General features: G+C 72.4%; 42 protein-coding genes (1 of these 42 running past the window's edge). 16 read left to right on the top strand and 26 right to left on the bottom strand.

The genetic code is table 11. The annotated features are described in order from the left end of the window. Window positions 1–1189, bottom strand: the 5' portion of a protein-coding gene (locus U8525_RS26405; protein ID WP_374269235.1) for an MdtA/MuxA family multidrug efflux RND transporter periplasmic adaptor subunit. It extends 131 nt beyond the left edge of the window; only the first 1189 of its 1320 coding nucleotides appear in the window; the start codon lies at window positions 1187–1189; the stop codon falls past the left edge of the window. A gap of 1345 nt (window positions 1190–2534) precedes the next feature. Between U8525_RS26405 and U8525_RS26400 the strand changes: the two genes are divergently transcribed. The 3 genes from U8525_RS26400 to U8525_RS26390 are packed head-to-tail and all read left to right on the top strand — an operon-like array spanning window position 2535 to window position 4671. Further along, a complete protein-coding gene (locus tag U8525_RS26400) occupies window positions 2535–2834 on the top strand; it encodes a hypothetical protein (protein ID WP_374269233.1) in 300 nt (99 codons plus the stop codon). Further along, window positions 2831–3118, top strand: coding sequence for a hypothetical protein (locus U8525_RS26395; RefSeq protein ID WP_374269231.1), 288 nt, complete (start codon window positions 2831–2833; stop codon window positions 3116–3118). The genes U8525_RS26400 and U8525_RS26395 overlap by 4 nt, the downstream gene beginning before the upstream one ends. Beyond that, a complete protein-coding gene (locus U8525_RS26390) occupies window positions 3115–4671 on the top strand; it encodes a PepSY-associated TM helix domain-containing protein (RefSeq protein WP_374269229.1) in 1557 nt (518 codons plus the stop codon). Before U8525_RS26395 ends, U8525_RS26390 begins: the two co-directional genes overlap by 4 nt. A 692-nt stretch (window positions 4672–5363) precedes the next feature. Here the strand turns inward: U8525_RS26390 and U8525_RS26385 are convergent. From U8525_RS26385 to U8525_RS26365, 5 genes are all read right to left on the bottom strand, one after another. Then, window positions 5364–7595, bottom strand: coding sequence for a TonB-dependent siderophore receptor (locus U8525_RS26385; RefSeq protein ID WP_374269227.1), 2232 nt, complete (start codon window positions 7593–7595; stop codon window positions 5364–5366). A gap of 199 nt (window positions 7596–7794) precedes the next feature. Continuing rightward, a complete protein-coding gene (gene ileS / locus U8525_RS26380) occupies window positions 7795–11538 on the bottom strand; it encodes an isoleucine--tRNA ligase (RefSeq protein ID WP_374269225.1) in 3744 nt (1247 codons plus the stop codon). Window positions 11539–11709: 171 nt separating this feature from the next. Further along, window positions 11710–13296, bottom strand: a complete 1587-nt coding sequence (locus U8525_RS26375; protein ID WP_374269224.1) for an SDR family NAD(P)-dependent oxidoreductase — start codon at window positions 13294–13296, stop codon at window positions 11710–11712. Window positions 13297–13373: 77 nt separating this feature from the next. Further along, complete coding sequence (locus U8525_RS26370; RefSeq protein ID WP_374269222.1) at window positions 13374–14540, bottom strand: hypothetical protein; 1167 nt, start codon at window positions 14538–14540, stop codon at window positions 13374–13376. Window positions 14541–14601: 61 nt separating this feature from the next. Further along, entirely contained in the window at window positions 14602–15360 is a 759-nt protein-coding gene (locus U8525_RS26365) for an SDR family oxidoreductase (RefSeq protein WP_374269220.1), read from the bottom strand. A gap of 99 nt (window positions 15361–15459) precedes the next feature. On the opposite strand from U8525_RS26365, the gene U8525_RS26360 reads away from it, so the two are divergent. Continuing rightward, complete coding sequence (locus U8525_RS26360) at window positions 15460–16494, top strand: AraC family transcriptional regulator (protein ID WP_374269219.1); 1035 nt, start codon at window positions 15460–15462, stop codon at window positions 16492–16494. Beyond that, window positions 16487–17074 (top strand): regulatory protein RecX, encoded by a 588-nt coding sequence (locus U8525_RS26355; protein WP_374269217.1) that lies wholly within the window; start codon window positions 16487–16489, stop codon window positions 17072–17074. The genes U8525_RS26360 and U8525_RS26355 overlap by 8 nt, the downstream gene beginning before the upstream one ends. Window positions 17075–17086: 12 nt before the next feature. On the opposite strand, the gene U8525_RS26350 is transcribed toward U8525_RS26355, so the two are convergent. Beyond that, window positions 17087–17833: a hypothetical protein gene (locus U8525_RS26350; protein WP_374269215.1), complete on the bottom strand. Its 747-nt coding sequence runs from the start codon at window positions 17831–17833 to the stop codon at window positions 17087–17089. Between the two features lie 279 nt (window positions 17834–18112). On the opposite strand from U8525_RS26350, the gene U8525_RS26345 reads away from it, so the two are divergent. Next, window positions 18113–18649 (top strand): YceI family protein, encoded by a 537-nt coding sequence (locus tag U8525_RS26345; RefSeq protein ID WP_374269213.1) that lies wholly within the window; start codon window positions 18113–18115, stop codon window positions 18647–18649. Between the two features lie 85 nt (window positions 18650–18734). On the opposite strand, the gene U8525_RS26340 is transcribed toward U8525_RS26345, so the two are convergent. Beyond that, window positions 18735–21185, bottom strand: coding sequence for an acylase (locus U8525_RS26340; RefSeq protein ID WP_374269211.1), 2451 nt, complete (start codon window positions 21183–21185; stop codon window positions 18735–18737). 277 nt (window positions 21186–21462) lie between these two features. On the opposite strand from U8525_RS26340, the gene U8525_RS26335 reads away from it, so the two are divergent. Next, complete coding sequence (locus U8525_RS26335) at window positions 21463–22434, top strand: DUF4440 domain-containing protein (protein WP_374269209.1); 972 nt, start codon at window positions 21463–21465, stop codon at window positions 22432–22434. Between the two features lie 155 nt (window positions 22435–22589). After that, entirely contained in the window at window positions 22590–24047 is a 1458-nt protein-coding gene (locus tag U8525_RS26330) for a glycoside hydrolase family 6 protein (protein WP_374269207.1), read from the top strand. Window positions 24048–24199: 152 nt separating this feature from the next. Here the strand turns inward: U8525_RS26330 and U8525_RS26325 are convergent, their stop codons facing one another. After that, the gene (locus tag U8525_RS26325) at window positions 24200–25192 is read right to left on the bottom strand and encodes a hypothetical protein (protein WP_374269205.1); all 993 of its coding nucleotides are present in this window, start codon (window positions 25190–25192) and stop codon (window positions 24200–24202) included. Window positions 25193–25364: 172 nt separating this feature from the next. Between U8525_RS26325 and U8525_RS26320 the strand changes: the two genes are divergently transcribed. Continuing rightward, window positions 25365–28181, top strand: a complete 2817-nt coding sequence (locus U8525_RS26320; RefSeq protein ID WP_374269203.1) for a tetratricopeptide repeat protein — start codon at window positions 25365–25367, stop codon at window positions 28179–28181. Between the two features lie 87 nt (window positions 28182–28268). Here the strand turns inward: U8525_RS26320 and U8525_RS26315 are convergent, their stop codons facing one another. The 6 genes from U8525_RS26315 to U8525_RS26290 form a co-directional block, all read right to left on the bottom strand. After that, window positions 28269–29681, bottom strand: coding sequence for an L-serine ammonia-lyase (locus U8525_RS26315; RefSeq protein WP_374269202.1), 1413 nt, complete (start codon window positions 29679–29681; stop codon window positions 28269–28271). 168 nt (window positions 29682–29849) lie between these two features. After that, a complete protein-coding gene (locus U8525_RS26310) occupies window positions 29850–32456 on the bottom strand; it encodes a heavy metal translocating P-type ATPase (protein WP_374269201.1) in 2607 nt (868 codons plus the stop codon). Between the two features lie 20 nt (window positions 32457–32476). Next, complete coding sequence (locus U8525_RS26305; RefSeq protein ID WP_374269200.1) at window positions 32477–33451, bottom strand: VWA domain-containing protein; 975 nt, start codon at window positions 33449–33451, stop codon at window positions 32477–32479. Further along, a complete protein-coding gene (locus U8525_RS26300) occupies window positions 33451–34383 on the bottom strand; it encodes a vWA domain-containing protein (protein ID WP_374269198.1) in 933 nt (310 codons plus the stop codon). Before U8525_RS26300 ends, U8525_RS26305 begins: the two co-directional genes overlap by 1 nt. Window positions 34384–34446: 63 nt before the next feature. Continuing rightward, window positions 34447–35760, bottom strand: a complete 1314-nt coding sequence (locus U8525_RS26295) for a hypothetical protein (RefSeq protein ID WP_374269196.1) — start codon at window positions 35758–35760, stop codon at window positions 34447–34449. Between the two features lie 120 nt (window positions 35761–35880). Further along, window positions 35881–36252, bottom strand: a complete 372-nt coding sequence (locus U8525_RS26290; protein ID WP_374269195.1) for a VOC family protein — start codon at window positions 36250–36252, stop codon at window positions 35881–35883. Window positions 36253–36510: 258 nt separating this feature from the next. On the opposite strand from U8525_RS26290, the gene U8525_RS26285 reads away from it, so the two are divergent. Together U8525_RS26285 and rpiA are read left to right on the top strand one after the other, a co-directional pair. Beyond that, the gene (locus U8525_RS26285) at window positions 36511–37695 is read left to right on the top strand and encodes an AI-2E family transporter (RefSeq protein ID WP_374269193.1); all 1185 of its coding nucleotides are present in this window, start codon (window positions 36511–36513) and stop codon (window positions 37693–37695) included. 25 nt (window positions 37696–37720) lie between these two features. Beyond that, complete coding sequence (gene rpiA / locus U8525_RS26280; protein ID WP_374269192.1) at window positions 37721–38428, top strand: ribose-5-phosphate isomerase RpiA; 708 nt, start codon at window positions 37721–37723, stop codon at window positions 38426–38428. Here the strand turns inward: rpiA and U8525_RS26275 are convergent. Together U8525_RS26275 and U8525_RS26270 are read right to left on the bottom strand one after the other, a co-directional pair. Next, entirely contained in the window at window positions 38403–38990 is a 588-nt protein-coding gene (locus U8525_RS26275) for an NTP transferase domain-containing protein (protein ID WP_374269190.1), read from the bottom strand. The two genes, rpiA and U8525_RS26275, sit on opposite strands and share 26 nt — an antisense overlap. A gap of 235 nt (window positions 38991–39225) precedes the next feature. Further along, window positions 39226–40338: an XdhC family protein gene (locus tag U8525_RS26270; protein WP_374269188.1), complete on the bottom strand. Its 1113-nt coding sequence runs from the start codon at window positions 40336–40338 to the stop codon at window positions 39226–39228. Between the two features lie 289 nt (window positions 40339–40627). Between U8525_RS26270 and U8525_RS26265 the strand changes: the two genes are divergently transcribed. Next, a complete protein-coding gene (locus tag U8525_RS26265; RefSeq protein ID WP_374269186.1) occupies window positions 40628–41899 on the top strand; it encodes an endonuclease/exonuclease/phosphatase family protein in 1272 nt (423 codons plus the stop codon). A 13-nt stretch (window positions 41900–41912) separates the two neighbouring features. On the opposite strand, the gene U8525_RS26260 is transcribed toward U8525_RS26265, so the two are convergent. Continuing rightward, entirely contained in the window at window positions 41913–44921 is a 3009-nt protein-coding gene (locus U8525_RS26260; protein WP_374269184.1) for an amino acid adenylation domain-containing protein, read from the bottom strand. A gap of 390 nt (window positions 44922–45311) precedes the next feature. Between U8525_RS26260 and U8525_RS26255 the strand changes: the two genes are divergently transcribed. Continuing rightward, the gene (locus U8525_RS26255; RefSeq protein ID WP_374269183.1) at window positions 45312–45725 is read left to right on the top strand and encodes a hypothetical protein; all 414 of its coding nucleotides are present in this window, start codon (window positions 45312–45314) and stop codon (window positions 45723–45725) included. Window positions 45726–45738: 13 nt separating this feature from the next. Here U8525_RS26255 and U8525_RS26250 read toward each other — a convergent pair whose 3' ends face one another. After that, on the bottom strand, window positions 45739–46713 hold the full coding sequence (locus U8525_RS26250) for an NADPH:quinone oxidoreductase family protein (RefSeq protein WP_374269181.1): 975 nt from the start codon (window positions 46711–46713) through the stop codon (window positions 45739–45741). 362 nt (window positions 46714–47075) lie between these two features. On the opposite strand from U8525_RS26250, the gene U8525_RS26245 reads away from it, so the two are divergent. Further along, a complete protein-coding gene (locus U8525_RS26245) occupies window positions 47076–49334 on the top strand; it encodes a M4 family metallopeptidase (protein ID WP_374269179.1) in 2259 nt (752 codons plus the stop codon). A 106-nt stretch (window positions 49335–49440) separates the two neighbouring features. Here the strand turns inward: U8525_RS26245 and U8525_RS26240 are convergent, their stop codons facing one another. From U8525_RS26240 to U8525_RS26230, 3 genes are all read right to left on the bottom strand, one after another. Next, window positions 49441–50739, bottom strand: coding sequence for a DUF418 domain-containing protein (locus U8525_RS26240; RefSeq protein ID WP_374269177.1), 1299 nt, complete (start codon window positions 50737–50739; stop codon window positions 49441–49443). A gap of 76 nt (window positions 50740–50815) precedes the next feature. Then, window positions 50816–51667, bottom strand: coding sequence for a metallophosphoesterase (locus U8525_RS26235; RefSeq protein WP_374269176.1), 852 nt, complete (start codon window positions 51665–51667; stop codon window positions 50816–50818). Window positions 51668–51732: 65 nt separating this feature from the next. After that, a complete protein-coding gene (locus U8525_RS26230) occupies window positions 51733–52095 on the bottom strand; it encodes a response regulator (RefSeq protein ID WP_374269175.1) in 363 nt (120 codons plus the stop codon). A 129-nt stretch (window positions 52096–52224) separates the two neighbouring features. Here U8525_RS26230 and U8525_RS26225 point away from each other — a divergent pair, with 129 nt between their 5' ends. Beyond that, entirely contained in the window at window positions 52225–52590 is a 366-nt protein-coding gene (locus U8525_RS26225) for a helix-turn-helix transcriptional regulator (RefSeq protein WP_374269173.1), read from the top strand. Window positions 52591–52604: 14 nt separating this feature from the next. On the opposite strand, the gene U8525_RS26220 is transcribed toward U8525_RS26225, so the two are convergent. Together U8525_RS26220 and U8525_RS26215 are read right to left on the bottom strand one after the other, a co-directional pair. After that, entirely contained in the window at window positions 52605–53810 is a 1206-nt protein-coding gene (locus tag U8525_RS26220; protein WP_374269171.1) for a DUF790 family protein, read from the bottom strand. Then, window positions 53804–55162 (bottom strand): DEAD/DEAH box helicase family protein, encoded by a 1359-nt coding sequence (locus tag U8525_RS26215; RefSeq protein ID WP_374269169.1) that lies wholly within the window; start codon window positions 55160–55162, stop codon window positions 53804–53806. Before U8525_RS26215 ends, U8525_RS26220 begins: the two co-directional genes overlap by 7 nt. A 340-nt stretch (window positions 55163–55502) precedes the next feature. Here U8525_RS26215 and U8525_RS26210 point away from each other — a divergent pair, with 340 nt between their 5' ends. Beyond that, window positions 55503–55913 (top strand): response regulator, encoded by a 411-nt coding sequence (locus U8525_RS26210; protein ID WP_374269286.1) that lies wholly within the window; start codon window positions 55503–55505, stop codon window positions 55911–55913. A 13-nt stretch (window positions 55914–55926) separates the two neighbouring features. Here U8525_RS26210 and U8525_RS26205 read toward each other — a convergent pair whose 3' ends face one another. Further along, on the bottom strand, window positions 55927–56532 hold the full coding sequence (locus U8525_RS26205) for an outer membrane beta-barrel protein (protein WP_374269168.1): 606 nt from the start codon (window positions 56530–56532) through the stop codon (window positions 55927–55929). Beyond that, window positions 56529–57434, bottom strand: a complete 906-nt coding sequence (locus U8525_RS26200; RefSeq protein WP_374269166.1) for a hypothetical protein — start codon at window positions 57432–57434, stop codon at window positions 56529–56531. Before U8525_RS26200 ends, U8525_RS26205 begins: the two co-directional genes overlap by 4 nt. Between the last annotated feature and the right edge of the window lie 237 nt (window positions 57435–57671).

Genomic DNA, 57671 nt, shown 5'->3' with positions numbered 1-57671 from the left:
CGCCGGGGCGCAGGCCCCGGGTGATGACGGTGTCGTCGCCGTCCGCGGGGCCGGTCGTCACGGCGCGCACGTCGACGGTGTCGTTCTCCTGGACGACGTAGACGAACGTGCCCTGGACGCCGTGCTGGAGCGCGGCGGTGGGCACGACGGTGGCGCCGCGCAGGGTGTCCAGCCGCAGGCGCGCGTTGACGAACTGCTGGGGGAACAGCCGCGACTGGCGGTTGGGGAAGAGGGCCTTGAGGCGGATGGTGCCGGTGTTGGGGTCCACCTGGTTGTCCGTCGTGGACAGCGTGCCGGTGTCCAGCAGCCGCTGCCGGGTGCGGTCGAACGCCTGGACCTCCAGGCGCTGGCCGGCGGCCAGCTTCTCCAGGACCTCCGGCAGGTGGTCCTCTGGCACGGAGAAGGTGACGTCGATGGGTTGCAGGGTGTTGATGACGACGAGCCCGGACGCGTCCGCGGCGTGGATGATGTTGCCGGCGTCCACGAGCCGCAGGCCGGCGCGGCCGGCCACGGGCGACGTGATGCGCGTATAGGTCAGGTTGAGCTCGGCGGCGGCGACCGCGCCCCTGTCCGCCTTCACGATGCCCTGGTACTGGCGCACCAGGGCCCGCTGGGTGTCCAGCGTCTGCCGGGCGACGGAGTCCTGCTCCAGCAGCGCGGTGTAGCGGCGCAGGTCCACGCGAGCGTTCTCCAGCACGGCCTCGTCGCGCGCGAGCTGGCCCCGGGCCTGCTCCAGCTGACTGAGGAAGGGGCGCGGATCGAGCTCCGCCAGCAGGTCGCCCGCGTCGACCTGCTGGCCCTCCTGGAAGGCCACGCGCATCAGCTGCCCGTCCACCCGGGAGTGCACGGCGACCGAGGCGGTGGGCGTCACCGCGCCCAGTCCGTTGAGGAACACGGGGACATCGCGAGCGCTCGCCGGGGCCGTGACCACGGATTGGGGCCCCCGCGCGCCGCGGCCTTGAGCGCCCGCGCCGCCGCCAGCGGCCATGTGGCCGGAGCCCCGGGGATGCTGGAGCCGCCGCGCGACGACGATGGACAGCGCGACGAGCCCCGCGAGCAGCAGCAGCCATCCCCAGCGCGGGCTCCGGCGACGGGGCGGTGCCCGCCCCGCTGGCGCGGCCTCGCCCGCGTCGGGCCGCGACGGCGCCTCGGGAGAGGAGTCCGTGTCGGGAGGAGAGCGCGTGGGCATGCGAAGAGCCACCAGGGGACCCACCGTGGAGGAACCGGTGGTTCGGGGGCTCCCAACGTGCGTCCGGCCGCGCGGGCCCTCAAGGCTCCCGAAGGGAGGGGCGCTGCCCTCCAGCGGACATCCCCGCGTGGGGAAGGGGGCGCACGCGCGAAGGGGGCGTCAAACCTGGAAAGGCAATGGGCCCGGAGGGTGACGAGGCGAAGGCCGGGCCGTTGCTTCCGGCCCGGGCTGGAGGAGGTCGCCTGGCTTGATGCGGTTGAATCAAGCCAGGGGGGCGCCGTCCCCGGCGCCGGCAACGCTCACGCGTTGAATGGCCCTGGGCAATCAACGGCGATGAGGGGGCTGGACGGCGATGCCGACGCGCGTGGGGCGTTCGTCAGGAAGTCCAGGCCGCCGCGCCGTTGTGGATCGAGGGCGGTCACCGTGAGGATTCGCTCAACGCAGCGACTGCCCACGGGGCCTCAATGCACGCACTTGCCGCTCTTGCACATCCCCTTGTCGCCAAACTTGTTGTGCTCGAAGCACAGACACTCTGATTGGTTCGCGATGTTCTCGAAAGAGATGTTTCCTTTCGTGTCCACGCATTTGGCAGCGCTCTCAAGGTGTTCTCGCGATCCTGCTGGGCCAACGCGGGTGGACGGTCCCATGGGTGGAGTCCCGTCCAGGGGCCAGGGATGTCCCCCTTCGCGTCCGCACGGCAGCAATCGGGATGCCAACTCGATTCCAGGGAGGGCGCTCGAGGGACGCTCCCCGGTTGCAGGTGGCGCGGTGTGGGGTGCCATGCTGCTTGACGCGTCAAGGCGTCAGGTTGACACGTTGTCGGCGCGTTTGTGTCACTGGAGCCTGTTCCGGCGGGGAAGACGTCAGCCCGGCTGTTGCGTCCCCCCTGTTTCTGGAGCTTCCCGAGACACCTCCCTGGGGACGGCTTCCCCACGTGAGGTGGACGTGACGAAGCCGCGGGGGCAGGACAGAACCGCGGAGCACCGTCGGTGCCTGTCGGAGATCGTCACGCGCGCAGGGGACCCGCTGAGGTCGCCGCGTGAACGCAGGCCCAGGACCTGCCGCGGCTGGCGCAGAACGCGCGGTTGCAGCGGGTGACTCCCTGGGCGGCGCGGCCAGCTCGAACCGCGTCGCGCCGTGGTGGCAGCGTCCTCTCAAGGCCCCGGCTTCGCTCGTCCCTCCGTTCTCCGGAGCGCCGTGTTTCCCGGAGCCGCGGTGAGTGCACGGTGTTCGTGCGCCAGCGCTCGCACCGTGAGCGCGGGTGCCCTCCGCCTGCCTTGACAGCCCTGGGGGGAATCATGAGGATGCAAATCATTATCAACTTGAGACCAAGAGACGGGGTCGCGTGGTGGACGCGATGTTGAGCCTCGCCGCGCTGTGCTTCTGCGTGTCGGCGGTGGCGTGGATGGGGGTGGGTGGTCGTGCGCGGTGGCTCGCGGCGGCGCCGGGGCTCGCGTCGCTGGGGTGCTGCGTGGGCGGCTTCGGGTGGGTGGCGGGGCTGCTGGTGCTGCTGGTGCTGGCGATGACGGCGGCCTCGGTGCTGGTGCTGGTGCTCTCGCCCCGGCCCTCGCGTGCGCGCGCGTTCGCGTGGGTGAGTGGCGTGGTGGGTCTGGTGCCGGTGGCGCTGATGGGCCTGGGGCGATGAGCGCGGGGCGCGGTGACAAGGCGGCGAACCACTCCGTCGCGCGGACGCTGGCGGCCGTGCTGGGGGCTCCGCTCGCGGCGTTCGCGGTGGGCGCGGCGGTGATGGCGTTCCTTCCTGTGTCCGGGACGTGGGCCTTCGCGCTGGGCTTCCACGTGGTGCTGCCCGTGTGGGTGGGGCTCGCGTGCGCGCTGCCGCTGGCACGGAATGGCCGGGTGGCGTGGGGCGTGTGCCTGGCGGTGGCGGTGGCGGTGGCCGTCGCGCTGGTCGTGCGAGGGCCGCGATGAAGCTGTCGCCCCGGACGTTCCGCATCCAGTTCGACCTGCACGCGTGGGCGGGTGTTGTCGCCAGCCTCTTCCTGTTCGTCATCTTCTTCTGCGGCGTCTTCGCCATGTTCCGCGAGGAGCTGGAGGTGTGGCAGGAGCCCGCGCTCCACGTCGCGCCGCCCTCGGAGTCACCGCCGTCGTTCGACATGATGCTGGAGCGGGTGCGGGAGCAGGGGCCGCTGCCGCGAGGCGCTCATGTGGGCCTGCTCACGCACGAGGAGACGCGGTTCATCACCGCGTACCTCTTCGAGCCCACGGGGATGCGCGTGCTGTGGCTGGACCCGCTCACTGGCGCCGCGCTGCCGGAGCGCAGCCGGCTGGCGAGCGAGCTGTACTGGATGCACTTCTTCTACCGGGTGCCCTGGGGCATGGAGCTGACGGGCCTGGTGGCGGTGGCGCTCCTGGTGGCGCTGGTCAGCGGCCTGTGGATCCACCTGAAAGACCTCCGCGCGCAGTGGTGGCGCTTCCGCCCCACCGCCAGGCTGCGCTTCTCCGCGTCGGATGCGCACAAGGTGCTGGGCGTCTTCGGGCTGCCGTTCACCGCGATGATGGCGTGGACGGGGGCGGTGCTGTGCCTGGCGGGGCTCGCGGCGCAGGGCTTCGGGAGCACGGTGTACCGGGGACAGGCGGACCGGGTGACGCAGCTGCGAGGCTACAGCACGCCCGTGCGCGAAGCGGCGAAGCAGGACGCGCGCATGCTGTCGCTGGACACGGTGGTGGACCGCGCGCGCGCGTCGGTGCCCGGCGCGGAGGGCACGCCTCGCTACGTGGAGCTTCACGAGTACGGCGACGCGAAAGCCTGGGCGGGCGTGTACTTCCAGCTGTCCCCGCTGGGGCCGGACCACTTCGCGCATGTGGATACGGTGACGGGGGAGACGTTCGGATCGAGCGTGGAGTCGCGCACGCCGGACTTCACGGTGGAGCGGGTGCTCTTCGACCTGCACGCGGGCCGGTTCGCGGAGGAGCTGATGAAGCCTCTCTACGCGCTGCTGGCGCTGGCGATGTGCACGGTGCTCATCACCGGAAACCTCATCTGGCTGGAGCGTCGTGACCCCCAGCGCACGCGCTGGGGCAACCGTTTGCTGGAGCGGCTGACGGTGGGCGTCCCCGCCGGGCTCGCGTTCGGCACCGCGGTGTACTGCGCCGTGAACCGAGTCCTGCCGTGGGCGTTGGCACGCCGGGGGGATTGGGAGTTCGGCCTCTTCCTGGGCGCGTGGGCGCTCGGGGTCGTCATCGCGCTCGTGCCGCGCGGATCATCGCGCAGGGTGGGTAGCATGCTGAGCGCCGCGGCCGCGGTGCTGTATGGCGCGGTGGTGGTGGGGGACGTCCTGACGCAGGACGTGAACCTGTTCACGGCGCTGTCGCGCGGCCTGCCCCCGGTGTTCGTGGCGGAGGCATTCCTCGTCTCCATGGCACTGGGCTGCGGTGGCCTTGCATGGGGCCTGCGCAGGCGGAAGACGGCGGAGCCCGTCTCCGGTGGCGCCGCACCCGAAGGGCCGCTCGTCAAGGCGTGAGGCCCGAGAGGCCGCGAAGCACGGCGGTGCGCCAGAGGGACTTCCCATCAGCGCGCGGCCGTGATGCTCGAAATGCACGACGCGCGCCAGGTCCCCAGAGGCCCATGGGGGCCACCTCGCATCCAAGGCGGCCCCCCGGGCGCGGTCTCCCAAAACCTGTCCGACAGTCGGACAGGTTCGTTCTGTCCGGATGAGACGGCAGCCCCACGCCGGCGGCCCCCAAGCCTGTCCGGTGGTCGGGCCGCTTCCCGTTGCCCGGTCGGGGCTACGTGCCCGCACCACGGACTTCCAAGACCTGTCCGACAGTCGGACAGGTTCCGGCGGCTCGGGTGGACCGGCGGCCCTTCTTGGCACGGACTCCCAAGACCTGTCGGACAGTCGGACAGGTTTGGACGGACCGGTGGGCCTCCTGGGCACGGGCTCCCAAGGCCTGTCGGACAGTCGGACGGGTTTTGGCGGCCCGCCGCCGCCGGGGCATCCCGGCGGAGTTCTCACCTCCTCACCCAGAGGGCGGCCTTCGTGTCCGCGGGCCTGGTGCTCGGTGAGGAGTCCCGTCCATGCGTGACCGTGGTGCTTCCAGCATCTGGGGGCACGGCATCCGGGAACGACATGAGGCCCTCGCTGGCGGAGACGTGCCAGACGAGGGCCCCATGGATACCTCGGTGTGCGCTGACTTCAGACCCGCGCGATGCCTACCAGGTGTAGCCGACCGTGGCGGACGCGCGGCGGCGCTCGCCGTAGAAGCAGGCCGTCGCGGAGCTGCACGAGGACACGTAGGTCTTGTCCCCCAGGTTGGAGGCGTTGATGGCCGCGCGCCAGGGGCCGCGCTCGTAGTGCACGCTCGCGTCCACCAGCGTGAAGCCCGGCACGTCCAGCGTGTTGTCGCGGTCCGCGTAGGAGCTGCCCACGCCGCGCACGCCCGCCGCCACGCCGAAGCCTCGCAGCGCGCCGTTCTGGAAGGTGTAGTCCAGCCACAGCGACGCCATCACCTCCGGCACGCCCACCGGACGCTTGCCCAGCTCGAAGTCCGCGCCCTCGGTGATCTCCAACGAGTACACCGACGCGGAGCCAATCAGGCTCAGCCCGTGGAGCAGCGTGGCGTTGGCCTCCACCTCGAAGCCGCGCGAGCGGACCTCGCCAATCTGCAGCTGGTTGAAGGCGCCGTCCGTGGTCACGAAGTTCTCGCGCTTCAGCTCGAACACCGACAGGCCCACCAGCACCGGGAACGCATCCGGCTGGTACTTCACGCCCGCTTCAAGCTGCTGGCCCTTCTCCGGCTCGAACAGCGAGCCGTCCGCCTTCGTCCCGGCCACCGGGTTGAACGACTTCGAGTAGCTGACATACGGCGCGAGGCCGAAGTCGAAGCGGTAGAGCAGGCCCGCGCGGCCGCTGAAGGCGCTCTCGCTGCCGTCGTAGCTGGCCGTGGGCGCCAGCTTGTTGTCCACGTCCATGCCCACCCAGTCATGGCGCCCGCTCAGCACCAGGCTCAGCCGGTCGTCGAAGCGCAGCTGGTCCTGGAGGTAGACGCCCAGCTGGTCCTGCGTGGAGCGGTTCAGCGTGTAGCGCGTCTCCGTGGGCGCGTAGTCGCCGCGCACGGGGTGGAGCAGGTCCAGCGGCGCGCCCGCCTCGTAGCCCTGCTCGTCGTCCAGGCGGTAGTTCTTGAAGTCCACGCCCGCCAGCACCAGGTGGCGCACGGGGCCGGTGGAGAAGCGCGCCTCGCCCTGCGTGTCCACCGTGAAGAGGTTCGCGCGCGGCCGGGTGACGAAGTTGCCGCGCGCCAGCTGCGCCTCCGCCGGCTCACCCTGGTAGCCCACGCCGTAGAGCGTCTGGAAGTCCAGGTCCAGGTGCGCGAAGCGCAGGTTCTGCCGCAGCGTGAAGGTGTCGTTGAAGCGGTGGGAGAACTCGTAGCCCGCCCAGGACTGGTTGCGCTGGAAGTGGTCCAGGCTCTTGTCGCTGGTGAAGAGGTCGGTGGGGATGCGGCCATAGGGCGCGTCCACCACGGTGCCCTCGTAGGGCAGGAAGTTCTGCCCCTGCGTGCGGTCCGCCAGGAAGCTGCCGTGCAGCGTCAGCGAGGTGCGCTCCGACGGCGCCCAGGTGAGGGCCGGCGCGATGAAGAGCCGGTTGTTGTCCGTCTCCTCCACCTGCGTGCCGCCGCCGCGCGCCAGCGCCGCCACCCGGTAGCGCCAGTGGTTGCCCGAGTCGATGGCGCCGCCGAAGTCCACGGCCGCGTAGCCGTTGCCGAACTCGTTGGCGCCCACCTCCACGTGCCGCACGGGGGCCTCCACCGGCGGACGCTTGCCCGTCATGTTCAGCAGGCCGCCCGGAGACGTGCCGCCGTACAGCACGGAGGCCGGGCCGCGCACGGCCTCCACGCGCTCCAGGCCGAAGGGCTCGATGCGCCAGGTGGCGAAGCTGCTGGAGTACAGCTGGAGCCCGTCCAGGAAGTAGCCGGCCTCCTGCGACGTGAAGCCGCGGATGAGGAACCAGTCGTTGCGCGGGTCCGCGCCGAACGTGTCCGAGCGCACGCCCGGCGTGTAGCGCGTGGCCTCCGTCACGCTCTGCGCCTGCTGCGCGTCCATCTGCGCCCGGCCCACCACCGACACCGACTGCGGCGTGTCGATGAGCGCCGCGTCCGTCTTCGTCCCACTGGCGCTGCGGCGCGCGGTGTAGCCCTGCACCGGGCCCCCGGCGCGCTCGCTGTCCACCGTCACCGTGGGCAGGACGTAGAGCTCGTCGTCCTTCGCGTCTTGCGCGGGCGCGGGGGACGGCTCGGGCGCGGGGGACGGCTCGGGCGCGGGAGACGGAGGCGGCTGGGGCTCAACGGGCTCCTGCGCCAGGGCAGGGGAGGCGAGGACGGAGAGGGAGGCGCCAAGCAGCGCCCCAGGGACGAGGCGGCGCGAACGGCCGCGGAACAGAGTGGGCATATTGAGAATGATTTGCGAAATCAGGGGGGACCCCTTTCGCGTAACACGCGCCCCCTGACGCGGCAAGCCGGGAGTCGCTCGGGAGGCGCCCACGCCCTCCCGGTCCTCGCGCCGACACACCGGATGTCTGCCTTCAGCGCCCCGGGTGTGTGATCACCCGGAGCTGACTTTTTCCGTGTTCTCCCGGAGGTCCGGGGATTCAGGCGCGCTCGACGCGAAGCTTCGCGGGGAGGCCGTTGAGGCTGGCCTCCTCCTCCGTTCCGGTGAGGCCCTGGGGGCCCACGTGGATTTCAGCGGCCAGCGTCTCGCGGGCGAGCTCGTCGCGGGCGGCGTCGACGACGCGCTTCACGCGGTCATCGCCGTCCACCCACAGGCGGATGCGGTCGGTGTAGCCCAGGTCCAGGTCCTTGCGGGCCCCCTGCACGCGCGCCAGCAGCTCGCGCACCAGGCCTTCGTCCACCAGGGCCTCGGTGAGCTGCGTGTGCAGCACCACCACGCCCACGCCCGCGCCCGCGGCGGCGTAGCCGGGCTGCGCCTCCACCAGCGTCTCCAGCTCCTCGGCGGGGAAGACCATGTCCTCGCCGCCCACGTTCAGGGCCACCTTGCCCGTGGTGAGCAGCTCGTGGTGCAGCGCGCGGCCGTCGCCCGCGTCGAACGCCTTGCGCACCGGCGCGAGCTTGGGACCCAGGCGGCTGCCCATGGCGCGCAGGTTGGGGCGCACGCGGTAGCGCACCACATCCGCCTCCGGGCTGCCCGGCTCCACCAGCTTCACGGTGTGGACGTTGAGCTCGTCGGAGATGAGCGCCTGGTACACCGCCACGCGCTCCGTCAGCTCGCGGCGCGACAGGATGACGTCCGCCTGGGACAGCGGCTGGCGCACCTTGAGCCGGTTGTCCGTGCGGACCTTGAGGCCCAGCGACACCAGCTCGCGCACCGCGCCCATCTCCGCGGCCAGGCCCTCGTCGATGAGGCTCGTGTCCACGTCCGGGAAGCGCGCCAGGTGCACGCTCTCCGGCTGCGCCGCGCCCCACGGCCTGCCCACCAGGTTGCCCCACATCTCGTCCGCGAAGAACGGGATGAAGGGCGCGGACAGCGCGGTGAGGGTCGTCAGCGCTTCGTAGAGCGTGAAGTACGCGTCCTGCTTGTCCTGCTCGAAGCCCGGCGCCCAGAAGCGCTCGCGGCTGCGGCGCAGGTACCAGTTGGACAGCGCGTCCACCAGCGCCACCATCCGCTGGGCCGCGTCGTACACCTGATACGTGTCCAGCGCCTTCGCCACGTCGCGCAGGGTGAGCTGCACCTCGGAGAGGATCCACCGGTCCAGCACCGGCCGGGCCTTCACCTCGCGCCAGCCCTGGCTCTTGCGGATGGCCAGCCACGGGGCCTCCGTGCTGCCCGCGTTGCCCTTCGCCGGGTTGAAGCCGTCGATGTTCGCGTAGATGGTGAAGAACGAGTAGACGTTGCGCAGCTTGACCTGGAAGTCCTTCTGCAACAGCCGCACGTTCGCCAGCGAGTGGCGCGTGTTGGACCAGGTGGGGCTGGCCGCGTAGAAGAACCACCGGAACGCGTCCGCGCCCGGCGCCTTGGTGGCGGGGTCCTTGAGCACCACGCGCTCGGTGGGCGCCAGCCGGGGCACCTCCACCGGCATCACGTCCACGCCGCGCGCGGAGGGCTTCACGTCCAGCTGCTGGAGCTCCTGCGGGGCCAGCAGCACCACGCGGCGCTTGAGCTTCTTGTGCACCTTCAGCGTCACCGTGACGGGCGCATCCGGCCGGTCCGGGCGGAAGAGCTGCACCTTCGCGCCCTCCTGCGTGTCCAGGCCCTCCAGGTCCTCGCGCGCGATGAGCGCCACGCCGGGCTCCGCGGGGACGCCGGCCTCCGTGGCGGTGAGCACCGCGAAGTCCATGCGCACCTCGTCCAGGATGATCTCCGGCGGGGTGTAGTTGCCCTTGGACTTGGACTCCTTCTTGCCCTCCTTGTCGGAGACGTGGCCCAGCACGATGCAGCTCTTGTACGGCATGGGCCACCCGCGCTTCGGCGTCAGGCCCATGCGCCGCTGCGTCTCCTCGTCGAAGAGGAGCGTGCTGACCATCAGGAGCGAGTAGAACCAGCCGCGCGTCTGGTCGATGGCCTCCGAGATGAAGTCCGCGGGGAAGGCGCGGTTGAAGACCTCGCGGCTGCCCTCCGCGTGCGGGAAGCCCCACTGCGCGAAGGGCATGCAGCCGGAGTCGAACCACACGTCCACCACCTCGGGGACGCGCTGGAACCTCCCGCCGGTGCCGGGCTTCTCATACGTCACCTTGTCGATCCACGGCTTGTGGACCAGCAGGTGCTCCGCGTTGGACTCGTGCGGCTTGCCGGCGAGGAACGCCTTCAGCTCCGCCTCCACGGCGGCCACGTTGTTGCCCGGCTTCTGGCGCAGCTCCGCGATGGAGGCCACGGCCTCCGTCTCCCCCGTCTCCGAGTGGATCCACAGGGGCAGCGGCGTGCCCCAGTAGCGCTCGCGCGACAGGGCCCAGTCCACGTTGTTGGCCAGGAAGTCGCCGAAGCGGCCGTCCTTGATGTTCTCCGGGATCCAGTTGACCTGCTGGTTGTTCGCCTGGGCCTGCTCGATGACGGAGGTGGTGCGGATGTACCAGGCGGGGCGGGCGTACTGGATGAGCGGGTCCTCGTCCGCGCGCCAGCAGAAGGGGTACTCGTGGCGGTACTGCTCCGTGTGGATGAGCAGCCCGCGCTCCTTCAGGTTGCGCTGCAGGTCCTTGTCCGCGTCCTTCACGAAGCGGCCGGCGACGAGCGGCACCTCGTCGGAGAAGGTGCCGTCCGGCTTCACCGCGCAGCGCAGGCCCAGCGCGTCCGGGTCCTGGAAGCGCGCGGCGTCCTTGCGGTAGGCCTTGTAGTCGTCCTCGCCGAAGGCGGGCGCCGTGTGGACGATGCCCGTGCCGCTGTCCAGCGTGACGAAGTCCGCCGGAATCACGCGCCAGCCCACCGTGTCCGAGCCGCCGTCCTTCAGGGGCAGCGCGGCGTCCGCGTCCTTCGCGAAGTACGTGTCGAAGGGCGGCGTGTAGCGCCGGCCCACGAGGTCGCTGCCCTTCTGCGTGGCCAGCACGGGCAGGTCCTTCTTCAGCTTCCTGGCCAGCTCCTCGCGCAGCGCGGCGGCGAGGATGAGCTTGCGGTCCCCCGCGTCCACGGTGACGTAGTCCACGGACGGGTTGACGGCCGCGTACATGTTGGACGGCAGCGTCCAGGGCGTCGTCGTCCAGATGAGCAGCGCCGTGTCCGGCGCGTCGCGCAGCGGGAAGGCCACGTAGACGCTGGGGTCGTCCACCGTCTTGTAGCCCAGGCCCACCTCGGCCGCGGACAGCGCGGTGCCGCCGCGCGGCCACCACCACACGACCTTGTGGCCCTGGTACAGCAGGCCCTTCTTGTAGAGCTCGGAGAGCGCCCACCACACGCTCTGCACGAAGCCGCGGTGGTAGGTGACGTAGGCCTCGTTGAGGTCCACCCAGAAGCCGATGCGCTGGGTCAGCCGCTCCCACTCGGACGTGTAGCGGAACACGGACTCGATGCAGCGCTCCGTGAAGGGCTCCACGCCGTACTTCTCGATCTCCGCCTTGCCGTGGATGCGGAGCTCCTTCTCCACCTCCACCTCCACCGGCAGGCCGTGCGTGTCCCAGCCCGCCTTGCGCGGCACGGAGCGGCCTCGCATGGTCTGGTAGCGGGGGAACAGGTCCTTGATGACGCGCGTGAGGACGTGGCCGTTGTGGGGCAGGCCGTTGGCCGTGGGCGGGCCCTCGTAGAAGACGAAGGGGGGCTTGCCTTCGTTCGCCTGGAGCGACTTTTCGAAGATGCGGCGCTCCTTCCAGAAGGCCAGGATGCGGCGCTCCTCGGCCGGGAAGTCCATCTCCACGGGGACCGCGTTGAACAGGGGCGAAGGCGTTTCAGGCATGGTGGCGTGCTTGATACCACCGGCCCGGCGCTTTGGCAGTGAATCCAGGCCCTTGCGCACCCGCCCGCGCGCCGGTGGACAGATTCGCCCAGTCTGTAATCCGAGCAATCCGTCCCGGCTGGAGGGCCTCCGGGCCGCTCTCCGGGCCGCCGCTGGAGGCCGCCGCCCGGGTCACCAGTCCGTGGGGCGGTAGTCCTTGAAGAAGTTGCCCCAGACGCACTCGCCGGTGTTCACGGCGGTCATGACGGGGTCCACGACGCGCGCGGCCCCGTCCACGATGTCCAGCGGGGGCTGGAAGTCCAGCTCCTGCGTCTTGCGCTCGGCGAGGCGGGCGGGGTCTTCATCCGTCACCCAGCCGGTGTCCACCGCGTTCATGAAGATGCGGTCCTTCGCGTAGTCCGGCGCGGAGGTGAGCGTCATCATGTTCAGCGCGGCCTTGGCCATGTTGGTGTGCGGGTGCCGGTCCGTCTTCGTCCACCGGGAGAAGCTGCCCTCCATGGCGGACACGTTGACGATGTGGCCCGGCCGCGAGCGGTCCCTCAGCATCAGCGGCTTCAGCTTCCCGCACAGGATGAAGGGCGCCACCGCGTTCACCAGGTGCACCTCCAGCATCTCCGCGGTGCGCACCTCCGACAGCTTGAGGCGCCACGAGTTCGTGGCCCGCAGGTCCACCTGCTGGAGGTCCGCGTCCAGCCGGCCCTCCGGGAAGAGGGCGCGCGTGTCGCCCTCCTGCTCCATGGCGTAGGGCAGCAGCGACAGCGCCGCGGAGGAGTGGATGCCCAGCGCCGGGTCGCTGCTGCGCCAGGTCGCGACGGGCAGCGGGGCGTGGCCCGGGTCGCCCGGGCCCAGCGCGGGGCGGAGCGCGGCGACGCAGGCCTCGTGGCCCGCGAGCAGCGGGCGCAGGTGGGGGGGCAGGGTGCCCACGTCGCGCAGCTCTCCCTCCAGCAGGTGCTGGTAGAAGCCCGGCGGCCGGCGCACGGTCTGCGCGGCGTTGTTGATGAGGATGTCCAGCCGCTCGTGGGTCTGTTCGAGGTGGCGCGCGAACAGCTCCACGCTGGGGGCGTGCCGCAGGTCCAGGCCGTGCACCCGGAGCCGGTGGGCCCAGTCCGCGAAGTCCGGCTCGCGCGCGTAGCGGTGCGCCGCGTCCTGGGGGAAGCGCGTGGTGGCGATGACCGTCGCGCCCGAGCGCAGGAGCATCAGCGACGCCTGGAAGCCGATCTTCACCCGCGCGCCGGTGATGAGCGCCACCTGGCCGGTGAGGTCCGCGCGCTGCGTGCGCCGGGCGTAGTTCAGGTCCCCGCACGGGATGCACAGGGCGTCGTAGAAGAAGTGGACCTTGCGGAACTCCTCCTTGCACACGTAGCACTTGCGCGGCACCTCCAGCAGGCGCTCGGGGGCGGCCTCCGGCGGCGGCGGGGGCAGCGCGGGCAGGGTGAGCACCGGCGCCTTGCGCAGCACGCGGATCTCCGTGCGGGAGCGCACGGCGCGGTCGTTGGCGCGCAGGGCGTCCTTCTTCTCCTTGCGGAGCGCGTTCACCATCCGCGACCGGGTGGCCTTGTCGGGGTGGATGAGCCGGCCCGCGGCGGCCATCAGCGCGTGGTGGTCCTCCTGGGGGAGGTGGTGCAGGAGCACGCGGTGCTCGGCGAGCGTGCCCAGGAGCGCCGTGGCGCGGCGCACGTCCTCCACGGAGACGTCGGCCGGCGGAGCCGGGTCGGTGTCGGAGGGGGGCGGGAGGTTCTCGGCGGCCGGGGTCTTCACGCCCTGGTGCTTATCCTCCCGGGCGGCCCGGGAAAAGGCGCGGCTCACGCGGGCCTGGTGGGCGGGCGGGGAGGCGCTCAGCCCAGGCCCAGGCGGGGGAGCGTCACCTCGCGCACCTTGGGGATGCGGAAGCGGTAGAGGAACGCGTCCGCGAAGTAGTGCGCCAGCACCACCCCGTTGATGGCGATGACGCCGAGCGACCACAGCGGCTGCTGCCCCAGGAGGAAGGCCGTGGCCGCGCCGCGCGTCACGCCGTCCACCAGCGTGATGAAGGGGCTGTTGGCCACGCCCACCACGATGATGGGCGCCATGAGGGCCACCATCGCCGCCCACACGCGCGGGCCCCGCAGGCGGGCCGCGGGCTCCGAGGGCGTGGGCTGGAGCATCCGGCCGGTGAGGAAGAAGTACTCCAGGCCGTGGATGCCCGCGCTCAGGACCGCGCCCCACATGGGCCACACCAAGTACACCGCCACCACCGCCACGTGCGACAGGACGTACACGCACCGGGGCCCGCTCTGCCCCGGAGGCCCGCGCAGCGCGAGCGCCAGCCTGATGGCGAAGACGCCCCAGGCGGCGAGCAGCACCCAGGTGAGGCCGTGCGGCAGGGCGCCGGCCTCCGCCTGGCCGATGTTGACCATGGGCCGCGAGCCCAGGGCGCTGGTGACGGGCACGGCCAGCGAGCGGAGCATCATCAGCGTCAGCGCGACGGGGACGAACTGGCGCTGGAGCGCGCGCTCGGCCTCGGACAGGGGCGGCGCGCCCGCGGCGCGGGCCCTGAGGCCGTGCAGCGCCCACAGCCCCTTCACCTGCGACAGCGTGTGGTGCGCGGCGAGGACGTGGATGCCCGCGCCCAGGAGCAGCGCGAGGAGCGGGGCGCGGGCGTCCCCGTACCAGAGCAGCCCGGTGGTGAGCGCGAACACCGCCGCCGAGCCGCCCAGGAGCAGCCGGGACTGGGAGGGCGTGGTGTGCAGCAGCTCGCGCCGGGTGCCCACCAGCAGGAAGGTCAGGATGACGTGGGCGCCGTTGAGGAAGACGTACTGCGACGTCCACCGGCCGATGCGCTGCGCGAACCCCTGCGAGCCCTCGCCGGTGAGGCCCGCGAGCCACACGCAGGCGAGGAGCAGCAGCGCGGGCAGGAGCAGGAGGCTCAGGTCCGCCCGGGGCGAGAACAGCCACAGCCCCTGGAAGCGCAGGGGCGCCGGGGCGGCGGAGGCTTCGAGCGCGGGGGCGGGCAGGGTGGCCATGCGCGCCGCAGTATAGACGCGGGCGGGGAGGCTCGCGCGAGCCGGCGCGCGCCCCCGGGCTTCAGCTCGACCGGGCCATCTCCACGGCGTCCGCGCCGGCGGGCTGGCGGAGCGGGAGCGAGGGGTCGTTCACCGCGCGCCAGATGACCTCCGCCACGTCGAGCGAGCGGGTGAACGGCTCCGACTGCTGCGCCGTCCTTCGCTCGAAGACGCCCCGCACGAAGTCGGCGTACGGCTCGGGGACGGTGACGCCCTGGTCCTGCATCCGGGCCTGCGCGTTCCGCGCGAAGGCCGTCTCCGGCGAGCGCCCCGGAATCACCAGGCTCACCCGCACATGGAAGGGCTGGAGCTCCAGCGCGAGCGACTCGGTGAACGCGTTGAGCGCCGCCTTGCTCGCGGTGTAGACGGCGAGCAGCGGGAGCGGCCTCAGCGTCGTGCCAGACGAGACGTTCACGATGACCCCCGCCCTCCGCTGCCTGAAGCCGGGCAGGAGCGCCTGGGTCACGGCCATCGCCCCGAACGTGTTCGTCTCGAAGGTGGCGCGGATCGTCTCCATCGACGTGCCCTCGAAGATGCTCATCAGGCCGACGCCCGCGTTGTTGACGAGCGCGTCGATGGGGCCGGCGGCCTCCACCAGCGCCTGGATGCTCCGCGGGTCGGTGACGTCGAGCGGGAGCACCCGCAGGTGCTCCGAGCGGGGCAGCACGTCCTCGCGCGGCTTGCGCATCGTGGCGATGACCTTCCAGCCGCGCTCGAGGAAGGCGCGGGCGGTGTCGAGGCCGAAGCCGGATGAGCAGCCGGTGATCAAGAGGGTCTTCATGGGGGTTCCTGTCCGTGCGGGGTCCGGTGACAGGTATAGGGAGCAGGGGGCGGACGTGCTACAACAGGGAGTCCAGATTTCATTCGCAGGAGTCCGGTCATGGTCGATCCCCTCGCGGAAGTGGTCTCGCTGCTCCAGCCGGGCGCCCCGTTCTCGAAGCTCGTCAGCGGCGCGGGCCGGTGGAGGGTCCGGCGCGCGGAGGCGGGGCGGCCCTTCTACTGCGCGGTCCTCATGGGGCGCAGCCGCATCGCGGTCGACGGGCGCGAGCCGGTGCTCCTCGAGAAGGGGGACTTCGTCTTGATCCCCGCGGCGTTCGACTTCACGACGACGAGCGTCGAGCCGCCGAGGGGACGGCACGAGACCCCGCGCATCGTGTTGCCCGATGGGGAGATCCGGAACGGCGTCCACCACGGCCCGCCGGATGTCCGGATGATGGTGGGGTACTGCACCTTCGCCTCGCCGGACGCGAGCCTGCTCGTCTCGCTGCTCCCCCAGTTCGTGCACGTCCGCGGCGAGCCGCGGCTCACCTCCCTCGTGGAGCTCCTGCGGGACGAGCTGCGCGAGCGGCGGCCCGCGCGGGAGGTCATCCTCGCGCGCCTCATGGAGGTGCTGCTCATCGAGGCGCTCCGCTCCACCGCGGGGCTCGCTGCGTCGCCGGGCCTCCTGCGCGGGCTCTCCGACGAGCGCCTGGCCGTCGCGCTCCGCCGGATGCACGAGCGCCCGACCCACGCGTGGACCGTGGCGCGGCTGGCGAAGGAGGCCGCGCTGTCCCGCTCGGCGTTCTTCGAGCGCTTCCACCGCGCGGTGGGCGTGGCCCCGATGGAGTACCTGCTCGGCTGGCGCATGGCCCTGGCGAAGGACCTGCTGCGGCGCAAGGAGGAGGTCACCGTCGCCGAGGTGGCCGAGCAGGTCGGCTACAGCTCCGCGAGCACCTTCAGCGTGGCCTTCACCCGCCACGTCGGCCTGCCGCCCACGCACTGGGCGCGGGCGCGGCGCCAGGCCGCGGACACCGGGGGCGCGCCCTCGGCGCCGCAGGCCGCCGGGCAGCCGGGCCCCGGGCGGGCCCCCCGGAGGGGCGGCGGACGCGCCCCCGAGGGTCGGACCCGGGTGGTAGAGCTGTCCCGCCATGGATGACCCCACCGACAGGGACCCGGAGCGCCGCCGGGAGGCTCGCAGGCCGAAGCCGCCCCGGCAGGTGTCGCCGCGCTACCTGGAGAACGCGGCGCTGCACTACCTCAAGCGGTACGCGGCCACGGTGAGCCAGCTCAAGCGCGTGCTGCTGCGCCGGGTGGACCGCTCCGTGAAGTTCCATGGCGGAGACCGGGCGGAGGCCGTGGGCTGGGTGGACGCGCTGGCGGAGAAGCTCATCCGCAACGGCCTCATCAACGACCGGACCTACGCGGAGACGCGCGTACACTCGCTGCGCGCGTCCGGGCGCAGCGCGCGGGTCATCACCCAGAAGCTGCGCATGAAGGGCGTGGCGCCGGAGCTGGTGCGGGAGAAGCTGGCGGAGGCCACCCAGGACGTGCCCGAGGACGCCGCCGCCCGCATCTGGGCGCGCAAGAAGCGGCTGGGCCCCTTCCGGCGCGACCCGCGCACGCGCGAGGCGCACCGCAAGAAGGACCTGGCGGCGCTCGCCCGCGCGGGCTTCTCCTTCGCCATCGCGAAGCGCGTCATCGACGGGACGGCGGAAGACCCGCCGCCCCGCGACTGAAGGCCCTGGGGCTCAGTACATCTTCAGGTCGTACTTCGGGGTGGGCAGGTAGTCGTCGCCCGCGGGCCGGTTGCGCTTGTCGGTGATCTTCACCGCGTAGACGCCCCCCGCCACGACGTTGACCGTCACGCGGTACATCTGGCACGCCGGGAGGAGCAGCGAGCAGACGGTGGACTGCGTGCTGCCCAGGAGCGCGCCCAGCGTGCGGGTGGCGTAGTTGTACGCGTAGACCTCGACGCGCATCGTGGGGGCGTTGCGCAGGTTGTAGGTCTCCACCGTCATCACCTGGTTCACCGGCGTGGCCACCAGCACCCAGTCCACGTCGTTCTGGCGGTGGAAGGAGTGGTTGAGCTGCGGCGTGCCCGGGTACGACGAGGCGGTGGTGTGCGTGTTGTCGCCCTCGTAGGCGTCCGGGGGCGCCAGCAGGCAGTTGGGGGGCGGGCTGAAGCCGCTCTCGACGCAGACGTTGTCCACGCAGTTGCAGCCAGATGCGCAGTCCGCCCCGGTGGAGCAGGCGCGCTCGGGCGGCACGTCGCAGTAGCCCTCGCCCGGCGGTGGGCCGAACGCGCTCGGCACACAGTATCCGGCCTCGCACTCACAGGCCTGCCGGCAGCCGAGGTCGTTCACACAGGTCCGCCCCGTCAGCGCCGCCTCCTGCGTCTCCACCGCTTCGGCCTCGGGCGCCTGCTGCTCCTCCACGGGGCCGCAGGCCGCCGCGAACAGCGCCAGCGCCGCCACTCCCCAACGCAACATCTTCATGGCTCCAGCTCCAGGTGGGACTCCCAGGGGACGCGGGATTGCGTCTCTTGATGGAAATCCTTTGTTCACCCGGGGTGAATCCTGCCTTCCTGGGATTGGCCTGACAATCCCTATCAACTTCATCAAGTGGCGAGACTCGGGACCTTGGAAACTCCGCTTCCCAGAGGGGGATTCCGGGGCGTGCGGGGTGTCTGGCCTTGGAGCCGCGGCTGCATATTTGTGATGGCATTGCTATCTTTCGGCGCGAGCATCCTCCTCGTTCCCCCGCGAGCCCCCCTCATGTCACTTTCATCGTGGAACATCGATCCGGCGCACTCGACCGTGCTCTTCATTGCGCGGCACATGGTGGTCGCGCGCGTGCACGGCCGCTTCGAGCGGGTGTCCGGCACCCTGCGGGTGGATCCCCAGGCCCCCATGCAGGGCGAGGTGGACGTGCAGGTGGAGGCCGCGAGCATCTACACGGGCTCGCCGGAGCGGGACGCGCACCTGCGCTCGCCGGAGTTCCTGGACGTGGAGGCGGCCCCGTACCTCACCTTCCGCGCCAGCCAGGCGCACGCCGTGGGCACCACCTCCTTCCAACTGCTGGGCGAGCTGACGATGCGCAAGGTGACGCGCCCGGTGCTGCTGGAGGTGCGGCACCTGGCCACCACGAAGGACCCGTGGGGCCAGCCGCGGCTCCTGTACTCGGCCCGCACGTCGCTGCAGCGCTCCGAGTTCGGCATCCAGTGGAACCGGGCGCTCGACAACGGCGGCTGGCTCGTTGGTGAGAAGGTGGACGTGGAGCTGGACATCCAGGCCACCCCCGCGAAGGGCTGACGTCCCCCGCGCCGAGAAGCACGGCGGCCCGGCGCCCCTCCTCGCGAGGGACACCGGGCCGCCTTCGCCTGCGGGCCCGCCTCGGCTACTCCTGGAGGTGCGTGACGGTCAGCGCCGGGTCGCCGGCGATCTCCGCCTCCGTGTAGCGCCGGTCCACCCACTGCTTCTGGGAGAACAGGGCCGTCTGGTCCGCGAACCAGGGCGAGGCCGGGTCCGAGGACTGCGAGTAGGTGAGCACGGACCTCGCCACGGGCCCCGCGTCCGTGAAGGACACGGCCATGACGAAGCTGGAGCCCAGGACGGGCTCGTAGGTGTTGTCCGGCAGGAGCTGGTTGGCGATCTGGTTGAAGCAGCCTTCCTCGTGGCTGCAGCCGTGCACCGGGTAGAAGACGCCGTTCTTGCGCTTGCCCTGCACGGAGCCCGTCGTCGCGTCCAGGGCGATGCCGCGCGCGCGCAGCGTGCGGATGGCGGTGCCCAGCGCCTGGGCCACCTGCGGGTTCAGGGTGTTGAGCGTGCGCGGCGTGTTGACGGGGTCGTTCGCGTTGAAGGGCACCAGGTACGGGCCGCCGGTGACGCCCACCGCGTTGAAGATGAACACGCGCCAGAGCAGCTCGCCCCGGCTGTCCAGGTCGCCCTTCAGGTCCCACGCGGCCAGCACGGGGCAGGCGGGGCGCAGGTCCTCGAAGGTGAGGTCCGGCATCAGCACGAAGGGCGTGCGGCGGCACAGCGAGACGGCGGCGTCGCGCAGCAACTCGCCGGAGTAGACGCGGTTGTTGAACGTCACCGCCTGGAGTTGCTCCAGCGTGAAGCCCTGGCCCTCCAGGCCGTCCGTGCCGGCGAGGCGGCCCTGCACCATCTTCAGGCCCAGGCGGGTGCGCAGGCTGCGCTGGTTCTTCTCACCGCCCAGGATGCGCGGGAAGCCGGTGAGCGGCTGGGCGGGGTTGGGCAGCCAGTAGCTGTCGTTGGAGTTGGTGACGTAGTCGGCGCGGGTGAGGTGCGGCAGGCTGCCCGGGCCGAAGATGCCCGGCTCCACCGCGTCCGGGTCGCTGCCCAGCGCGCAGTCGGAGCGCGAGCCGTCCAGCACCGGCAGCCCCGCGCTCGCGAGCACGAAGAGCGGGATGGGGGACAGCACGCAGCGCAGGAGCTTCGCGTCGGTGACGTGCGGCACCACGCTCATGTCCGCGTAGTACGCGCGGCCCTGCGCGTCCGCGGCGACGGTGTTCACCCAGGGGATGCCCTGCCAGGTGTTCTGGGCCGTGCGCAGCTCGTCCACGTTCGCCGCGCGGTCCATGGCGAAGAAGGTGTCCAGCAGGCGCAGGTTGGACGCGTTGGCGTCATGGAACGCGTAGGCGGTGAGGACGTTCCACGTCATCAGGCCGGACGGGTACTCGATGATGGGGCCCAGGTGCGAGCGGTAGAAGGTGTGCTGGCGCGGCGTGAGCGAGCCGTCCGCCTCCTTCGCCTGCACCGTGACGGTGCGGGTGGTCATCTCGCGGATCTGCCCGTCGTACAGGTACTTCGTGGGCAGGCCCGGGATGAGCTTCAGCTCGAAGGGGGTGAAGCGGTACGCGGTGGAGACGGTGTGGCTCCAGGCCAGCGTCTCGTTGTGCCCGATGAGGATGGCGGGCACGCCCAGGAGGCTCACGCCGGAGACGTTCAGCTTGCCCGGCACCGTGAGGTGGGCCTCGTAGAAGCGCTCCGAGCCCTCCCAGGGGAAGTGCGGGTTGGCCAGCAGCATGCCCTTGCCGTTGCGCGTGGCCTGGCTGCCCAGGCCGAAGGCGTTGCTGCCCAGGCCCAGGGTCTCGGAGCTGGGGAAGACCTTGCGGTCCAGGGACGCGGGCACGGCCAGCGGCTGGGGCAGCGTGCCGTCCGGCAGGAGGGACGGGGGCTTCGCGTCCACCAGCGCGTCCAGGAAGTAGAGCGAGCTGGAGAAGAGGCTGAGCTGGTAGTAGCGCCGGTACAGGTCGCGCTCGGTGATGGGGCGCACCCAGGCGGCGCCCCGGCAGCGCGGATCCGGCAGCCCGTCCACGCCGACCTCATCCAGGTAGCGGTTGAGGCCCGCCGCGTAGCCGCGCACCAGCTCGCGCGCGTCCTGGGAGGGGCCCAGGGGCGGCGGCTTCGCGAGCAGCGCGTCCACCGTGCCGTCGTCGATGATAGCCTGGTAGAGGAAGTCGCTCTTCAGGTTGTTGTACTGGCTGCCCAGGGCGGCCAGGTACACGCCGTCCGGCCCGAAGTAGCGCGAGCGCTCGGCGTTCACCGTCACCAGCGCGTCCATCAGCTCGCAGAAGTTGTCCTGCGCGAACGCGTAGCCGTAGCCGTAGCCCACGCCGGCGAAGTCATCCGCCAGCACGTGGGGGATGCCATGCGCCGTCCTGCGCACGGTGGCGGAGAGGCTGCCCGCGCCCTGCTTCACCGACGCGGTGGGGCCTTCCTGCGCCGGGGGCGCCGCGGGGCGCGGCTCGCAGGCGGCGGCCAGCAGCAGCGCCGTCAGCGGCAGCAGCCGGCCGCCGCCGGTCCTTCTGTTACGTCCATCCATTCGGGGGAGTCCTTTTCGCGGTGGGGGAGGCAATTCCCTTGTAGTTGTAGAAACGCATCATTCCTGGATCGCACCGGCTTGCCAGGATGCGTCAGGGCGGCAGACCCCGGAGGATGTTTCAGTCGACATCCGCCGCGGGCGTTCCGGACGGGGAGTGCGGGAGCCGCAGGACGAGGGGCGGGCGGCGGGGCGTTTTTGCGTGTATGGCTGGGGGCCGGGAGCCCGGGGTGCCGGCCATGGCGCGCGGGCCCGGTGGCTCACGAAAGGAAACCAGCACATGAAACGGATGTTCGCGGGCGCGCTCGTCGTCGCGGCGTTGGGGACCCTGGGGTGTGGTGGGGCGAAGGGCTCCGGGCCGGGGGCGGAGGCCGCCACGGGCACGGCGCGGCAGTCGTTGGAGGAGCTGCGCGCGGGCTTGAGGGCGGCGGAGCAGGCCATGTCGGACGCGGCGGAGCGGTCCGGTTCGGCGCAGGCGTTCGCGGACTTCGTCGCGGACGACGCGGTGCTGATGGTGGAGGGCGCGTACGCGCAGAAGGGCAGGGAGGCCATCCGCGCGTGGCTGGCCGAGCACCCGCTGGAGGCGGAGGGCAAGGTGCGCTGGGCGCCCGTGCGCTGGGACGTCAGCGCGGACGGGACGCTGGGGTACTCGGTGGGCAACGCGTCCGTGGAGTCGGGCGGCACGTCGCTGCGGCCGGCCGGGCGCTACATCACCGCGTGGAAGCGCCAGCCGGACGGGCAGTGGCGCGTGGCGGTGGCGGTGCGCAACGCGGCCAAGACGGGGATGACGCCGCCCGCGGGCTTCGCGTCGTCGTCCACGCTGCCGGCCCCGGCGCCGCGCGCGCTCGCGCCCGCGCAGGTGCTGGAGGAGGCGAAGGCCGCGGACCGCGCGTTCTCCGAGCGGTCCACGACGGAGGGCATGGGCAAGGCCTTCACCGCCTACGCGGCGGAGGACGCAATGCTGCCGCTCGGGTCCGCCGGCATCTTCGGCCGGGAGGCCATCGCGAAGGCGTATGCGCCGTTCACGCTGGAGGCCATCGACCTGCGCTGGGAGCCGGTGCTGGGGGACGCGGCGGGCTCCGGTGACCTCGCGTACACGGTGGGCCGCGCCGTCGCCACGAGCAAGAACGACCAGGGCCAGCCGGAGGTGGACCACGTGAAGTACCTCACCGTCTGGCGCCGGCAGGCCGACGGCGAGTGGCGCTACGTCACCGATGGCGGCAACTCCAGCCCCGGCCCCCAGGGGCCGTGACCCACGCGCCACGAGGGACCCGCTCCGTCAGGGCGGGCCCCCCGCCGTGAACGTCTCAGTAATATTCCGGTAATAGTTGAAAAACTTGTTTAGTCTTGTATTCCGGATTGGTGCGCCGCAAGAAGGGGCTCCCCCGTGGTGAGGAGCTCCCCTTCATGTGTACTCCCCGTTTCGTGCGTCGGTTGTCGTTCGTTCCGCTGCTCGCGCTCGTGGCCTGTGGCCCCTCCGCGCCTGTCTCCGCTGAGCCGGCCGCGGCCGGGGCTCCGGCGCTGACGGCGCAGGAGGCCGCGCTCACGGAGCTGCTCACCAACGGCACCTTCAACTCCGGCGCGGTGGCGCCGTGGTGGAGCAACGCCAGCACGCAGTCGTCTGTGGAGAGCGGCAGGTGGCGCGTGGACGTGGCGGCGAACACGGCCAACCCGTGGGACGCCATCGTCGGGCAGAGCGGCCTGACGCTCACCGCCGGGAAGACGTACACGCTGGCGTTCACCGCCACCGCCACGGCCACCATCACCGCGCGCGCGACCGTGCAGCAGGAGGTGGCGCCGTACACGGCCACGCTCACCCAGGCCTTCACCCTGGACGGCACGTCGCGCCGGTTCTCCTTCCCGTTCACGTCCTCGTTCTCGTCGGGGCAGGGGCAGGTGACGTTCCAGCTGGGCGGCCGCGCCAGCGCCGTCACCGTGCGGCTGGATGACATCTCGCTCACCACGGAGAGCGGCACCGGCTCCGGCCCGGTGGCGATGACGAGCGGGTTCTACGTGGACCCCAACTCCAACCCGGCGGTGTGGGCGCGCAACAACAGCGGTGACGGCCGCGCGGCGCGCATCAATGCGTCCATCGCGTCGAAGCCGATGGCGCGCTGGTTCGGCAACTGGAACAGCGACATCACCCAGGCGGTGTCCAGCTTCGTGGCCGCGGCGGACGCGGCGGACAAGCTGCCCGTGCTGGTGGCCTACAACATCCCCGGTCGCGACTGCGGGAGCCACTCCAGCGGTGGCGCGGGGAGCGCGGAGGCGTACCGCGCGTGGATTGGCGCCTTCGCGGCGGCGATTGGCGACCGGCCGGCGGTGGTCATCGTGGAGCCGGACGGCGTCGCGCAGCTGGACTGCCTCCCCAACGACACCGAGCGCGCCACGCGGCTGAGCCTGATCCGCTACGCCTCCGAGCAGCTGCGCGACCGCGCGCCCAACACCTGGACGTACCTGGACGGCGGCAACGCGCGCTGGATTGGCGCCGACACCATGGCGCAGCGCCTGGAGTCCGCGGGCGTGCGCAACGTGCGCGGCTTCTCCCTCAATGTCTCTAACTTCTATCCCACCGCGGAGACCCACACGTATGGCGACGCGGTGAACGCCGCGCTGAGCAGCCGCTACGGCTACACGCGGCAGTTCGTCGTGGACACCAGCCGCAACGGCAACGGCTCCAACGGCGAGTGGTGCAACCCCGCCGGCCGCAAGCTGGGCGTCCCGTCGCAGACGGGCGGCGGCGCGGAGCTGCTCCTGTGGGTGAAGACGCCGGGGGACTCGGATGGTTCGTGCGGCATCGCCCCGGGGACGCCGGCCGGACAGTTCAGCCCGGACCTGGCGAACCGCCTCATCGACGGCACCTGAGCCCCGCGCACGGGAGGACGGGCGGCTCGTGACGCGCGTCCCCGTGGGGGCTTCAGGTCGCGGGGCTGGCCCTGGCGCCTGCACGTATGAACGCCCTCCCCAGGCACGGGGCTGGGGAAGGCGTCGGGTGCAGCCGGGCCGCGCGTGGAGGCCTAGCTGGACTCGCCCACGCTGAGGCGCCGGCTGGCGCCGCCGTTGCCCTTGCCCAGGGGCTGGGTCCGCTCCAGGTTGGCTTGGGCCAGGGCCTCGCGCTGCGCGTCCGTCTTCGCGGTGCCGTCCTTCTGGACCGTCATCACGCCGCCGCTGCCGTGCTGCTCCTGGGCCTGGGCGATGCTCTTCTTCAGGTCGCTGGCCTTCACCCAGTAGGCGCCGTTGACGGGGTCGCGCACGCGGTAGAGGTCGTCGTCCGTGCCCTTGCTCTTGCCCGGGTTCACGCCGTCGATGGTGAGCCAGTGCAGCTCGCCGCTGTCCGGGCCCTTCTCGCCCTCCGCCAGCGTCGTGTTGAGCAGCGCGTTGGAGTCCACCAGCGCCAGGGCCATCTGCCCGTTCTTCAGCGCGCCGCTCAGCGCGTCCGTGTCGCACTCGTCGAAGCCGTTGGTGACCTTGATGCCCATGCTGCCCAGCATCGCGCCCATCTCGTCCGGGGTCGCGCCGTCATCCAGGTTCACGTCCACGCGGTCCTTCACGGACGTGCTCAGCGTGTCCGCCTTGTTGCGGACCTGCTCCCGCGCCTCCTGCTGCGTCAGCGGGGCCGACTCCTCCGCGCTGGACTGCTCCAGGTAGGTGAGGGTGGCCTCGGCGCAGCCCTTCTTGCTCGTCTGCGCGACGGTCGTCTCGGGCGCGTTCCAGCCCTGCTCCTTCTGGGCCTGCGTCGCCTCGTTGGTGGGGACGGCGCTGGCCGCGGGCTCCGTGCCCGGCGGCGGGGGCGCGGCCAGCGCCGGCAGGCCCATCTTCCTGGCGCGCTCCTCCTCGAAGGAGTCCAGGTAGCGGCCTTCCGCGGCGTTGAGCGGCTTGGCATCCGGCGCGTCCGGCAGCGGCTCCTGCACGGACTGGGCGGCCGCCGCCATCTCGGCGCGGGCCTGCTCCGTGGCCTGGCGGATGCGGGCCATGACCGAATCGAGCTTGGAGCCAATACCGAGGGCCATGAGGCGTCTCCTGTCGCGTCTGGGTCTTTTTCCTCCCCCATTATCCGCGCAGGACTTTGGAGGTTGCTTCTGGATCACGGCTTTTGACGGAAGTGCATGATTTCCGAAGCAACCGGGCCGGCGGCCGGCCCGAAGAACCATGGAATCCTGGAATGAGGGGTACACTGGACCCATGGCGAACCGGCATGACAGGGACGACGGGCCTTCCGCGCCTGGCTCCGCGCCGCGCGTTTCGACGTCGCGAGAATCCTACGGTACGGGCCGAGGCGGCGCGCCCGCGACGGGGCGGGGTGGGGCGGAGGCGTCGGCGCCCTCGCGGGGGGCGGGGGGCGAGGCGCAGCGGCTCGCCTCGCGACAGGTGGGCCGGTTCGTCCCGCTGAAGGTGCTGGGGCAGGGGGGCATGGGCGTGGTGTACGCCGCCTATGATCCGGACCTGGACCGCAAGGTGGCGCTGAAGCTCCTGCGCGTGAAGGGCGGCCACGAGGACCTGGAGCAGGGGAGGGCGCGGCTGCTGCGCGAGGCGCAGGCGATGGCGCGCATCTCCCACCCCAACGTCATCCCCGTCTTCGAGGTGGGGCCGTGGGAGCAGCAGATCTACGTGGCGATGGCGCTGGTGGACGGCGGCACGCTGCGGGACTGGACGAAGGCGAGGCCGCGGACGTGGCAGGAGCTGTTGGACAAGTACCTGGCGGCGGGCCGGGGCCTGGAGGCGGCGCACGCGGCGGGGCTGGTGCACCGGGACTTCAAGCCAGCCAACGTGCTGGTGGGCAAGGACGGGCGCGTCTACGTCACGGACTTCGGGCTGGCGCGGCCCATGGGCGAGGTGGCGGACGACGACGAGGACGGCGAGCGCACGCGGCCGGTGGGGGACGACTCGCCGCTGGGCTCGCAGCTCACGCAGGCGGGGCTGGTGATGGGCACGCCCGCGTACATGTCTCCGGAGCAGTTCCGGGGCGAGCTGCTGGACTCGCGGTCGGACCAGTTCAGCTTCTGCGCGGCGCTGTACCGCGCGCTGTACGGCATCCGCCCGTTCGATCCGGACGAGCTGTCGCGGGTGGCCTCCCAGCTGCGGCCCCGGGGCGCGGAGGATGACGGGCCGGGCGTGACGGGCGCGGCGGCGGCGCAGGTGCTGCCGCCGTCGCCCATCCTGGAGCCCCCTCGCGACTCGAAGGTCCCGGCGTGGGTGCGCCGCGCGCTGATGAAGGGGCTGTCGCTGGAGCCGCGCGACCGGTTCCGCTCCATGGCGGAGCTCCTGACGGTGCTGGGGCAGCGGGAGCGGCGGGCCCTGCTCCAGCGGCGCGCGGGCGCCGCGGTGGCGGCCACGGTGGTGCTGGGCGTGGCGGGCGGGCTGGCGTGGTCGCGCTCCCATGTCTGCGACGGGGCCGCGGACCTGGTGGCGGAGCGCTGGGGCGCGGACGCGCGCGAGCAGGTGACCCAGGCGTTCCTCGCGACGAGGAGCCCGGTGGCGCGGGACATGGCGCTCCGGGTGGGCGAGGTGCTGGACGGCTACGGCGCGGCGTGGGCGAAGCAGCACACGGCGGCGTGCGAGGACACGCGCGTGCGCGAGGTGCAGACGGAGGCGCTGCTGTCCCAGCGCTTCGTGTGCCTGGAGCGGCGGCGCAAGGACCTGGGCGCGCTGGTGGCCACGCTCCAGACGGCGGACGCGGCGCTGGTGGACAGGTCGCTGGACGCGGCCTACGCGCTGCCCTCGCCGGACGACTGCGCGGACGTGGCGTCGCTGACGGAGCTCCAGCCCCGGCCGGCGGACCCCGTGAAGCGCGCGGAGCTGGAGGCGCTGGAGGGCACGCTGGCGGAGGTGAAGGCCCGCGTGGACCTGAGCCGGATGCCCAAGGCGCTGGAGCTGGCGAAGGCCGCGGAGGCGCGCGTGCTGGCCACGGGCTACCTGCCGCTGATGGCGGAGCTGCGCTTCCACCTGGGCTGGGCGCAGGCGGTGCTGGGCGACAAGGCCGCGGGCGGCGCGGTGCTGGAGCAGGCCGTGTACGACGCGGAGGCGGGGCGGGCGGACCGGCTCGCGGTGGCGGTGATGAACAAGCTGCTCTACGTGGACGGCGAGCAGGAGCAGTTCGCGCTCGCACGGCGCTGGGGCCGGCTGGGCGAGGCGACGCTGAGGCGCGTGGGCGGCGACGCGGTGCTGGAGAGCGACCTGAAGGTGAACGGGGCCAACCTCGCGCTGATGCAGGACCACCCGGACGAGGCGCTGAAGCTGCTGGAGCAGGCGTCGGGCCTCCTGGCGAAGGCGCTGCCGGAGGGGCACCCCAAGCGGGCGCGGGTGGCGTTCACGTTGGGGCGCACGCTGCTGGAGCTGGGCAAGAGCGCGCAGGCGGTGACGGTGCTGCGGGACGCGCTCGCCCAGACGGAGAAGGCGCTGGGGCCCGTGCACCTGGACACGGCGCGCCGGCACCAGGCGCTGTCCATGGCGCTGCGCGAGCAGCGGGACTTCACCGGGGCGCTGGAGCACGCGCGGGTGTCGGTGTCGCTGCACCGCACGCTCCTGGGGAACCAGAGCGTGAAGCTGGCGGAGGCGCTGGACGAGGAGGGGATGAGCCTGCTCGCGCTCAAGCGCTACCCGGACGCGCTGCGGGACTACGAGGAGGCGCTGAAGGTGAAGCAGGACCAGCTGGGGCCGGACGACGAGCGGGTCTACTACTCGCTGGACGGCGTGGGGCAGGCGCTGCTGGGCCTGGGCCGCACGCGCGAGGCGGTGGCCTCGCTGAGGCAGGCGCTGACCTTCAAGGACGCGCAGGAGGACTCGCTGGGCGAGTCCGGCTTCGGGCTGGCGCAGGCGCTGTGGAAGGAGGGCGAGGAGGCGGAGGCGCGCGACGCGGCGTCGCAGGCGCTCGCGCGCTTCAGGTCCTCGGGCCGCACCGCGCAGGCGAAGGAGGTGGAGGCGTGGCTCTCCGCGCGGCCCGCCCCGGTGGTGAAGGCGGTGCCCGCGTCCGCGGCGCGCGGTGGCAAGCGCAGGCGGTAGGGCCTGGACGCGTGGTGTGGCGGGCTGCTGCCTGCGTCCGCAACGCGCGCCCCGCGGATGGGGGCGCGCCGCACGCCGCCGGAGGACTCAGCACTCCGGCAGGCCGACGCTGAGGTTCGCGACCTCCAGGACGTTGACCGCGAGGCCGCCGCGCGCGGTCTCCTTGTACTTGTCCTTCATGTCGCGGCCGGTGTCGCGCATCGTCTTGATGACCTTGTCCAGGCTGACGAAGTGCTTCCCGTCGCCGGACAGCGCCATGCGCACCGCGTTGATGGCCTTCACGGACGCCATCGCGTTGCGCTCGATGCAGGGCACCTGCACCAGGCCGCCAATCGGGTCGCAGGTGAGCCCCAGGTTGTGCTCCATGGCGATCTCCGCCGCGTTCTCCACCTGGAGCGGCGTGCCGCCCAGCACCTCCGCGAGCGCCCCCGCCGCCATCGAGCACGCGCTGCCCACCTCGCCCTGGCAGCCCACCTCCGCGCCGCTGATGGACGCGTTCTCCTTGTAGAGCGCGCCAATGGCCCCCGCCGTGAGGAGGAAGCGCACCACGCCGTCCGCGTTCGCCCCCGGCACGAAGCGCCAGTAGTAGTGCAGCACCGCCGGGATGATGCCCGCCGCGCCGTTGGTGGGCGCGGTGACGACGCGCCCGCCCGCCGCGTTCTCCTCGTTCACCGCGAGCGCGTACAGGTTCACCCAGTCCAGCACCGTCAGCGGGTTGACGAGCCCCGCCTCCGGACGGCTGACGAGCCGCTGGTACATCGCCGCCGCGCGCCGCTCCACCTTCAGGCCGCCGGGCAGGATGCCGGACGTGGTGCATCCGCGCGTCACGCACGCCTGCATCACCGCCCAGATGCGCAAGAGGCCCGCGCGGAGGTCCTCCTCGCTCCGCCACGTCAGCTCGTTGCGCAGCATCACCGCGCTGACGGGCAGCCGCTCCCGCTCGCAGTGCCCGAGCAGCTCCGCCGCGGACTTGAAGGGCAGGGGCACCGCGGCGCTCTCCGCGCGCAGCGGATCCGCGCCCGCCGCCGCGTGCTCGTCCACCACGAAGCCGCCGCCCACCGAGTAGTAGATGCGGCAGGCCAGCACGTCCCCGCCCTCGCCGAACGCGGTGAAGCGCATGCCGTTGGGGTGGTAGGGCAGCACCTTGCGCTTGTGCATCACCAGGTGCTCGCCGTCGCGGAAGGGGAGCACCCGCCGCTGGAGCAGCGACACGCGCCCCTCCGCGCGCCAGTGCTCGACGAGGGAGGGGATCCGCTCCACGTCCACGTCCTCGGGCGTGTCGCCGCGCAGGCCCAGCAGCACCGCCTTGTCGCTGCCGTGCCCCTTGCCCGTCGCGCCCAGCGAGCCGAACAGCTCCACCTTGAGCCGCGTCACGCGCTCCATCAGCCCCGCGTCCGACAGCCCCACCGCGAACGTGCGGGCCGCGCGCATGGGCCCCACCGTGTGCGAGCTGGAGGGGCCAATCCCAATCTTGAAGAGGTCGAAGACGCTGACAGGCATGGCGCTTCCCACCATGCCACGTTCATCGCGCGCCGCCTGTGGACCCCCGCTCACGACGCGCTGCGTGCATCCACTTCAGGTCATGCCGGCTGGAAGACAACACGCCGCGCATGCGCCCGCTCCTCCGGACGTGGAGGAGGTTGGCACGCCAAGCATGACGCGCGCGGGCTAACCGGCGGCGGGCTGCGGGCCCGTGGCGGGCTGGGGCGGCGTGGCGGGCGCCTTCGGCTGGAAGGCGAGCAGGCGCAGGCCGTTGAAGACGACGAGCAGCGTGCTGCCCTCGTGCAGCACCACGGCCTGGCTGATGCGCGTGAGGCCCAGCACGGCGGCCACGACGAGCACCGCGCTCACGCCCAGCGCGATGACCAGGTTCTGCTTCATCACGGCCGAGGCGCGCCTGGACAGCTCCAGCGCGAAGGGCAGCTTCGCCAGGTCGTCGCTCATCAGCACCACGTCCGCTGTCTCCAGCGCCGCGTCGCTGCCGGCGCCGCCCATGGCCACGCCCACGGCGGCGGCGGCGAGCGCGGGCGCGTCGTTGACGCCGTCGCCCACCATGGCCACCGCGTGCGTGCGGTCCAGCTCCTTCACCGCCGCCACCTTGTCCACGGGCATCAGCGGCGCCTTCGCCTCGTCCAGGCCCACCTGCTGCGCGATGGCGCGGGCCACGAGCGCGTTGTCGCCGGACAGCATCACCGCGCGCTCGATGCCGCCCGCCTTCAGCGCCTGCACCACCTGCCGGGCGCCGCCGCGCAGCGTGTCCGCCACGCCCAGCACGCCCAGGTAGCGGCCCGCGCGCCGCACCACCATCGTTGTCTGCCCCGCCTCCTCCAGCCGCGCCACCTCGGCGGTGACCTCCGGGGGGAGGGCCTCGCCCGCGAAGAGGGCCAGGCTGCCCACCGCCACCGCGTCGTCGCCCACCTTCGCGCGGATGCCCTGGCCGTGGATGGCCTCCAGGTCGCGGCCCTCGGGCGCGGCGATGCGCGCCTCCGCGGCGCCGTCCACCACCGCCCTGGCCAGCGGGTGCGCGGACAGCGCCTCCACGCCCGCGGCGGTGCCCAGCAGCTCCTCGCGCGTCACGCCCGGCGCGGCCCAGGTGGTGAGCAGCCGGGGGCGGCCCACGGTGAGCGTGCCCGTCTTGTCGAAGGCGATGGCGCGGATGCCGCTCAGCAGCTCCAGGTAGATGCCGCCCTTGATGAGCACGCCCCCGCGCGCGGCCGCCGCCACCGCGGACAGCACGGCGGACGGCGTGGAGATGGCGAGCGCGCACGGCGACGCGGCCACCAGCAGCCCCACCGCGCGCAGCACCGCCTCCTGGAGCGGCGTGCCCAGCAGCAGCAGCACCCCCGGGAACACCACCGCGGCCGCCATGACGAGCGGCGCCACCGTGCGCTCCAGGCGCTGGGCGAAGCGCTGCCGCTTGCCCTTCTGCGCCTCCGCCTGCGCCACCATGTCCACCACGCGCGCCAGCACGGACTCCGACGACAGGCGCGTCACCTCCACCTCCAGCGCCGCCTCGCAGTTGATGGTGCCGGAGAACACCTCGTCGCCCGGCTTGCGCGCCACCGGCATGGACTCGCCGGTGATGGCCGCCTGGTCCAGCGAGCTCCTGCCCTCGCGGATGACGCCGTCCAGCGGGACGCGGTCGCCCGGGCGCACGACGATGCGCTCACCGCGCTTCACGTCCGCCACCGGCACCTCCACCACCTCCGCGCCCCGGCGCACGCGCGCCACCTCCGGGCGCAGCTGGCCCAGCGCTTCAATGGAGCGGCGCGCCTTGTCCATGGCCCGGTGCTCCAGCGCGTGGCCCGCGCTGAAGAGGAAGAGCAGGAACGCGCCCTCGAACCACGCGCCGAGCACCGCCGCGCCCAGCGCCGCCACCACCATCATCGTCTCGATGTCGATGCGCAGCTGCGCGATGGACTGCACCGAGCCCCGGATGGCGAAGAAGCCGCCGCTCGCCATGGACAGCGCCCAGAGCGCCGTGGCCACCCGCGGCGGGGCCAGCGCGAAGTGCTCCACCCCGAAGCCCGCCGCCAGCAGCACGCCGGAGACGACCACCAGGGGCAGCTCCAGCAGCGGCGCCAGGCCGCCGCCGTGCGCGTGGTGCGAACAGGCGTGGCCCGCCATGGGCACTTCCAGCCCGTACCCGAGCGCCTTCACCCGGGCCTCCACGTCCGGGAGCTTCAGGGTCTCCTTGTCGTACTCGATGACCAGGCGCTCGCTGGCGTACGCGACGCTGGCGGTGAGCATGCCGTCCAGCCTGGAGACCGCGTGCTCGATGACCTGGGCCGCGTCCGCGGAGTCCATCCCGCGCACGAACCAGGTGTGGTGCAGGTAGCGCGCGGCCACCTGCGCCCCCGTCTTCTGCGCGAGCGTCACCAGCTTCGAGACGCTCACCAACGACGGCTGGTAGTGGATGCACACCTCCGCGTGGCCCGCGTCGCGGCGCAGGTGCACGTCGGTGATGCCGTGCTGCGCTTCCAGGGCCGCCTCCAGCCGCTCGAAGCGGCCCTGGTCGTCCGTCTCTCCCGGCAGCGTGCCCTCCAGGTCCAGCTGGAGCGCGGCGCCTCCCCCTTCCGCCGGACGGTGGGCCGGCGGGCGGATGACGCGCTGGGAGTGGGCATGCCCGTGGTGGTCATGCCCATGGTCGTGGCCATGGGCGCAGGAGGGGCCGTGCACGTGGCGCTGCACGGCGTTGCCGGCGGGCTGCGCCTCCTTGAGGCCCTTGATGTTCAACGTGCCGAACCGCGCCCCGCGCTTCTTCTGCTCCGACATGGCTGGGTCTTCCTGTCGCCCTAGTGGCGGTGTCCGCGGCGTGCGTGCGAGGCCGCGGCGGCCGGAGGCTGCGCGGCCCGGGGCTCCTCGTCCTCGTCGTGGGGGGCCTCGTCCTCGTGCTCCTCGGGGACGGGCTGGTCGAAGCGCTGGCCGGCGACCTCCAGCGTGAAGTGCTTGCACGTGGGCGGGATGTCGAACTCCAGCACCGCGGGCAGGCGGCCCTCGTAGGTCTTCAGCACCTGGCCCTGGTCGTCGTAGACGGTGCCGCCCGCGGCGACGGTCATGGTCTCGTCCACCAGCACGGCGACCAGCTCCGCCATCTCCTCCATGCGGTCCGCGTGGCGGTGGCACCAGAGGTGTCCCACGCCCGGGTAGGTGGTGTGGGAGATCTCCTCCATCTGCTCCTCGTCCACGTGCTCGCCCACGCCCATGAAGACGAAGTTGATGCGCGGGAGGCGGCCGGAGGCGATCTCCTTGGCCACCTGCGTGGCGTAGGCCGTCACGTCATGGGCGTCGTTGATCTGCGAGTCCGTGATGATGACCGCCAGGCCGCGCCTGGCGCCTTCGCCCACCTGCTGCTTGATGTGCGCCACGAAGTCGCGCAGCACCGGCAGCATCACCGTGGCCTTGCCGTAGGACCTCGGCCCGGGGAAGCGGTAGCCCTTGGCCTGCGGGCCCGTGAGGTCGCCCACCATCTCCAACTGGGTGCCGTCGCCGCAGGCCCAGTAGGTGACGCGCACCTTGCCGTCCCGGTCCTTGTTGGCCAGGTACTCCAGCATCCACTGCATCTGCGGCTCGACCTGGTTCTTCACCGGGGCGAGCTTCGCCAGGATGCCGCGCGGCCCGTACGCGTTCTCCATGCTCGCGGAGCCGTCCATGTAGAGGGCCACGTCCAGGCCCTCCACGGTGGGGTCGTGCAACAGCGTCGCGACGACCTTGTTGCCCATCCGGTGGATGTCGGAGAAGGGGCGCTTGATGACTTCGTGGCCGGCCATCAGTGGTGGTCCTCGTCCTCGTCGTGGTCTTCGTCGGGGAGCGGCTGGGTGTAGCGCTGGCCGTTCACCTCCAGCGTGAAGCTCCTGGCCTCCTCCGGCACCTCGAACTCCAGCACCGCGGGCAGGCGGCCCTCGTAGGTCTTCAGCACCCGGCCCTGGTCGTCGTAGATGGTGCCGCCGGCGGCGACCGTCATGGTCTCGTCCACCAGCACGGCGACCAGCTCCGCGACCTGGGTGATCTCCTTCGCGATGCGGTGGCACCAGAGGTGCCCCACGCCCGGGTACTCCGCGTGGGCGATGTGCTCCAGCTGCTCCTCGTCGATGTCGTCGCCCACGCCCACCAGCACGAAGTTGATGCGCGGCAGGCGGCCGGCGGCGATCCGCCGGGCGATCTCCGCGGAGTACTTCTCCACCGCCTCCGCGTCGTGGAGGCGACCGTCGGTGACGATGATGGCGCAGCCCCGCCTGGCGCCCACCTTCACCTGCTCCTCCAGGTACCTCACGTAGTCGCGCAGCGCGGGCTCCAGGTACGTGTAGCCGCCCAGCTGCTTGGCACCGGGGAACTGGTACTGCTTCACGTCGGTGCCCTTGAGCTCCCCCACGGGCTCCACCTGGCGGCCGTTGGTGCCACAGGCCCAGTAGGCCACGCGCAGCAGGCCGTTGCGGTCCTTGGTGGCCAGGTACTCCAGCATCCACCGCACCTGCGGCTCCACCTGGTTGGAGGCCTCCTTCAGCGGCGCGCCGCGCAGCCACTCCAGGAAGGAGCGCTTCGGCGTCGTGTAGGCGTACTCCTCCTTCATGCTGCCGGACGCGTCCATGTAGATGGCCATGTCCAGGCCCTCCACCGTGGGGTCGTGCAGCAGCACCGCGCGCACGCGGTCCCCTTCGCGGTGCAGGTCGGAAAATGGCTCGATCGGCTTCTCGTGTCCCATGGCTGCCTTTCTGGAGGGTGAAAACGCTAGCGCCCGGCGCGCGGGCACCGCAAACGGGCGGGGTCAGTCCTCGAAGTCGCGCATCCAGTCCGGCCTCTCGCCGGGCGGGGCGGGCGCCTCCTCCTGCTGCCTGGAGGCCGGACGGGCGGGCGCGGCCGGAGCGAAGTCCGCCTGCCATGACGCACGGGGGGCCGGCCGTGGCGCGGGCTTCGAGGACAGGTGCGTGAGGCGCGGCTTCGCGCCGCCCGGCTTGCCGTGCGAGTCGATGAAGTCCTGCATCCAATCGCTGGCGCGCGCGGGCGGCGTGGGCAGGCGCGGAGGAATGGACGCGGCCGGCGTGGGCGCGCGGGGCGCGGTCGCGCGCGGCCCCGGAGACAGCGTTCCCGCGAGGACCAGGGCGCGCAGCGCGCGCTCCGTCTCCGTGGGCCAGCCGGGCAGGAGCGGCAGCACGCGGCGCGCGAGCTCCAGGAACTCCGGCGGCGGCGCTTCGCGGGGGACGCGCACGGTCTCGTCGTGGAGCCAGCCGGCGAGCTTCCCCACCAGGCCGCCCTTCGTGGGGCGCGGCGTGGCGAGGTCGCCCTTCACGTCGTAGCCATGCAGCTCCAGGTCCGCGATGGCCATCGCGCGGCTGGGGACGGGCAGCTCCAGCGCGGCCAGCTCGCGCGGGCCCTGGTGCGCGCGGGCGTCCTCCTGGAGCTGGCTGAGCACCGCGTGCAGCACGCTGGCGACCTGCGCGCCGTTGGCCGCGTGGTGGGTCTGTAGCTCCGCGGGCACCGCCGGATAGGTGAGGACGAGCCCTCGCCCCCGCGCGAGCTGCTCCGCGCGGTCGCCTGGCAGCAGCGCATGGTAGGCGCGGGGCGCGTCGCGGCTCTCCGCGTCCTTCACGTAGTGGAAGGCGTCGCGGGCCCCATTCGCGAAGCCCGCGAGCACGTCGCCCCGGGTGACGGTGAGCTGCCCGTTGACGCGCGTGACGTCATGGCCCGGCCACGGGCCCGTGAGCGCGCCATAGAGGTAGACGGGGTCGTTGAAGCCCTCCGCGTCGGCGGGGTGCTCGACCACCTCCGGGGCGAAGAAGAACAGCTCCGTCGCGGCCAGGCGGCGCGGAGGCTGGCCGGAGGCGACCTCGTGGTGCGCGAGCTGCGCCTGCACGGAGGCGGGCAGCCGCGCGCGCTCGCTGCCGGGGATGAGCTGGAGCTGGCCCACGACGTCGGTGCAGACGAGCCACTCGGACTCGCCCAGGTACGCGGGCTCCAGCAGGAACGCGTCCAGGGCGTGGATGACCTCCGAGTCGTCGCACGGCGCGGGCTCGACCGGGCTGGCGGCGTGGGGAACGAAGTAGCGGGGCGGGCTCACGGAGTCCGCGACAGGCTGGCGCAAGCCGCTGGGGCAATCAAGTGGCGGGGCGGCGTCCCCGGGTCCGCGCAACGGCGTCGATTCCATCGTTCGTTCCGCGCCCCTTGAGGGGACCGGACGCGGAGCGAAAGCGGAGGCCGCGCGTCAGGCGGGCTCGATGAAGTTGAGCCGGTAGCCGTCCGGATCCGTGACGACGACCTCACGGGTGTACCAGGGCTGCACGGTGGGGCCCTCCACGGGCGCGCCCAGCGCGGCCGCCTTCGCGGCCACCGCGTCCACGCCGTCCGAGCCCGCGCGGAAGCCCACCAGCACGCCCATGCCCTTGCGTCCCTCCAGCTTCAGGCCGGGAGGAGGGCTCACGAGGTACACGTCCGACTCGCCGCCCCACTGGAGGCGGAGGATGGGTGGCTCCGACGCGACGCGTTCGAAGCCGAGGCCTTCATAGAAGCGCACGGAGTCCTGCGCATCCGTCACCAGCAGCTTCACGAACGACCGCATCGTCTGGGGCTTGTCCATGGGCGCGGCAGTCTGCCCGGAGCGATGGAGGGGCGCCACGACGCATACGACCCATCGGGGTCCCTCAGGCCGCGGTCTCCCAACAAGGAGAGGGCGGTGTGCGGCCAGCTCATCCGGGGCTCAAGGGCTGCATCGTGGCCTCCGGGCGCCTCCCTGGCCGCCTGCCCACCGGCGGGGCCGCGTCTTCACGTTGGGTCAACCGGGAGCGGCCTGTCGGGGCCCGTCGCCCGCCTGGAGGGTGCACCCTACCTTGGGGGCATGAAGGCTGCGCGCAAGGGGCTTCCCGTCTATGTCCCGCCCCGGACGGTGTGGTCGGTCGGGGCCCAGGTGGTGTTGCTCGTGCTGTTGGGCACGGCGATGCGGAGCCTGGGGCCCATGCTCACGCTGCTGGCGGCGGCGCTGCTCCTGGGACTGGCGGCGGAGCCCGTCGTGCGCCGGTTGCAGTCATGGGGCCTGCGCCGGGGCCTGGGCGTGGCGCTCATCGCGCTGACGCTGCTGGGCGTCATCGGCCTGCTCATCCTCACCCTGGTGCCGATGCTCGTGGAGCAGCTCCAGCACCTGGTGGAGGCGGCGCCGGGCTTCTTCGAGGAGCTGACGCAGGCCCCCTGGGTGCGCAGGTTGGATGAGCACTTCGGCGTGCTGTCGCATCCCCAGGACGCGTTCGACGTGGAGCCGGGCGTGCTGGCGAAGCCGCTCATCAGCGTGCTGTCGTCCACGGTGGAGCTGCTGGGCGCGGGCGTCACGGTGCTGGCGCTGGCCGTGTTCGGCCTGCTCTTCGGACATGACCTCTACGCGAGCATCCTGGGCTGGGTGCGCCCCCGCAACCGCCCCCGCGTGCGCCGCATCGTGGGCCGGATGCGGGAGGCGGTGGGCAACTACCTCGTCGGCACGTTCCTCATCGTCAGCGTGGGCGGCGCCTGCACGGCTGGCATGTCGCTGGCGCTGGGCGTGCCGTACTTCCTGCCGCTCGGCCTGGTGGCGATGGTGCTGGGGCTCATCCCGTACATCGGCAGCGTCATCACCGCGCTGCTGGTGACCGCCACCACGCTGGCGTCGGTGGGGTCGAAGCGCGCGATCCTCGCGCTGGCGCTGTTCATGGTCTACCAGCAGCTCGAGGCCCACCTGCTCAGCCCCCTGGTGCAGCGGCGCGCCATCCAGATGAACCCGCTGCTCATCTCGCTGGTGGCGCTGGTGGGCGGCTCCGTCGCGGGGCTGCTGGGCGTCATCCTCGCGGTGCCGGCGGCGGCGGCGGGGCAGGTGCTGCTCACGGAGGTGCAGCGCGAGCGGCGCAAGGCGTGGAAGCGCGAGAAGCGCCTGACGGCCCCGCCCGCCGGACTGGGGACCGCGGACGAGGCACTGTTGGCGGGTCCACTCGCGCCGTCGGAGCATGAAGCGCGGCGTGCGCCGCCGGCCGACTCCGGGCATCCTGGGACACCGCACTGAGCCGTCCCCCTTCCGCGAGCCCGCCATGACCTCCGACGAGAGTGTTTCCGCTACCTTCAAGCGCGCGGCGGCGGAGCGCGCGGTGGACTTCATCCAGCCGGGCATGGTGGTGGGGCTGGGCACGGGCAGCACGGCCGCGTACGCCGTGCGGCGGCTGGGCGCGCTGCTCGCCGCCGGGACGTTGAAGGACGTGGTGGGCGTCCCCACGTCCCGCGCGACCGAGTCCCTGGCCACGTCCCTGGGCGTGCCGCTCACCACGCTGGACGTGCACCCGGTGGTGGACCTCACCATCGACGGCGCGGACGAGGTGGCGCCGGACCTGTCGCTCATCAAGGGCGGCGGCGGGGCGCTCTTGCGCGAGAAGGTGGTGGCGCAGGCCAGCCGCCGCGAGGTCATCGTGGTGGACGCGCCCAAGCTGTCGCCCCGGCTGGGCACGAAGTGGCCGGTGCCGGTGGAGGTGCTGCCCTTCGGCTGGCGCTCGCAGGCGCTGTTCCTGGAGTCGCTGGGCGCGCGCGTGGTGGTGCGGCCCGCGCTGGACGGGGCGCCGTACCACACGGATCAGGGCAACGTGGTGCTGGACTGTGACTTCGGTCCCATCGGCGACCCGGCGGGGCTGGCCGCGAAGCTGGAGTCCCGCGCCGGGGTGATGGCGCACGGCCTGTTCCTGAACCTGACCACCGACCTGGTGGTGGCCGGGCCGGAGGGCATCACCCACCGCGTCCGGGGCGGGTGAGGCGCAGGACGTCCTCGGCGGTGTCCACGTCCTCCTCGCCGCCGGGCAGCGGGACCTCCACGACGCGCGAAGGGTCGCGAGCGATGAGCCCGCGCGCGCCGCCCGTGGGCGGCAGGGCCTCCAGCTCGGGGAAGAGGGCGCGGGCGAAGAGGGCGGGGACGCCCCGGGTGCCCGCGTAGGCCGACGCGACGATGGGCGCGCGCGTGCGCTCGAAGGTGGTGATGAGCGAGCGCAGGTGGTCCGCGTCCACGCGGAGCTGGTCGCAGAGTATCAGGAGGGCGCCGTCCAGGTCCGGGGGGAGCGCCCGCAGCCCCGCGCGCAGGGACGCGCCCTGGCCCAGCGCCCAGTCCGGGTTGTCCACGCACCGCACGGCCAGCCCGTCCAGCTCGGAGGCGACGTCCGCGCGCCGCGCGCCGAGCACGACGGTCACCATAGGGCTCGCGGCCAGGGCCCGCTCCGCCGCGCGCCGCACCAGCGACGCGCCTTCATGGCGCAGCAGCTGCTTGGGCTGGCCCAGCCGCGACGAACCCCCCGCGGCGAGCAGCACGATGGCGACGGTCATGCGCGCCCCCACGAGCGAGCGGACACAGGCGCCGTGCGCGCTCCACGCGTCCCGCCACCCAGGGCACCAGCCGCATGCGACTCGCTCATGCGGGCGGACGCCGGCGCCATGCGCACTCCGCGCGTCCCGCCACCCGGGGCGCCAGCCGCATGCGACTCGCTCATGCGGGCGGACGCCGGCGCCATGCGCACTCCGCGCGTCCCGCCGCCCGGGGCGCCAATCGCATGCGACTCGCTCATGCCGACCTGCGCTCCGGCGCGTCCGCGTCCGCGTGGATGGGCGCCTGTCGCTCCCGCAGCCGTCCCCCGTCGCGCCCGGCGAGCACCGACTGCACCTCCGCGATGATGGACAGGGCGATCTCATCCGCGCCCTCCGCGCCCAGGTCCAGCCCCATGGGCGCGTGCAGCTTCTCCAACTGCGCGGCGGTGGGAGGGCGCGCCAGCTCCCGCAGGATGCGCTCCGTCCGGGAGCGGGGCCCGAGCACGCCCAGGTAGCGCACGGGCAGCGGCACCAGCCGCTCCAGCAGCTCCCGGTCCTGCGGCAGGCTGTGCGTCATCACCAGCACCAGGCTGCGCGGGGACAGCGGCACGCTCCGCAGCACCTCGCTGGCGCGCGACGCGACATGCGCATGGGCCAGCGGGAACCTGCGGCGCAGCAGCTCCACGGGCCGGTCCGCCACCACCGTGAGGTGCCACCCCAGGCCCTGCGCGCGCGCCACCACGGGCGCGACGTCGAAGCCGCCGCCGAACACCACCACCGGCGGCGCCGGCTCCACCACCTCCACCAGCACCTCCGCGTCGCCGCATCCGCCGCTCCAGGGCGCGCCGCGCGCCAGCGCCTCCGTCGCCGCCGCGCGCACCGGCGCGAGCAGCGCGCCCGTGAGGCTCCCCGCCGACAGGCCGTCCTCGCGCAGCATCAGCCGCGCACCCACCGCGTCCGCGGGACCCCGGTACACCGTGGCCACCACCGCGCGCAGCGACCGCTTGCGCGCCTCCGCCGCGAAGCCCAGCGAGTCCCCCGGCCCCGGCTCCCAGCGCTCCAGCAGGATGTCCACCACGCCGTTGCACCCGAGCGCGAATGACAGCCCGCCCTCGTCCTCCGCGGAGTCGCCGGTGGTATCGTAGCGCAGCACGCGCGGCCCGTCCGCCGTCCAGAAGAAGGCCTTGCGCACGAGGTCTCCCTCCAGGCACCCGCCGCTCACCCCGCCCGCGAGCCAGCCATCCGGGCCCATCAGCATGCGGGCGCCCGGGCGGCGGTACGACGAGCCGGACACGGCCACCACCGTCGCCAGCACCACCGGGCCGGAGGCACGCCCGCAGGCCCGCAGCAGGTCATCGAGTTCCTTCATCGCCCGCCCATCTAACCATCCACGCTCCACGCCCGGGCCGATTCCGCGCGGGACGGGTGTGCACCGCTCGACGTCGCGCCCATGCCCTGCGCATGCAGGGCAGCCGTCCAGCCGGGCGCACGCGCTCCACATGCCGCTGGCGGACGAGGCCTCCCGCCACGACCTTGAGCGGAGGACTTCTGGATGGAGGCTCGGTGGATTCCACAGCGCGACGGCGTGACGCTCGACATCGCTCCCCCTTCGCCAAAGGCACCCCGCGGGCCTGGCGCCCCGGCGAGGGGAGGGCGGCATGAAGATGCCCGAGGTGCTGGAGCACCTGCCCGCCGTGGGGGCCCTGCTCGGACGCAAGCAGGGCGGGCAGGAGGACCTCATGCCGAAGCGTGACCCCACCCTCACCCTGCCGGACTTCCAGGCCGTGCCGCTGCCCACCAGCGAGCGCCGGCTGGGAGACGGCCGCACGCTCATCGTGCACCACCCCGCGCCGCGCGCGCCCCGGGGGCCGGGCCTCACGGTGATGAGCTACAACATCCTCATGGGCGGCGAGCGCCAGGAGGCGCTGCTGGAGTACTTCACCCAGTTGGAGGCCCAGGACCGCATGCCGGACGTCGTCGGCCTCCAGGAGGCGGCCGTGCCCATGGCGGTGCTGCTCGCGTCCCGCTTCGGCTTCCACCTGGTCTACCAGGGCAGCGACGGCGAGGACGGCGCGCGGCTGGTGAACGGCAAGGCCTGGCTGAGCCGCCACCCCATCGCGGACGCCGCGCACTTCACCTACGCCCTCACCGAAGCCGAGCGCGACGACGCCATCGCGCGCCAGGGCTACGCGGGCGAGCTGGTGGAGGACCGGGGCGTGCTGTGGGTGAAGCTGCTGGCCGAGGGCCGCCCGGTCTACCTCTACAACGTGCACCACGCGCTGGGGGACTCGGCCATCAACGCCCTCAACATGCGCCAGCTCAACGCGCTCCTGCGCCGCCGCGAGGGCGTGCCCGCCGTCGTGCTGGGCGACTTCAACGCCAACACCGCCATCAAGCGCGGCGGCTCCTGGCTGGTGGCGCACCTGCTGCACCCGAAGCAGGACAACGACACGGACACCATCGAGGAGTTCCGGCAGCGCTACGGCGACGACATGCACAACGTCACCGTGGGCGACCGCGGCGTGGGCAACATCGCGGACCCGCGCCTGCGCCACGAGCTGCACATGATGGAGCAGGAGCTGCCGGAGACGGTGTGCCACGCGACGACGGTGCGCGTGCGGCTGGCGGACCATTCCCTCACGACGCCCCAGCACGCCCGGCAGGAGCTGAGCTCCGGCCAGATTCCCAAGGGCAGCCCCGCGTGGTGGCGCCTCCAGGACATCGCGGACTGCGCCACGCTCACCTCGCACCCGGACAGCCACGGCGTGGTGCACGCCACGGGCAAGCGCTTCGACAACTTCTACGCGACGCGCTCGCTGGTCCCCGTGCTCTTCGAGGTGGACCGCTCCACCGAGTCCTCGGACCACCAGCCGGTGGTGGCCCACTACCGCTTCGGCGACGCGCAGGCAAAGGCCCCGCCGCCCCACTGAGGTCCGCCACCGCTCAGGCGGCCAGGGCCGCGGAGCGGTGGCGCGCGAACAGGTCCTTCACGTAGCGGCCCAGGAGGGCCGCGTCGAAGTCAGGGCACTGGAGGTCCGTGCCCGCCAGCGCGGCGCGCGTGTGGTCCGTGCGCAGGCGCGGCGTGCGGTGGTGCAGCTCCAGCACCGTGCGGGTGCCGTGGTAGACCTTCTCCCGCAGGAACGCGACCAGCGGGAAGAGGGCGTTGTCCGGCCCCACCCGCCCCAGCTCCCGCAGCCACACCGCCGGCGCCACCCGGCGCACCGGGTGCCCGTGCGCGCCCAGCATGTCGAAGAGGGCGTTGTGGGAGGGCTCCTGCTCGCGCTCCGGCGCCAGGTTGTACGTGCCGCCCGGGGCCTGGGTGAGCACCAGGTGCGCGGTGGCGTTGGCCACGTAGTCCACCGGCACCGGCAGCCAGTACTTGTCCGGCAGGTCCGGCGACAGGCCCAGCTGCGCGTTGCCCACCAGCAGCCGGCACAGCATGTCGTCCGCGTTGCCGATGCCCGTGCGGCTGTGGCCCTGGATGAAGCCCGGCCGGTAGATGCTGACGGGCAGGCCGCCGTCGCGCGCGTCCCGGGCGATCCGCTCCGCCACCCACTTGGCCCGCGTGTAGCCGTTCTCGTAGGCCATCAGGTCCAGCGAGCGCTCCAGCGCGAAGTCCTCGTCCACCTCGTCCACGCCCAGCAGCGTGCCCACCGCGCCGTGGACGCTGAGCGAGGACACGTGGTGCAGCGGCTTGACGCGGCCGTGCGCGCAGAAGGCCAGCACCTGCTGCGTGCCGGCGACGTTGGGCCTCCCCGCGTCCGCGTAGGGCAGGATGTAGCTGATGCTCGCGGCCGCGTGCACCACCGCGTCGCACTGGAGCGCCAGGGCGTCATGCGCGGACGCCTCCAGCCCCAGCCGCGTCCGGGTGATGTCGCCCGCCACCGCCTGGATGCGCCCGTCGCGCCAGGGCAGGTGCACGCCGTACTTGCGCGCGGTGGCGCGGAGCCGCGCGCCCGCCTCCGCGTCGTCGCGGGCCCGCACCAGGCAGTGGATGCGCTCCACGCGGGGCGCCAGCGCGGCCAGCAGGTGGATGCCCAGGAAGCCCGTGGCCCCCGTGAGCAGCAGCGTGCGCGGCGGCTGCGCGACGAGCGCGGGCGCGGTGAGCCGGGGCAGGGCCGCGGAGCGCGCGTCGGTCAGCAGCGTGGCGCGCACGCCCTGCGGGCCCGCCTCGGCCGGGGCCGCGCCGGCCTCGCAGAAGGGCAGGAGCAGTTGGGGCGTGGGGTGGGAGTACATATGGCGCGACGGCAGCGACACGCCGAAGTCCTCCTCCACCTGCGCCAGCACGTGCGCCACGCCCAGCGAGTCACCGCCCGCCTGGAAGAAGTGCGTGTGGGCCGCGACGGTGCCCGGGGCCGCGCGCAGGCCCCGCTCGAAGGCGCGGCACAGCTTCTCGATGGGCGTGGCGGGCGCGGAGGCCGCCGTGGCGCGGGGCTCGGAGGCGGTGGCGCCCACCCAGTCCGCGGGGGGCGGCAGGGCCTGCCGGTCCACCTTGCCCAGGTGGGGCATGAGCGGCAGGCGCGGCAGCGCCACGAAGCGGTGCGGCACCATGTAGTCCGGCAGCGCCAGGCCCAGGTGCGCGCGCAGCGCGTCCAGCGACACCGTGTGGCCCTCCTGCACGCTGTGGTAGGCCACCAGCAGGCCCGTGGTCTGGCCCTGCGCGTCCGTGTGCTCGAAGACCGTCACCGCCGCCTGCGCGACGCCGGGGTAGGCGTACAGCGCCTGCTCGATGGCCTCCAGCTCGATGCGGAAGCCGCGCAGCTTCACCTGCTGGTCCATCCGGCCCAGGAACACGAGCGCCCCGTCCGCGCGCCGCACGGCCTCGTCGCCGGTGCGGTACCAGCGGTCTCCCCGCGCGTCCGTGGGGAAGCGCTCGCGCGTGCGCTCGGGCTGGTTGCGGTAGCCCTCCGCCACGCCCTCGCCGCCAATCCACACCTCGCCCGTCGCGCCCTCCGCCACGTCCTGGCCGTCCGGCCCCACGACGCGCAGGCGCACGCCCGGCAGCGCCTGCCCGATGGGCACCGGCGACTCGCCGCCCCGCACCCGGTACGCCGTCGCGCACACGGTCCCCTCGGTGGGGCCGTAGGCGTTGAAGACGCGGCGGCCGGACGCGTGCCACCGCTCCGCCAGCGGCGCCGGGCAGCGCTCGCCCGCCATCACCACGCACGCCACGTCCGGCAGCGTGTCCACGTGCGGCCCCAGCTGCCCCAGCACGGACGGCGGCAGGCACAGGTGCGTCACCCGCTGCTTGCGCAGGTACTCCGCCATGCGCCGGCCGGGCAGCAGGTCCTCGCGCGTGCCCTGCACCACGGCGCCGCCCGCGAACAGCGTGGGGAACACCTCCCACACCGACGCGTCGAAGTTGATGCTGGCGAACTGGAGGTGCCGCGTGCCCGGCCCCAGGCCCAGCAGCGGCGCCACCCCGCGCACCAGGTTCGTCAGGCCCCGGAACGTGCACACCACGCCCTTGGGCTCACCGGTGCTGCCGGAGGTGTAGATGAGGTACGCGGGCCGGTCCGGCGGCGCGTCGATGACGTCCGAGACCTCCCCGTCCTCCCCGCCGTCCGCCCCCGCCGCATCCGCCTCCAGGAAGGGCAGGGGAGAGCCCAGCCAGGTCTCCAGGAGCCCCACCGAGACGCGGTGCATACGCTGGGTGACCACGCCGCGCAGGCCCGCGTCGCGCAGGATGCGCAGGAGCCGCTCGTCGGGGAGGAACGGATCCAGCGGCACGTAGGCCGCCCCCGCCATCCAGATGCCCAGGATGGCCGGGATGACCTCCGGCCCGGGCACCACCATCAACCCCACCCGGTCTCCCGGCCCCACGCTCCACTCGGTGCGCAGCCGCCGCGCCACCCGGGCCGCCCTGCGCAGCAGCTCCGGCTGCTTCAGCACCGTGGATCCGAAGGCGATTTCCGCGGTCGGGGGAAGACGCAGCGTGGACGGGAGGGCCATGGTGCATTCCTTGGATGTGGTGACTCGCGCGGGGATGTTTCGCGTCTGAAAAGTCTAAAGACTGTCAGCGTCCGCGCAATAAGTAGGAACCGCGTGTTGATACACGCCGGGGCTTGGTTGTGACACACCGGCTCGGGTCATCCGCGCCCCCGTCTCCCTCGGAGGATGCCCGCACACGGTGTGTCTCTTTTCCTGTATGAATATATCTTTGGAGCGATGCGGGCGCGCGCCGCCGCGCGAGGGTGAGGATGTCTGTCTTTTTCCCGTGCAGGTGTGCCACCGCCGCGCGCGAAGGCTCGGCGGGTGGGTGCGACCTGATTCGTCGGGGTGTGTCCACACCCCCTGCCACGCTGGATGATTCAGGCGGGCTGGGCTGTAGTGGGGAGCTGGATGCCTTCGCTGCGACACGCCTTCCTGCTCAACGCCGTGCGCGAGCTTGGCCGCTCGGTGCCGGACATCGTCCGGGCCCGCACCTCCTGGGATGTGTGCCTGGAGCGCATCCGCGAGACGTGCGCCTCCACGCTGGGGATGGAGTACGACACGCTCGCACGCTTCGATGCGCGCTCCGTCGTCGGGCTCTTCGCCCACCCGGAGCAGGCGCGCATCCTCGCCCGGCTGGTGGATGAGCGGGCCCGCCTGTGCGAGGCCCACGGCCTGTACGCGGAGGCGCTGGCGGACAGCCTCTACGCGGGCCAGCTCCTCATGTGCTCGCGCGCCCGCTTCGGCCTGCCGCGGGACGCCCGCGCCGCGGACGTCCTGGAGCGCGAGGCCGGCACGCCCACCCCTCTATTGATGGAGGAGTGAGCCGCCGGCGCCGTCAGCCGGCCTTCACCTTCAGGACCACCTTGCCCACGGCCTGCCGCGACTCCAGCTCGCGCAGCGCCCTGGCGCCGTCCTCGAAGGGGAAGACGCGGCCCACCAGCGGCTGGACGACGCCGCTCGCCGCGAGCGCCTCCAGGTCCTTCGCGATGGCGTCCGTCACCTCCGGCGCCTGCATCAGGAAGGCGCCCCACGCCACGCCCACCACGGAGATGTTGCGCAGCAGCAGCCGGTTCACCGCCACGGACGGAATCTGGCCGCTGGCGAAGCCCACCACCAGCAGCCGTCCCTCCGGCGCCAGCACCTTGAGGCTCTTGTCGAAGACGTCGCCGCCCACCGGGTCCACCACCACGTCCACGCCCCGGCCGTCCGTGGCCTCGCGCACGCCGGCCTGGAAGTCCTTCAAGAGGAGCACGGCGTCCGCGCCCGCGCGCCTCGCCACCTCCGCCTTGCGCTCGTCGCTCGCCACCGCCAGCACGCGCGCTCCGGCGCCCCTGGCCACCTGCACCGCCGCGGTGCCCACGCCGCCCGCGGCGCCGTGCACCAGCACCGTCTCCCCCGCGCGCAGCCGCCCGCGCCGGTGCAGCGCGAAGTGCGCCGTGTGGTAGTTCATCACCACGCCCGCCGCCTGCTCGAAGCTCCACCCAGCTGGAATGGGGAAGGCCAGCTGCGGCGCCACCACGCAGGCCTCCGCGAAGCCGCCCAGCGTGAAGGAGAAGCCCATCACCCGGTCGCCGGCCTTCACCCGCGCCCCCGCCGGCGCGGCGCGCACCACGCCCGCCACCTCCACCCCGGGCACGAAGGGCACCTCCGGCTTCAGCTGGTACTGGCCATGGGTGAGCAGCAGATCCGGAAAGCTCACCCCGGCCGCCACCACGTCGATGAGCACCCCATCCCCGGCCTCCGGCTCCGGCACCTCCACCATCGCCAGGCCATCCGGTCCCGTCAGCCGCTGAAGCTGCAACGCGCGCATGTGTGTCGCCTCCCGGGGCCCGCACGCTAGCCCGCTCGCCCCGCCCCCGGGGCCCGGAGGATGTCAGCGGTGGCACGGGACCCACCCGGGTCGGGAATAAATGAGACGGCAATTTCTCCCCGCCGTTCACTCATTGCACGCATCCGCAGACAGGTACTTCAAACAAGAAGTAACCGCCTTGCCGGTTTGAAGCCTCGACCCCGTTCCCGCCGGGTTGCGTGAGTCCCTCCGTCATTTCAAGCAGTTGCGAGATAATCTCGAAGACTGAGAATCAGCATAAAAGTAGAAATCTCGCCTGTACTTGAAATACGCGCCTCTCCTGTGACACAGTAGTTCCTAATCTTTCCCCTTAGGAGGATTACATGTACGAGAAGCGAGTACGCGGCGCCCTGGGTGCCGCGGCCCTGTCCCTGCTGGTTGGCGCCTGCACCGAGAACGCTCCTGCCTCCAACACGGAGGACGCGAACCTCCAGAAGGCCTCCGCCAACCTGGCTGCGGGCCAGAACGTCGTCGCGGCGGACTCCGACGCGGTCCCCACCTTCGTCACGGGTTCCTTCGGCTCCGTCCCCGCGCCGTCGGCCATCCAGGGCATCGCGGCGCAGCAGCAGCTGGCGCCGGTGCTCGCGGGCGTGGCGCCGCTGTTCCGCCTGAACCCGAGCGACCTGTTCCTGAAGAAGGCCTACGTCGGCTTCGACGGTGACACCCACTACCGCTATGGCGTGACCCAGAACGGCATCCTCGTCCAGGACGCCGAGGTCCGCCTGCACGCGCGCAACGGCACCGTGTTCGCGGTGAACACCAACGCCCGCGGCGACCTGAAGGGCGAGCTGAAGGCCTCCATCGCGTCCGAGGCGGCCATCGCGGCGGCCGTCGGTGATCGCGGCTCCCCGGAGCGCGCGGCCGCCAGCGGCGAGCCCCAGCTGGTCTACCGCCGCTCGGGCAACGAGCTCATCCTGGCCTACGAGGTTCGCGTCCAGGGCGAGCTGAAGGACACCACCCCGGTGGACGACTCCGTGTACGTGAACGCCAAGACGGGCGACGTCTTCGAGCGCGTTCCGCACATCCACTCGGCGAAGAACCGCCAGGTGAATGACATGCAGCACAAGACGAACGTCCCCTCGGGCGGCGTCCGTGCTCGCTGGGAGGGCGATCCGGCCCACGCCGACGAGGTGGTGAACAACAACTACAACCACCTGGGCACGGTCTACGACTGCTACCAGAGCCTGTTCGGCCGCGACTCCATCGACAACGCCGGCGGCGTGCTGAAGAGCTTCGTCCACTACAGCAACAACTACGTCAACGCCTACTGGGACGGCACCCAGATGGTGTACGGCGACGGCGACGGCGTGAACGCCTCCAACCTGGCGAACTCGCTGGACGTGACGGCGCACGAGCTGACGCACGCCGTGACGGAGAACGAGTCCAACCTCACCTACTCGGGTGAGTCCGGCGGCCTGAACGAGTCCATCTCGGACATCTTCGGCGCGGTGTGCGAGTGGTACGGCAAGGGCAAGGTCATCGACGAGGGCACGTGGATCGTCGGCGACGACGTCTGGACCCCGAGCATCCCGGGCGACGGCCTGCGCTACATGAAGAACCCGACGCAGGACGGTGACTCGCTCGACTACTACCCGGACTACGGCCCGGGCGTGGACGTGCACTACAGCTCGGGCATCTCCAACCTGGCGTTCTACCTCATGTCCGAGGGTGGCACGCACCCGCGCGGCAAGACGACCCAGGTCGTCACCGGCATCGGCTTCGAGAAGGCCGCCCGGGTCTTCTACAAGATCAACGCCGACCTGCTGACCGCGTCCTCCAACTTCGAGGCGGCGAAGACGGCCTCCGAGCAGGCCGCGACGCAGCTGGGCTTCACTGCGGCGGAGATCGCCTCGGTGGGCAACGCCTGGAAGGCCGTGGGCGTGGGCGTGCCCGTGCCTCCTCCGGAGACCACGCCGATCGAGAAGGGCCAGGTCGTCACGGGCATCTCCGGCACCTCCGGCAGCAAGGTGTACTACGAGGTGACCATCCCCGAGGGCGCGACGGACGTGACCTTCACCATGTCCGGTGGCACGGGTGACGCGGACCTCTACGTCCGCAAGAACAACGCCCCGACGGACTCCCTGTACGACTGCCGTCCGTACAAGTCCGGCAACAGCGAGGTCTGCACCTTCGCGACCTCCGGCGCCAAGGGCGTCTGGTACGTGATGATCAAGGGCTTCACGTCCTACGCGAACACCACCCTGACCGTGACCTGGAAGGGCGGCTTCGTGGACATCGGCAACGAGACCCGCATCGAGGACCTCTCGGGCGTGCCGGGCTCCGTGCAGACGTTCATCATCGACGTGCCCGAGTTCAAGAAGGACTCCGGCACCAACACCCTGTCCGTCGTCCTGGGCGAGGGTGAGGGCAACGCGGACCTCTACGTCCGCGCCGCCGCCGCCCCGACGCAGTTCGAGTACAACTGCCGTGGCGTGAAGGAGAGCGCGACGGAGAGCTGCGTCCTGCGCAACATCCCGGTGGGCAAGTACTACATCAGCGTGGTCGGTGTGCCGAGCCTGGTGGACACCACGGTCGACGGCTACATCAAGACCGTGCTCGCGGCCTCCTACAAGGTCCGGTAGTGCCTGAAGGCGTGGGGCGCGGCGAAGGTGCCGCGCTCCGCTCCTGAGACCCCGGGTCCCCGCCTCCTCGCGGGACCCGGGGTTCTTTTTTGTCCCGCGGGCGCGTTCAGCCCGCCGCGGGCGCCGCGGCGGAGGCGGGGCGCATGGGCTGGGCGCGGCCGTAGGTGAGCGAGCGCCAGAGCCACTCCACCGGACCGAAGCGGAAGCGCCGGAGCCACCAGTGGCTGAAGGCCACCTGCGCCGCGAAGACGCCCAGGCACAGGAGCACCGTGCGGGAGGGTGGCGTGCGGCCCACGAGCCCCAGGCCCCAGCCGTCATACAAGCCGATGCTGATCACCGACTGCATGAGGTAGAGCGTCAGGGCCATGCGGCCCGCGGGCGTGAGCACGCCCAGCACCTTCCGCCAGCGCTCCTTCTGGAAGAGCAGCGCGAAGGCCGCCGCGTAGCCCGCGCCCATGAAGAGGTAGCCCACCTCCCGCAGGGTGCGCATCCCCACCATCCACGCCGGTGGGCTGACGTGTCCCCCGGGCCCTCCGGGCGCGCCCTGGTTCTTCAGGTAGAGCACCAGGGACAGGGTGGCGACGGCGCTGCCCACGCCCAGGCCCCACGCCATCACCCGGACGAGCAGCTCGCGGTGGCGCTCCACGTCCTGGAGCAGCCGCTGACGTCCGGCCCACAGGCCCAGCAGGAAGCGGCCCAGGATGATGCACAGCCAGATGGGACGGCCCGGGTTGGGCAGGTTCTGCCAGGCGAAGAGGGCGTTGGCCCGCTGCGATACCAGCACGGAGTCGCTGGACAGGCCGGTGAGGAACGCCGTGCGGTGCGCGGCCTCCACCTCGCGCGTGGCCCTGGCGGCCTGCTCCGCGGCCGCCCGGCCGTGCAGCAGCTCCGGGCCGTAGCGCTGCGCGATGGACAGCGTGAGCGGCAGGACGACGAAGAGCACCGCCACCCAGGTGAGCACCGTCCTGTCGGAGCGCTTCCGGAACAGGAGCAGCGCGCCGCCCACCAGCGCGTAGGTGCTGAGGATGTCCCCCACCCAGATGGCGAACATGTGGATGAGCCCCAGCCCCAGCAGCACCAGCAGCCGGCGCCGGTACACCGGCACGATGGAGGCGCCTCGCCCTTCCGCGCGCGTCAGCTGCAGCGCGAAGCCCAGCCCGAAGAGGAGCGAGAAGAGGGTGATGAACTTCTGGTCCACGAAGAAGGCGTAGAGCTGGTGGACCCCCTTCTCCAGCGGGGGCGCGGCCAGCGCCTGCGCCTGCTCGTGTGGCAGGAGCGACCGGCCGCTGAACCAGCTCAGGCTGTTGGAGACGAAGACGCCCAGCAGCGCGAAGCCGCGCAGGGCATCCAGCAGGTGCACGCGCTCGGAGGCTTCGACGGGGCCAGCGGAGGTGGGCTCGGGCATGGAGCGCCACTACACGCCCGCGCGCTCCGTACCGTCAAACGCTCGCGGTGTGACGCGGCCCGCGCCCGCGCGTGACTCACGACGTCACGGACGGAGCGTCGGACTTCCGCGGGCCGGGCAGGACCTCGCGCAGGCAGCGGTCCAGGCCGCCGCCGCGGTGGCGCCACTGGTTGGGATAGCCCAGCGACACCTCCTCGAAGCGCACGCCGTCGCGCCACAGGGTGGCGGGCATGTGCAGGTGCCCGGTCACCACCACCTCCGCGCGGTAGCGCGTGTGCCAGTCCTCCGTCAGGCGCGTGCCGCACCAGATGGAGAAGCGCGGGATGCGCGGCAGCCGCACGTGCTCGTAGCGCAGCGGGTAGTGGTTGATGAGGATGGTGGAGCACCCGGGCGGCAGCCGCTCCAGCCGCGCGCGGGTGCGCTCCACGCGCGCGTGACACCAGGCCTGACGGGTGGGGTAGGGCTCCGGATGCAGCAGGACCTCGTCCGTGCACATCAGGTCGTCCTCCCAGGCCCACTCCAGCGCCTTCTCCACGGGCACGGTGTCCGGGCGGAAGGTGTAGTCGTAGCCCAGGAACATGGGGACCACGACGCGGTGCGGGCCCTCGCCCGGCCAGCGGGGATACGGATCCTCCGGCGTGAGCGCGCCGTAGCGGTGGCACAGGTCCACCATGCGCAGGTAGCGCGCCTCGCCCTTCAGCGGAGGCTGCTCGGAGGGCATCGTCCACAGCTCGTGGTTGCCCGGCACCCAGACGACCTGGCGGAAGCGCGCGGTGAGCGTGCGCAGCATCAGCTCCATCTCCGGGAGCGTCTCGCCCACGTCGCCGGCGACGATGAGCCAGTCGTCCGGACGCGGCGTGAGCGCCGCCAGCGCCTCGTGGTTCTCCTTGTGCCGCAGGTGCAGGTCGCTGATGGCGTAGAGCTTCATGGCGTGCGTGGGCAGCCCCATACCTTAACGCGCACCGTCGCGCGCGCCATGGGAACGCCTGGCCGTCAGCTCAAGGAGGCCAGGAGCGCCAGCACCTGCTGCGGCGGCGCGGCGCGGTCCACCCAGGTGATGCCCTGCTCCCGCAGCCCGCGCGCGGGCGGGTGCGTGGTGTGCAGCGCGCACGCGGCGCGCGGGTGCCGGGTGCGCACGCACGTGAGCAGGCACAGCCCGTCTCCGTCCGGGAGGCCGTAGCCGCTCACCACCACGGACGGCGCCGCCTCCCCCATCAGCCGCTCCGCTTCGCGCACGCCCAGGGCATAGCGCTTGTCGCCGGGCAGGTGCCGCACCAGCCGCCGCAGCGCCGCGAGCGCGCGTGGATCCGCGTCCACGAAGAGGAAGCTGGGCGGGGGGCTGGAGGGCTCTCGCATGAAGGCAGTGGGTGGTGCGGACGGGCTTGACGCAAGAGGTTGTGTCGCGAAAAGCCTACCCCGGAAGTTCTTGGAAGCCAACCTCTCAAGTCATATCGACATGGGCGAACCCGGTAGGTTAACGACCCCATGGAAAAGACCCTCGCATCCCGGCTCGGAGGCGCGGCCCGCGTCGCCCGCACTCGCCTGAACCTGACCCAGGCGGACGTGGCGGAGCGCGTCGGCATCGCGAGTGAAGTCTACGGGCGGCTGGAGCGCGGTCACATGCTGCCCAGCATCCAGACCTTCCGCCGGCTGTGCGTGGTGCTGTCCATCTCCGCGGACGAGGCGCTGGGGTTGAAGCCGTCGCAGGACGTGAAGTGGGCCGCGGAGCCCCCGTCCGACTATGGCGAGTCCGCGGAGCTGCGCCGGCTCCTGCGCCGCGCGAAGCAGCTGGACCGCAGCTCCATCCGCATCCTCAGCGTGCTGGCCTCGCAGTTCAAACCCCGGAGCTGAGGCCGCCCCGGGGCTCATCCCGCCTCGCCCCAGCGCGCGAGCCGCTCCCGCAGCTTCCGGACGGAGGGGAAGCCGTTGAAGAGCACCACCTGCGGGTGAGCCTCCAGCGCCTGCCGCTCCGCCGCCTCCTTCGCCAGCGCCCGGTCCACGCCCAGCAGCAGCCCCGCGTCCGGGCGCGCGCGCAGCTCCGCCAGCCGCCGTGACAGCGGCGCCGCGTGCCACGGGTGGAACAGCTCCAGCGCGACCTCCCGGCCCGTCTCGCGGTGGCGGAAGGTGAGGTCGGGCACGCACAGGCCGGCGGCGCCGGTGTGGCGGGGCAGGGGCATCAAGTCCAGCTCCCAGGCCGCGTCCTCGAACCCGTCCGCCAGCGCGGCCACCTCCGGGGGCACGTGACCCAGCGCGGCGGGCAGCGGCGACACCAGCGGATCCTCGTGGGAGAGCTGGAGGGTGGAGCGCTTGCGCGCGTCCTCCAGCACCGCGGACAGCTCCCAGCGCTCCAGGAGGGGGACCACGGAGAGGAAGCTCGCGAGCTGCAGGCCGTACTTCTTCTGGAGGGACAGCATGGCGCCGGGGCCCTCCACCTCCAGGGCCCAGTCCTCGCCGTCGCGCCGCACCTCTGCCACCAGCCGGCAGAACTTCAGCCAGCGCAGGAGCTTGCGCACGCGCAGCAGCTCCGGCGACCGCGCGCGCAGGGTGAGGCGCCGGGCGTTGAGCAGCGGCCCCTGCGCGAGCGCCAGGTTGTAGCGGTCCAGGAGCCCCTGCGGCGTGAGCGCCTCGCCGTCCCACCCGAGCAGCTTCCGGTGGCCGGGCAGGTCCGAGTAGAGCGCCTCGCGCGTGTCCTCGAGCGGCGCGTCCAGGGCCTCCGCGAGGCGCGCCTCGTAGGCCTCCAGCGTCGTGTCCGGCGGGAGGGTCCTGAGCACCTTCGCGCCCACGCGCAGCGTGCGCCAGCGCGCCTCCGTCGCGCCCTCGCCGGCCTCGTCGAAGCGGAGCCGGTCGAGGAGCAGCTTCACCAGCCCGCGCGCGACCTTGGGGCGGCTGAAGGCGCCGGCCTTGAGGCCGAAGGCCTCCTCCACGTCGTCGCGGCGCTGGCCCCGGAAGGCCTCCGCGTCCGCGAGCAGCTCCTTCGCGAGCGCCTGGAGGGACGGGTCGTGCGTCTTCACGAAGGAGGGCCGCAGGATGCCCTCGCGCACGCGCGAGGCGAGCAGCTCGCGCGTCAGCATTCGGGAGGCCCTCCCGGCTCCTGGCCCTGGTAGGCGCTGTGCTGGCGGCGCCGCTCACTGATGCCGCTCTCCGCCGTCTGCGCGGAGCACACCTCGTACAGCAGGGCGCGCTTGCCGGGGCGCTTGCGCAGGATGCGGCCCAGGCGCTGCACGTGCTCGCGCACGCTGCCGCTGCCGCTGAGCACCACGCCCACGCGCGCCTCGGGCACGTCCACGCCCTCGTTGAGCACCCGCGAGGTGAGCAGCACCGGCAGCTCCGCGTTGGCGAACGCGGCCAGCAGCGCCTTGCGCTCCGGCAGCGGCGTGTGGTGCGTGAGCGCGGGCAGCAGCAGCTTGCGCGCCAGCGTGTAGACCGTCTCGTTGTCGTCCGTGAAGACGATGACGCGGTCCTCGCGGTGCTCCAGCAGTATCTTCCAGAGCGCGTCCAGCTTGCCGCTGGAGGTGAGCGCGATGCGGCGCTGCTCCCGGTAGCCCCGGTACGCCGCGCGCCCTTCGTCGCTGCGCTGGCTCTGCGCCAGGAAGCGCGCCCAGCCCTCCGGCGACGCGAGCGGCACGCCCAGCCTCCGCACGAACGTGAGGTACCTGCCTCGCGCCTCGTCGTAGCGCGCCTTCTCGTCGGGCGTGAGCGGCACCTCGATCCGGCGGACCTCGTAGGGCGCCAGGTACTGGCCCTGGAGCTCGTGGATGCCGGTGCGGTGGACCAGCGGGCCCAGGAGCTCCTCGCACACGCGCTCGCCGCCGTCCGCGCGCTCCAGCGTCGCGGTGAGGCCCAGGCGGTAGGGGGCGAGCGTCCCCTCCGCGATGAAGCGGTAGCTGGGCGCGGGCAGGTGGTGGCACTCGTCGCAGATGAGCAGGCCGAAGCGGTTGCCCGTGAACTCCATCTGCATCGCCGCGGAGTCGTAGGTCGTCACCGTGAGCGTCTGACGGTCGTTGACGCCGCCGCCCACCATGCCCACCGGGGTGGCGAAGTGCTTCGCCAGCACGCCCTGCCACTGCGCCATCAGGTCCAGCGTGGGCACCACCACCAGCGTGGGCCGCTTCACCCACGCGATGGCCAGCACCGCCAGCAGCGTCTTGCCCGCGCCCGTGGGCAGCTCCACCAGGCCCCGGCCTCCCGCGCGCGTCCAGGCGTCCAGCGCCGCGCGCTGGTGCGGGAAGGGCTCGATGGGCACCGCGAGGGGCAGCTCCACGGGCTCGAAGCGCTTCGCGCGGTCCTCGTAGGGGAGCCCGCATTCGCGCAGGCGGAGGACCACGTCGCGGTAGTGCAGCGCCGGCGCGCGGAAGACGCCCGTGCGCCCGTCCTTCTGGAAGAGCGCGTGCAGGCGCGCGTCGTCCGGCAGCGTCGGGGCCACCAGCGTGCCGCTGTCGTAGTGCAGCTCGGTGGGGGAGGAGGGCAGGGGCTCGATGGCGAGGCTCGGGACGCTGGGGGGACCGACGCGAGGGGAGGCTCGCGCGGGATGGGAAGTAGCGGGTTGGACGGCGCTCCGCCACTCTGGCCCGAGCGGCCGGAAGAAGCCACGGGCACGGGCGCCCGGTTGGTTGGAGGCACGGCGTGCCCTCCGGGCTCCTGCGGATTGCTTTGAAGGGGGGCTGGGAGTTACCTGAACCCTCCATGTCCAGGATCCGCCCCGCTGTAGACCGCCGCAGGCCGCCCGCCCGCTGGAGTCCCGCCGCCTTCCGGGCGTCGGCGCGCTGATGCGGGTCCTCATCGTCAGCCCGCATGCGGCGTCCCGGGCGCTGCTCAGCCGCTTCCTGGACGCGGAGCCGGACGTGGAGGTGTCCGCCACGGGGGAGCCCGATGACGCCTTCGCCTCCATCGCGGAGAACAAGCCCGCGCTGGTGGTGGTGGACCTGCGCCGTCCGGACGAGGACCACCCGCTGTTCCTGGGGCTGCTGCGCAAGCGGCACCCGTCGCTGCCCGTCATCGCGCTGGTGCCCGGCCGGCTGCGCATCTTCGACGGCCGCGCCGAGCGCGTGCGCGAAGCCCACGGCGACTCCGCGGAGGCGCTGCACCACCTGATGGGGTCCGTGCTCCAGGCCACGCGCGACCTGCTGGCCCAGCACCTGCTGCGGACGCTGCGCCCGCCGGTGGGACGGGCCTGAGCCACCCGCGCGACTACAGGCGCAGCCGGTAGCCCAGGGCCGCGAGCACCGCGCCCGCGTTCACGTCGCCCGTGGTGAGGAAGTCCACGGGAGCGAAGTGATACCTCGCCTCCAGGAAGGCGCTGCCCGGGCCCAGCAGCAGCTCCGCGCCCGCCAGCGCCTGGAAGCCCGGCCCGCCGCCGCTCTCCGACGTGGTGGCGTCGAACGACTCCACCGTCGCGCGGTGCAGGTACAGGCCGGGGCCCGCGCCCACGTAGGGCGTGAGCGGCCCGAGCGCGCGCGGGAAGCGGAACACGGCGGACAGTTGGAGGGCCACCTCGCGCTCGGCGAGCGTGTACGGGGACTCGATGGGCTGGCCCAGGTTGTCCAACTGGGGCCCGCGCAGCGTCCCCGACGTGGAGGGCCGGTGGTAGTTCACCTCCAGCACCAGCGCGAGCCGCCGCTGGAGCCAGGGCGTGAAGTAGCCGACCTCGCCGCCCAGGTAGAGGTCTCCGCCGAGCGAGGTGGTGGGCTTGATGAAGCCCACCTTGGGCGCGATGAAGAAGGGGCTCTCTCGGTCCTTCCTGGAGGCGGGGGCGGCGGCCAGCGCCATGGCCGCGAGCACGGCGAGCACGTTCATGGGGACACGGTCGGGAGGTTCACCGGCTGGCCGTGGGCCGTCTGCGCGGGCGCGACGAGGGACGCGTCGTGGACGCCGGCCGTGGAGGGCTCCGGGCCGCCGGAGGCGGTGTGGGTGAGGGGGATGACCGCGTCGCTGGTGGCGGAGTCGCTCGAAGGCGACGCGGGGAGGGGGCCTGGCTGCGGATAGGCGATGGTGAGCGCCTGGGGCCGCGTGACGGAGCAGCCCTCGGGGTTGGTGAGGGTGAGCGCGTAGGTGCCCTCCGGTGTGGCTTGGGGCACCTCGGTTTCGATGCGCGTGTCGGAGACGACGGTGACCGTGAAGAGGGGCTGGTCCTCTTCGCCGTCGCGCTGGAGGACGATGCTCGGCAGCGCGTCCGAGCGGAAGCCACTGCCCTCGATGATGAGGGGGCTGGCGGCGTTGTAGCGGAAGCCCTCGGGCGCGGTGACGTTCGTGATGACCGGCGGCGGCACGACGCGCAGGGCGTCCTCCAGCGCCGAGGTGCCGCCGAGGGGGTTCGTCACGGAGACGGCGTAGGTGCCGGGCGGGAGCGTGTTCGACGGCGCGCTGTCGCGGGTGGGCAGGTTGATTCGCAGCAGCTCGGTGCTCGCGAAGAAGACGTGGTCGGCGGGGAGCGTGTAGTCGCTCGGGCCGCTCAGGGAGACCTGGGGCAGCTCCGCGGAGGGCGTGTCGGTGAGCGCGTCGCGGGGCACGGGGGTGAAGCGGCTGCCGACGAGCTCCAGTTGCCATCCAGCGGGGCCGCCACCGGCATTGCAGACGCGAGCGGGGGTGACGATCGGCTCCAGCGGATTGATGAGGCCCTCGAGCTTCGGCGGGGTGCCCTCGGTCGACTCAGAGCAGGCGACCAGGCTGAGCAGTGTGGCGGCGACCGGAAGGCGCACGGGTTCCTCCATCATCCCGTGAACAGAGCTGTCACACGTTAGGTCGGGGCCCCGGAGGGCCAGGAGTTTTTTCCGGCTCCGAGCCCACAGCCCTTGTCGCCCTGCGGGGCTGCTTGCCTCAACCGCCTGATATCGCAGGGGAATAACCCGCGAAGAAGCCTCGGCACGGCGAATGCTATGGCACCCCGGCAGCAGGGACGGGGCAGCGCGGCGGGGGGGACGGAGTCGGTGGGGGGG

The organism is Corallococcus sp. RDP092CA (assembly GCF_041903675.1).
Classification (GTDB): Bacteria; Myxococcota; Myxococcia; order Myxococcales; family Myxococcaceae; genus Corallococcus.
The sequence above is the reverse complement of the archived record's forward strand: the minus strand, read 5'-3'. Positions and strand labels throughout refer to the sequence as shown.

Excerpts from the sequence above, each read along its gene's own strand:
- U8525_RS26395 (WP_374269231.1), top strand. The coding sequence starts at position 2,831 with ATGAGCGCGGGGCGCGGTGACAAGGCGGCGAACCACTCCGTCGCGCGG.
- U8525_RS26390 (WP_374269229.1), top strand. The coding sequence starts at position 3,115 with ATGAAGCTGTCGCCCCGGACGTTCCGCATCCAGTTCGACCTGCACGCG.
- U8525_RS26385 (WP_374269227.1), bottom strand. The coding sequence starts at position 7,595 with ATGCCCACTCTGTTCCGCGGCCGTTCGCGCCGCCTCGTCCCTGGGGCG.
- ileS (WP_374269225.1), bottom strand. The coding sequence starts at position 11,538 with ATGCCTGAAACGCCTTCGCCCCTGTTCAACGCGGTCCCCGTGGAGATG.
- U8525_RS26370 (WP_374269222.1), bottom strand. The coding sequence starts at position 14,540 with ATGGCCACCCTGCCCGCCCCCGCGCTCGAAGCCTCCGCCGCCCCGGCG.
- U8525_RS26365 (WP_374269220.1), bottom strand. The coding sequence starts at position 15,360 with ATGAAGACCCTCTTGATCACCGGCTGCTCATCCGGCTTCGGCCTCGAC.
- U8525_RS26360 (WP_374269219.1), top strand. The coding sequence starts at position 15,460 with ATGGTCGATCCCCTCGCGGAAGTGGTCTCGCTGCTCCAGCCGGGCGCC.
- U8525_RS26355 (WP_374269217.1), top strand. The coding sequence starts at position 16,487 with ATGGATGACCCCACCGACAGGGACCCGGAGCGCCGCCGGGAGGCTCGC.
- U8525_RS26350 (WP_374269215.1), bottom strand. The coding sequence starts at position 17,833 with ATGAAGATGTTGCGTTGGGGAGTGGCGGCGCTGGCGCTGTTCGCGGCG.
- U8525_RS26345 (WP_374269213.1), top strand. The coding sequence starts at position 18,113 with ATGTCACTTTCATCGTGGAACATCGATCCGGCGCACTCGACCGTGCTC.
- U8525_RS26340 (WP_374269211.1), bottom strand. The coding sequence starts at position 21,185 with ATGGATGGACGTAACAGAAGGACCGGCGGCGGCCGGCTGCTGCCGCTG.
- U8525_RS26335 (WP_374269209.1), top strand. The coding sequence starts at position 21,463 with ATGAAACGGATGTTCGCGGGCGCGCTCGTCGTCGCGGCGTTGGGGACC.
- U8525_RS26330 (WP_374269207.1), top strand. The coding sequence starts at position 22,590 with ATGTGTACTCCCCGTTTCGTGCGTCGGTTGTCGTTCGTTCCGCTGCTC.
- U8525_RS26325 (WP_374269205.1), bottom strand. The coding sequence starts at position 25,192 with ATGGCCCTCGGTATTGGCTCCAAGCTCGATTCGGTCATGGCCCGCATC.
- U8525_RS26320 (WP_374269203.1), top strand. The coding sequence starts at position 25,365 with ATGGCGAACCGGCATGACAGGGACGACGGGCCTTCCGCGCCTGGCTCC.
- U8525_RS26315 (WP_374269202.1), bottom strand. The coding sequence starts at position 29,681 with ATGCCTGTCAGCGTCTTCGACCTCTTCAAGATTGGGATTGGCCCCTCC.
- U8525_RS26310 (WP_374269201.1), bottom strand. The coding sequence starts at position 32,456 with ATGTCGGAGCAGAAGAAGCGCGGGGCGCGGTTCGGCACGTTGAACATC.
- U8525_RS26305 (WP_374269200.1), bottom strand. The coding sequence starts at position 33,451 with ATGGCCGGCCACGAAGTCATCAAGCGCCCCTTCTCCGACATCCACCGG.
- U8525_RS26300 (WP_374269198.1), bottom strand. The coding sequence starts at position 34,383 with ATGGGACACGAGAAGCCGATCGAGCCATTTTCCGACCTGCACCGCGAA.
- U8525_RS26290 (WP_374269195.1), bottom strand. The coding sequence starts at position 36,252 with ATGGACAAGCCCCAGACGATGCGGTCGTTCGTGAAGCTGCTGGTGACG.
- U8525_RS26285 (WP_374269193.1), top strand. The coding sequence starts at position 36,511 with ATGAAGGCTGCGCGCAAGGGGCTTCCCGTCTATGTCCCGCCCCGGACG.
- rpiA (WP_374269192.1), top strand. The coding sequence starts at position 37,721 with ATGACCTCCGACGAGAGTGTTTCCGCTACCTTCAAGCGCGCGGCGGCG.
- U8525_RS26275 (WP_374269190.1), bottom strand. The coding sequence starts at position 38,990 with ATGACCGTCGCCATCGTGCTGCTCGCCGCGGGGGGTTCGTCGCGGCTG.
- U8525_RS26270 (WP_374269188.1), bottom strand. The coding sequence starts at position 40,338 with ATGAAGGAACTCGATGACCTGCTGCGGGCCTGCGGGCGTGCCTCCGGC.
- U8525_RS26265 (WP_374269186.1), top strand. The coding sequence starts at position 40,628 with ATGAAGATGCCCGAGGTGCTGGAGCACCTGCCCGCCGTGGGGGCCCTG.
- U8525_RS26260 (WP_374269184.1), bottom strand. The coding sequence starts at position 44,921 with ATGGCCCTCCCGTCCACGCTGCGTCTTCCCCCGACCGCGGAAATCGCC.
- U8525_RS26255 (WP_374269183.1), top strand. The coding sequence starts at position 45,312 with ATGCCTTCGCTGCGACACGCCTTCCTGCTCAACGCCGTGCGCGAGCTT.
- U8525_RS26250 (WP_374269181.1), bottom strand. The coding sequence starts at position 46,713 with ATGCGCGCGTTGCAGCTTCAGCGGCTGACGGGACCGGATGGCCTGGCG.
- U8525_RS26245 (WP_374269179.1), top strand. The coding sequence starts at position 47,076 with ATGTACGAGAAGCGAGTACGCGGCGCCCTGGGTGCCGCGGCCCTGTCC.
- U8525_RS26240 (WP_374269177.1), bottom strand. The coding sequence starts at position 50,739 with ATGCCCGAGCCCACCTCCGCTGGCCCCGTCGAAGCCTCCGAGCGCGTG.
- U8525_RS26235 (WP_374269176.1), bottom strand. The coding sequence starts at position 51,667 with ATGAAGCTCTACGCCATCAGCGACCTGCACCTGCGGCACAAGGAGAAC.
- U8525_RS26230 (WP_374269175.1), bottom strand. The coding sequence starts at position 52,095 with ATGCGAGAGCCCTCCAGCCCCCCGCCCAGCTTCCTCTTCGTGGACGCG.
- U8525_RS26225 (WP_374269173.1), top strand. The coding sequence starts at position 52,225 with ATGGAAAAGACCCTCGCATCCCGGCTCGGAGGCGCGGCCCGCGTCGCC.
- U8525_RS26220 (WP_374269171.1), bottom strand. The coding sequence starts at position 53,810 with ATGCTGACGCGCGAGCTGCTCGCCTCGCGCGTGCGCGAGGGCATCCTG.
- U8525_RS26205 (WP_374269168.1), bottom strand. The coding sequence starts at position 56,532 with ATGAACGTGCTCGCCGTGCTCGCGGCCATGGCGCTGGCCGCCGCCCCC.